At 60.5% G+C, this 57148-nt stretch carries 54 protein-coding genes, 2 pseudogenes and 1 riboswitch (2 of these 57 only partly in view); of the genes and pseudogenes, 25 read left to right on the top strand and 31 right to left on the bottom strand.

The genetic code is table 11. The features are described 5' to 3' along the window. The 9 genes from patD to GRH90_RS13765 all read right to left on the bottom strand — a co-directional run. Positions 1 to 1125: the 5' portion of an aminobutyraldehyde dehydrogenase gene (gene patD, locus GRH90_RS13805; protein ID WP_162366534.1), read on the bottom strand. Its footprint begins 300 nt before the window's first position; only the first 1125 of its 1425 coding nucleotides appear in the window; its start codon is at positions 1123 to 1125; the stop codon falls past the left edge of the window. Positions 1126 to 1139: 14 nt separating this feature from the next. Then, the gene (locus tag GRH90_RS13800; protein ID WP_162366533.1) at positions 1140 to 1946 is read right to left on the bottom strand and encodes an ABC transporter permease; all 807 of its coding nucleotides are present in this window, start codon (positions 1944 to 1946) and stop codon (positions 1140 to 1142) included. Beyond that, on the bottom strand, positions 1936 to 2883 hold the full coding sequence (locus tag GRH90_RS13795) for an ABC transporter permease (protein ID WP_162366532.1): 948 nt from the start codon (positions 2881 to 2883) through the stop codon (positions 1936 to 1938). The genes GRH90_RS13800 and GRH90_RS13795 overlap by 11 nt, the downstream gene beginning before the upstream one ends. A 5-nt stretch (positions 2884 to 2888) precedes the next feature. Beyond that, entirely contained in the window at positions 2889 to 3914 is a 1026-nt protein-coding gene (locus tag GRH90_RS13790; protein WP_162366531.1) for an ABC transporter ATP-binding protein, read from the bottom strand. A gap of 156 nt (positions 3915 to 4070) precedes the next feature. Continuing rightward, positions 4071 to 5234, bottom strand: coding sequence for a putative ABC transporter substrate-binding protein YdcS (gene ydcS, locus GRH90_RS13785; protein ID WP_162366530.1), 1164 nt, complete (start codon positions 5232 to 5234; stop codon positions 4071 to 4073). Between the two features lie 39 nt (positions 5235 to 5273). Further along, positions 5274 to 6764: a gamma-aminobutyraldehyde dehydrogenase gene (locus GRH90_RS13780; protein ID WP_162366529.1), complete on the bottom strand. Its 1491-nt coding sequence runs from the start codon at positions 6762 to 6764 to the stop codon at positions 5274 to 5276. Between the two features lie 118 nt (positions 6765 to 6882). Next, entirely contained in the window at positions 6883 to 7794 is a 912-nt protein-coding gene (locus GRH90_RS13775; protein ID WP_162366528.1) for a LysR substrate-binding domain-containing protein, read from the bottom strand. Between the two features lie 291 nt (positions 7795 to 8085). Next, positions 8086 to 9711, bottom strand: coding sequence for a glycoside hydrolase family 13 protein (locus GRH90_RS13770; protein WP_162366527.1), 1626 nt, complete (start codon positions 9709 to 9711; stop codon positions 8086 to 8088). A gap of 188 nt (positions 9712 to 9899) precedes the next feature. Next, positions 9900 to 11126: a serine hydrolase domain-containing protein gene (locus tag GRH90_RS13765; RefSeq protein ID WP_246236041.1), complete on the bottom strand. Its 1227-nt coding sequence runs from the start codon at positions 11124 to 11126 to the stop codon at positions 9900 to 9902. Positions 11127 to 11747: 621 nt separating this feature from the next. Here GRH90_RS13765 and GRH90_RS13760 point away from each other — a divergent pair. Continuing rightward, on the top strand, positions 11748 to 12560 hold the full coding sequence (locus GRH90_RS13760) for a TraB/GumN family protein (protein ID WP_162366526.1): 813 nt from the start codon (positions 11748 to 11750) through the stop codon (positions 12558 to 12560). A gap of 632 nt (positions 12561 to 13192) precedes the next feature. After that, the gene (locus GRH90_RS13755) at positions 13193 to 14644 is read left to right on the top strand and encodes a metal-dependent hydrolase family protein (protein ID WP_162366525.1); all 1452 of its coding nucleotides are present in this window, start codon (positions 13193 to 13195) and stop codon (positions 14642 to 14644) included. A 64-nt stretch (positions 14645 to 14708) separates the two neighbouring features. Here the strand turns inward: GRH90_RS13755 and GRH90_RS13750 are convergent, their stop codons facing one another. The 4 genes from GRH90_RS13750 to GRH90_RS13735 form a co-directional block, all read right to left on the bottom strand. Next, complete coding sequence (locus GRH90_RS13750; protein WP_162366524.1) at positions 14709 to 15386, bottom strand: dihydrofolate reductase family protein; 678 nt, start codon at positions 15384 to 15386, stop codon at positions 14709 to 14711. An 876-nt stretch (positions 15387 to 16262) separates the two neighbouring features. Then, on the bottom strand, positions 16263 to 17129 hold the full coding sequence (locus GRH90_RS13745) for an aldo/keto reductase (protein WP_162366523.1): 867 nt from the start codon (positions 17127 to 17129) through the stop codon (positions 16263 to 16265). 255 nt (positions 17130 to 17384) lie between these two features. Then, positions 17385 to 17720, bottom strand: coding sequence for a FlxA-like family protein (locus tag GRH90_RS13740; RefSeq protein WP_162366522.1), 336 nt, complete (start codon positions 17718 to 17720; stop codon positions 17385 to 17387). A 209-nt stretch (positions 17721 to 17929) separates the two neighbouring features. Further along, positions 17930 to 18415 carry an Hsp20 family protein gene (locus GRH90_RS13735; RefSeq protein ID WP_162366521.1) on the bottom strand — a complete coding sequence of 162 codons (486 nt, stop codon included), beginning with the start codon at positions 18413 to 18415 and terminating at the stop codon, positions 17930 to 17932. A gap of 406 nt (positions 18416 to 18821) precedes the next feature. After that, positions 18822 to 18939: riboswitch (guanidine-I (ykkC/yxkD leader) on the top strand. Between the two features lie 69 nt (positions 18940 to 19008). Between GRH90_RS13735 and GRH90_RS13730 the strand changes: the two genes are divergently transcribed. The 7 genes from GRH90_RS13730 to atzF all read left to right on the top strand — a co-directional run bounded on the left by GRH90_RS13730 (position 19009) and on the right by atzF (position 28800). Continuing rightward, the gene (locus GRH90_RS13730) at positions 19009 to 20076 is read left to right on the top strand and encodes a putative urea ABC transporter substrate-binding protein (protein WP_178113152.1); all 1068 of its coding nucleotides are present in this window, start codon (positions 19009 to 19011) and stop codon (positions 20074 to 20076) included. A gap of 15 nt (positions 20077 to 20091) precedes the next feature. After that, positions 20092 to 20904: an ABC transporter permease gene (locus GRH90_RS13725; protein ID WP_162366520.1), complete on the top strand. Its 813-nt coding sequence runs from the start codon at positions 20092 to 20094 to the stop codon at positions 20902 to 20904. A gap of 10 nt (positions 20905 to 20914) precedes the next feature. Beyond that, positions 20915 to 21694 carry an ABC transporter ATP-binding protein gene (locus GRH90_RS13720; RefSeq protein ID WP_162366519.1) on the top strand — a complete coding sequence of 260 codons (780 nt, stop codon included), beginning with the start codon at positions 20915 to 20917 and terminating at the stop codon, positions 21692 to 21694. Positions 21695 to 21727: 33 nt separating this feature from the next. Then, the gene (locus tag GRH90_RS13715; RefSeq protein WP_162366646.1) at positions 21728 to 22474 is read left to right on the top strand and encodes an urea amidolyase associated protein UAAP1; all 747 of its coding nucleotides are present in this window, start codon (positions 21728 to 21730) and stop codon (positions 22472 to 22474) included. Then, positions 22471 to 23106 carry an urea amidolyase associated protein UAAP2 gene (locus GRH90_RS13710; RefSeq protein ID WP_162366518.1) on the top strand — a complete coding sequence of 212 codons (636 nt, stop codon included), beginning with the start codon at positions 22471 to 22473 and terminating at the stop codon, positions 23104 to 23106. Before GRH90_RS13715 ends, GRH90_RS13710 begins: the two co-directional genes overlap by 4 nt. 121 nt (positions 23107 to 23227) lie before the next feature. Beyond that, positions 23228 to 26833, top strand: coding sequence for an urea carboxylase (uca, locus tag GRH90_RS13705; protein WP_162366517.1), 3606 nt, complete (start codon positions 23228 to 23230; stop codon positions 26831 to 26833). A 137-nt stretch (positions 26834 to 26970) separates the two neighbouring features. Then, on the top strand, positions 26971 to 28800 hold the full coding sequence (gene atzF, locus GRH90_RS13700) for an allophanate hydrolase (protein WP_162366516.1): 1830 nt from the start codon (positions 26971 to 26973) through the stop codon (positions 28798 to 28800). 82 nt (positions 28801 to 28882) lie between these two features. Here atzF and phnE (GRH90_RS13695) read toward each other — a convergent pair whose 3' ends face one another. From phnE (GRH90_RS13695) to phnC, 4 genes are all read right to left on the bottom strand, one after another. Next, complete coding sequence (phnE, locus tag GRH90_RS13695; protein ID WP_162366515.1) at positions 28883 to 29794, bottom strand: phosphonate ABC transporter, permease protein PhnE; 912 nt, start codon at positions 29792 to 29794, stop codon at positions 28883 to 28885. Beyond that, a complete protein-coding gene (phnE, locus tag GRH90_RS13690; RefSeq protein ID WP_162366514.1) occupies positions 29794 to 30657 on the bottom strand; it encodes a phosphonate ABC transporter, permease protein PhnE in 864 nt (287 codons plus the stop codon). Before phnE (GRH90_RS13690) ends, phnE (GRH90_RS13695) begins: the two co-directional genes overlap by 1 nt. Before the next feature lie 68 nt (positions 30658 to 30725). Further along, positions 30726 to 31658, bottom strand: a complete 933-nt coding sequence (gene phnD / locus GRH90_RS13685) for a phosphonate ABC transporter substrate-binding protein (protein WP_162366513.1) — start codon at positions 31656 to 31658, stop codon at positions 30726 to 30728. Positions 31659 to 31751: 93 nt separating this feature from the next. After that, complete coding sequence (gene phnC / locus GRH90_RS13680) at positions 31752 to 32585, bottom strand: phosphonate ABC transporter ATP-binding protein (protein WP_162366512.1); 834 nt, start codon at positions 32583 to 32585, stop codon at positions 31752 to 31754. A 376-nt stretch (positions 32586 to 32961) separates the two neighbouring features. Between phnC and phnF the strand changes: the two genes are divergently transcribed. The 9 genes from phnF (at position 32962) to GRH90_RS13635 (ending at position 40090) form a co-directional block, all read left to right on the top strand. After that, the gene (gene phnF, locus GRH90_RS13675; protein WP_312857191.1) at positions 32962 to 33687 is read left to right on the top strand and encodes a phosphonate metabolism transcriptional regulator PhnF; all 726 of its coding nucleotides are present in this window, start codon (positions 32962 to 32964) and stop codon (positions 33685 to 33687) included. Next, on the top strand, positions 33688 to 34134 hold the full coding sequence (gene phnG / locus GRH90_RS13670) for a phosphonate C-P lyase system protein PhnG (protein ID WP_162366510.1): 447 nt from the start codon (positions 33688 to 33690) through the stop codon (positions 34132 to 34134). After that, entirely contained in the window at positions 34134 to 34715 is a 582-nt protein-coding gene (gene phnH, locus GRH90_RS13665) for a phosphonate C-P lyase system protein PhnH (RefSeq protein ID WP_162366509.1), read from the top strand. The genes phnG and phnH overlap by 1 nt, the downstream gene beginning before the upstream one ends. Next, entirely contained in the window at positions 34715 to 35815 is a 1101-nt protein-coding gene (locus tag GRH90_RS13660) for a carbon-phosphorus lyase complex subunit (protein WP_162366508.1), read from the top strand. Before phnH ends, GRH90_RS13660 begins: the two co-directional genes overlap by 1 nt. Beyond that, complete coding sequence (locus GRH90_RS13655) at positions 35808 to 36668, top strand: alpha-D-ribose 1-methylphosphonate 5-phosphate C-P-lyase PhnJ (protein WP_162366507.1); 861 nt, start codon at positions 35808 to 35810, stop codon at positions 36666 to 36668. The genes GRH90_RS13660 and GRH90_RS13655 overlap by 8 nt, the downstream gene beginning before the upstream one ends. Further along, positions 36665 to 37453 (top strand): phosphonate C-P lyase system protein PhnK, encoded by a 789-nt coding sequence (gene phnK, locus GRH90_RS13650; RefSeq protein WP_162366506.1) that lies wholly within the window; start codon positions 36665 to 36667, stop codon positions 37451 to 37453. Before GRH90_RS13655 ends, phnK begins: the two co-directional genes overlap by 4 nt. A 35-nt stretch (positions 37454 to 37488) precedes the next feature. Beyond that, positions 37489 to 38205, top strand: a complete 717-nt coding sequence (gene phnL, locus GRH90_RS13645; protein ID WP_162366505.1) for a phosphonate C-P lyase system protein PhnL — start codon at positions 37489 to 37491, stop codon at positions 38203 to 38205. Continuing rightward, positions 38192 to 39328 carry an alpha-D-ribose 1-methylphosphonate 5-triphosphate diphosphatase gene (gene phnM, locus GRH90_RS13640; RefSeq protein WP_162366504.1) on the top strand — a complete coding sequence of 379 codons (1137 nt, stop codon included), beginning with the start codon at positions 38192 to 38194 and terminating at the stop codon, positions 39326 to 39328. The genes phnL and phnM overlap by 14 nt, the downstream gene beginning before the upstream one ends. 159 nt (positions 39329 to 39487) lie before the next feature. Further along, positions 39488 to 40090, top strand: coding sequence for a DapH/DapD/GlmU-related protein (locus GRH90_RS13635; RefSeq protein WP_162366503.1), 603 nt, complete (start codon positions 39488 to 39490; stop codon positions 40088 to 40090). Here the strand turns inward: GRH90_RS13635 and GRH90_RS13630 are convergent. Next, positions 40071 to 41021, bottom strand: coding sequence for a LysR family transcriptional regulator (locus tag GRH90_RS13630; protein ID WP_162366502.1), 951 nt, complete (start codon positions 41019 to 41021; stop codon positions 40071 to 40073). The two genes, GRH90_RS13635 and GRH90_RS13630, sit on opposite strands and share 20 nt — an antisense overlap. 266 nt (positions 41022 to 41287) lie before the next feature. On the opposite strand from GRH90_RS13630, the gene GRH90_RS13625 reads away from it, so the two are divergent. Next, the gene (locus tag GRH90_RS13625) at positions 41288 to 42031 is read left to right on the top strand and encodes a sulfite exporter TauE/SafE family protein (protein WP_162366645.1); all 744 of its coding nucleotides are present in this window, start codon (positions 41288 to 41290) and stop codon (positions 42029 to 42031) included. 90 nt (positions 42032 to 42121) lie between these two features. On the opposite strand, the gene GRH90_RS13620 is transcribed toward GRH90_RS13625, so the two are convergent. After that, positions 42122 to 42514 (bottom strand): VOC family protein, encoded by a 393-nt coding sequence (locus GRH90_RS13620; RefSeq protein WP_162366501.1) that lies wholly within the window; start codon positions 42512 to 42514, stop codon positions 42122 to 42124. Positions 42515 to 42638: 124 nt separating this feature from the next. Further along, positions 42639 to 43046 (bottom strand): winged helix-turn-helix transcriptional regulator, encoded by a 408-nt coding sequence (locus tag GRH90_RS13615; protein ID WP_218586245.1) that lies wholly within the window; start codon positions 43044 to 43046, stop codon positions 42639 to 42641. A gap of 91 nt (positions 43047 to 43137) precedes the next feature. Here GRH90_RS13615 and GRH90_RS13610 point away from each other — a divergent pair, with 91 nt between their 5' ends. Continuing rightward, a complete protein-coding gene (locus GRH90_RS13610) occupies positions 43138 to 44073 on the top strand; it encodes an aromatic alcohol reductase (protein ID WP_162366499.1) in 936 nt (311 codons plus the stop codon). Positions 44074 to 44186: 113 nt separating this feature from the next. Here GRH90_RS13610 and GRH90_RS13605 read toward each other — a convergent pair whose 3' ends face one another. From GRH90_RS13605 to GRH90_RS13600, 3 genes and pseudogenes are all read right to left on the bottom strand, one after another. Next, a complete protein-coding gene (locus GRH90_RS13605; RefSeq protein WP_312857190.1) occupies positions 44187 to 44660 on the bottom strand; it encodes an alpha/beta fold hydrolase in 474 nt (157 codons plus the stop codon). 21 nt (positions 44661 to 44681) lie between these two features. Then, a pseudogene (locus tag GRH90_RS26255) lies at positions 44682 to 44934 on the bottom strand (epoxide hydrolase N-terminal domain-containing protein); the annotation flags it as partial. A gap of 153 nt (positions 44935 to 45087) precedes the next feature. Continuing rightward, positions 45088 to 46038 (bottom strand): AraC family transcriptional regulator, encoded by a 951-nt coding sequence (locus tag GRH90_RS13600; RefSeq protein ID WP_162366498.1) that lies wholly within the window; start codon positions 46036 to 46038, stop codon positions 45088 to 45090. Positions 46039 to 46120: 82 nt separating this feature from the next. Between GRH90_RS13600 and GRH90_RS13595 the strand changes: the two genes are divergently transcribed. Together GRH90_RS13595 and mntP are read left to right on the top strand one after the other, a co-directional pair. Next, entirely contained in the window at positions 46121 to 47359 is a 1239-nt protein-coding gene (locus GRH90_RS13595) for an MFS transporter (RefSeq protein WP_162366497.1), read from the top strand. Between the two features lie 420 nt (positions 47360 to 47779). After that, positions 47780 to 48352 (top strand): manganese efflux pump MntP, encoded by a 573-nt coding sequence (gene mntP / locus GRH90_RS13590; RefSeq protein WP_162366496.1) that lies wholly within the window; start codon positions 47780 to 47782, stop codon positions 48350 to 48352. 144 nt (positions 48353 to 48496) lie between these two features. On the opposite strand, the gene GRH90_RS13585 is transcribed toward mntP, so the two are convergent. The 4 genes from GRH90_RS13585 to GRH90_RS13570 form a co-directional block, all read right to left on the bottom strand. Further along, the gene (locus tag GRH90_RS13585; protein ID WP_162366495.1) at positions 48497 to 49396 is read right to left on the bottom strand and encodes a LysR family transcriptional regulator; all 900 of its coding nucleotides are present in this window, start codon (positions 49394 to 49396) and stop codon (positions 48497 to 48499) included. Between the two features lie 113 nt (positions 49397 to 49509). Next, positions 49510 to 50913 (bottom strand): heavy metal sensor histidine kinase, encoded by a 1404-nt coding sequence (locus GRH90_RS13580; protein ID WP_162366494.1) that lies wholly within the window; start codon positions 50911 to 50913, stop codon positions 49510 to 49512. Next, positions 50910 to 51584 (bottom strand): heavy metal response regulator transcription factor, encoded by a 675-nt coding sequence (locus GRH90_RS13575; RefSeq protein WP_162366493.1) that lies wholly within the window; start codon positions 51582 to 51584, stop codon positions 50910 to 50912. The genes GRH90_RS13580 and GRH90_RS13575 overlap by 4 nt, the downstream gene beginning before the upstream one ends. A 33-nt stretch (positions 51585 to 51617) precedes the next feature. Continuing rightward, a complete protein-coding gene (locus GRH90_RS13570; RefSeq protein ID WP_162366492.1) occupies positions 51618 to 52391 on the bottom strand; it encodes an alpha/beta fold hydrolase in 774 nt (257 codons plus the stop codon). Between the two features lie 503 nt (positions 52392 to 52894). Here GRH90_RS13570 and GRH90_RS13565 point away from each other — a divergent pair. Then, positions 52895 to 53200, top strand: a complete 306-nt coding sequence (locus GRH90_RS13565; RefSeq protein WP_162366491.1) for a transposase — start codon at positions 52895 to 52897, stop codon at positions 53198 to 53200. A 56-nt stretch (positions 53201 to 53256) separates the two neighbouring features. Here the strand turns inward: GRH90_RS13565 and GRH90_RS26525 are convergent, their stop codons facing one another. Both GRH90_RS26525 and GRH90_RS13560 read right to left on the bottom strand, forming a co-directional pair. After that, positions 53257 to 53385: a hypothetical protein gene (locus GRH90_RS26525; protein WP_281352759.1), complete on the bottom strand. Its 129-nt coding sequence runs from the start codon at positions 53383 to 53385 to the stop codon at positions 53257 to 53259. Positions 53386 to 53417: 32 nt separating this feature from the next. Beyond that, entirely contained in the window at positions 53418 to 54032 is a 615-nt protein-coding gene (locus GRH90_RS13560; RefSeq protein ID WP_162366490.1) for a TetR/AcrR family transcriptional regulator, read from the bottom strand. Positions 54033 to 54149: 117 nt separating this feature from the next. Between GRH90_RS13560 and GRH90_RS13555 the strand changes: the two genes are divergently transcribed. After that, entirely contained in the window at positions 54150 to 54890 is a 741-nt protein-coding gene (locus GRH90_RS13555; protein ID WP_162366489.1) for a 3-oxoacyl-ACP reductase family protein, read from the top strand. A 9-nt stretch (positions 54891 to 54899) separates the two neighbouring features. Next, positions 54900 to 55088 (top strand): annotated as a pseudogene (locus GRH90_RS13550) (hypothetical protein); the annotation flags it as partial. On the opposite strand, the gene GRH90_RS13545 reads toward GRH90_RS13550, so the two are convergent. Then, positions 55027 to 55941 (bottom strand): LysR family transcriptional regulator, encoded by a 915-nt coding sequence (locus GRH90_RS13545; protein ID WP_162366488.1) that lies wholly within the window; start codon positions 55939 to 55941, stop codon positions 55027 to 55029. The pseudogene GRH90_RS13550 and the gene GRH90_RS13545 overlap by 62 nt on opposite strands. Positions 55942 to 56172: 231 nt before the next feature. Next, on the bottom strand, positions 56173 to 57148 hold the 3' end of the coding sequence (locus GRH90_RS13540) for a hypothetical protein (RefSeq protein ID WP_162366487.1). The gene runs 3914 nt beyond the window's last position; the window shows 976 of its 4890 coding nt (coding positions 3915–4890); its start codon lies off the right edge, out of view; it ends in the stop codon at positions 56173 to 56175.

The following is a 57148-nucleotide window of genomic DNA, read 5'->3' as shown; positions in this document are numbered from 1 at the left end:
GACGATTTCATCCTCCTGGCGCGCGTCGGCCAGCACCGTGGGGGCAAAATAATAGCCCGGCCCGTCGATGGGGGCGCCGCCGGTGATCACCCGGATATGCGGCAGCGCCCTGGCGCGCTCGACAAAACCGCTGACCCGCCGCAGGTGCGCGGCGGTAATCAAGGGTCCCAGTTCGGTATCGGCATCGGCCGGATCGCCGGTTTTAAGCGAAGCGACGCTTTGGCCCAACGCCTCCACCAGCTTGTCGTAGACGCCGCGCTGCACATAGAGCCTGCAGGCGGCGGTGCAGTCCTGGCCGGCATTGTAAAAGCCGAAGGTCCTTACCCCGGCCACCACCTCATTGATATCGACATCGTCGAACACGATCACCGGCGCCTTGCCGCCCAGCTCCATATGGGTTTTTTTAACGCCGCCGGCGGTATGGGACAGGATATGCGCGCCGGTGGCAATCGAGCCGGTCAGCGACACCATGCGCACCCGCTCGTGGCCGGTCAGGGCGTCGCCCATTTCCGCGCCGGTGCCGAACAGCACGTTGACCACGCCGGCCGGCAGGATCACCGCCATCAGCCGCGCCAGGTAGAGCGCGGTCAGCGGCGTTTGCTCGGCGGGTTTAAACACCACGCAATTGCCGGCGGCCAGCGCCGGGGCCAGCTTCCAGGCCGCCATCATCAGCGGATAGTTCCACGGCGCGATGGAGGCGATCACCCCGATGGGGTCGCGACGAATCATGGAGGTGTGCCCTTCCAGGTATTCCCCGGCGGCGCTGCCGCCCAGGCAGCGGCTGGCGCCGGCGAAGAAACGGAACACATCCGCCACCGCCGGTATTTCATCGTTGATCACGCAGTGATAGGGCTTGCCGCAGTTCAGCGATTCCAGGCGCGCCAGCGCCTCGCCGTGCTGTTCGATGGCGGCGGCCAGTTGCAAGAGCATCGCCGCGCGGGTTTTCGGCGTGGTCTGGCCCCAGTGTTCAAACGCCGCGTCCGCCGCCATCACCGCCGCGTCCACCTGCTCCAGGCTGGCCTCGTTAATCGTCACGATAATGTCCCCGGTGGCCGGGTTTATCACCGGCGTCGGTTTGCCCGCGCCCGGCACGGAGCTGCCGTTGATCAGTAATGTGTCATGCATGGGAAAGTCCTTGGTTATTTGCCGCTGCCCGCCACGCCTTCGCCACCGCGCGTCAGGTAGTAGGCCCAGAGTATGGGTAACATGGTCACCAGGGTGACCAGCAGTGAAACGACGTTGGTAATAGGCACGTCGCGCGGACGGCCCAGTTGGTTCATCAGCCACAGCGGCAGCGTGCGTTCATGGCCGGCGGTAAAGGTGGTGACGATGATTTCGTCAAACGACAGCGCAAACGCCAGCATGCCGCCTGCCAGCAACGCCGAGGCCAGCCCCGGCATCACCACGTAACGGAAGGTCTGCCAGCCGTCGGCGCCCAGGTCCATCGAGGCCTCGATCAGGCTAAAGGAGGTGCGGCGCAGGCGGGCGATAACGTTGTTGAACACCATCACCACGCAGAAGGTGGCATGGCCGATAACGATGGTCATCAGGCCAGGGCTGACGTCCAGCGCCTTAAAGGCGGACAACAGGGCGATGCCGGTAATAATGCCCGGCAGGGCGATGGGCAGCACCATCATCATGGTTATGGCCTGCTTGCCCAGGAAATCCCGCCGGTACAGGGCCGCCGCCGCCAGCGTGCCCAGCACCAGGGCGATCAGGGTCGCCAGGCAGGCCACCTGCAGCGACAGCCACAGCGCGGACAAAATATCCGGCCGGCCGGCGGCCAGCTCGAACCAGTGCAAGGTAAACCCCTTGGGCGGAAAGCTAAACGCCGCGTCCTCGGTATTGAAGGCGTACAGGGCGATTATCCCCAGGGGGAAATGCAGGAACAGGATGCCGCCCCAGGCGGCCAGTTTCAGCGCCAGCGGCGCGCGATCAGAGCGCATCGAAGGCCCCCAGTCGTTTGGCGAGGGTGAGATACAGGGCAATCAACACCATCGGCACCAGCGTAAACGCCGCCGCCATCGGCATATTGCCTATGGCTCCCTGCTGGGCATACACCATGCTGCCGATAAAATAGCCCGGCGGCCCCACCAGCTGCGGCACGATAAAATCGCCCAGGGTGAGCGAAAAGGTAAAAATGGAGCCGGCGGCGATGCCCGGCACCGCCAGCGGTAGCACCACATGCCGGAACGTCTGGCCCGGGCGGGCGCCCAGATCGGCGGAAGCCATCATCAGCGACGGCGGCAGGCGCTCAAGCGACGCCTGGATCGGCAAAATCATAAACGGCAGCCAGATATACACGAACACCAGAAAGCGGCCCAGATGCGACGTGGACAAGGTGCTGCCGCCGATGCCCGGCACGGCGAGCACCGCCTGCAGCGCCGGCTGCAGGCCAAGGTGCTGTAAAAACCATTGCATCACGCCGTCATGGGCCAGCAGCAGCGTCCAGGCATAGGCCTTGACGATATAACTGGCCCACATCGGCATCATCACCGCGATATAAAAAAACGCTTTCCAGCGGCCGCTGGTATAACGCGCCATATACCAGGCGAGGGGAAACGCCAGCAGCGCGCTGGCAAGCGTCACCGCCACCGCCATCGCCAGGGTGCGCAGGATAATGTCGTAGTTGGCCGGGTTGAACAGCGCGACGAGGTTGGCGGTGGTCAGATCCGGCAGCACCGTCATGGTGAAATCGTCAAAAGTATAGGCGCCCTGCCACAGCAGGCTGAGCAAGGCGCCCACGTAGACAATGCCAAACCACAGCAGCGGCGGCAGCAGCAGCGATAACAGCAGCACGGTGGGCCGGCGGTAGAGGAAGGTCGAGATAACGCGCCCCGGCCGCACGGCGGCTTTCGGGTGGTCCGGCAGTCCCATATCCATTATCCTCATTCCTCAAGGGCGCTCATGGCCGTGCGCGGCCATGAGGCGGTCAGCCGCTGGCCCAGGGCAATCCCTTCCTGGATGGACGATCGAACGGGATGGGTCTCGCTGACGGAAAAACGCGTTCCCCCGGCCAGCACCAGCTCATAGCGGGTGATGGCGCCCTGGAACAGGATATTGCTCAGCTCGCCCGTGACCGACAGTTCATCGGACCGCGCCGGCCGGTCCGACACGCTGATACGGGCAAATTCCGGCCGCACGGCAAACACGCCGTTTTCGCCGGTCAGTTCCCGGGCCAGCTCGCCGCCGATAACGTTGGCGCTGCCGACGAAATTGGCCACGAAGCGGCTCCGGGGCTGGAAATACAGCCGGCGCGGCGTATCCACCTGTTCAATGCGCCCCTGGTCGAATACCGCCACCCGATCGGACATCGACAGCGCCTCGCCCTGATCGTGGGTGACAAAAATAAAGGTAATGCCCAACTCGCGCTGCAGGGTTTTCAGCTCGCCCTGCATTTGTTCGCGCAGCTTGAGATCCAGCGCCCCCAGCGGCTCGTCCAGCAGCAGGATGCGCGGCTCGTTGACCAGCGCGCGCGCCAGCGCCACCCGCTGGCGCTGGCCGCCGGACAGGTGGGCCGGCTTGCGGTTAAGCACGTCGCGCAGTTCCACCCGCGCCAGCGCGGCCCTGGCGCGGACCATACGCTCGGCGCGCCCCACCCCTTTGACCATCAGGCCGTAGGCCACGTTGTCGAGCAGCGACATATGGGGGAACAGGGCGTAGTCCTGGAATACGGTATTCACGTCGCGCTGGTAGGGCGGCAGGCTGGCGGTGTCTGTGCCGTGCAGCCGGATAACGCCGCTGTCCGGCTGCTCAAAACCGGCTATCAGGCGCAGGCAGGTGCTTTTCCCCGAGCCAGACGGCCCCAGGAGCGAAAAAAACTCGCCGTCGGGAATATCCAGCGTCAATCCGTCCACGGCGGGAACGCCGTTAAAACGGCGGGTTACGTTTTCCAGGCTTACCGCGCTGCTCATCAGTACTCCTCCTGCCGGCGCCCCGACGAAAGCGCCGCGCGTCAATAACCGGCCTGCGCGTCCCCGGGCAGCGGCGTTGCCCACCCTGCCCTGGCGCCAGGCCGTATACCGGATTTCCTTGCCGGCCTGTACGCCCGGCAAGGGCAAACCGGCGCGTTAACGGCCGCCCATCATGGCGATATAGTCCTGGGTCCAGCGGCTATAGGACACGCACTGGCCGCCGTTGCCGCTGTCGCACTTCGCCGTCGGCGTTTTCCAGAAGGCGATTTTGTCGAACTGGCTAAAGCCGTTGGTTTCACATCCCTTGTCCCCCAGCAGGGTGCTGGCCTTGCAGCCTTCAGGCACCGCCGGCACCGACCCGAACCAGGCGGCGACATCTCCCTGCACCTTCGGCTCCAGCGACCAGTTCATCCAGCGGTAGGCACAGTTGGGATGGGCGGCGCCGCTGTGCAGCATGGTGGTATCCGCCCAGCCGGTGACGCCCTCTTTCGGGATCACCGTGGCGACCGGCTGCCCCTCGCCTTCCAGTGCATTAGCCTGGTAGGGCCAGGCGCCGGACGCCACCACGCCTTCGTTTTTAAAATCGCTCATCTGTACCGAGGTGTCGTGCCAGTAGCGATGGATCAGGGGATGCTGCTGCTTGAGCAGCGCCAGCACCGCCTGGTACTGGGTTTCATTAAGCTGGTAGGGATCCTTGATGCCGAGCTGCGGCCGGGTGCTCTTCAGGTAAAGCGCCGCGTCGGCGATATAAATCGGGCCGTCATAGGCCTGTACCCGGCCTTTATTGCTTTTGCCGTCCGGCAGGTTTTGCTGCTCGAACACTACCGACCAGCTGTCCGGCGGGGTGGTAAATACCTTGGTGTTGTACATCAGCAGATTGGGACCCCACTGGTACGGCGTGCCGTAGGTCTTGCCGTCGACGTTGTACCAGACCCCGCCAACCAGGCGCGGATCGATCTTGCTCCAGTTGGGGATCAGGGCGGTATTGATCGGCTGGACCCGCTTGCCGAGGATCAGGCGCAGCGAGGCGTCGCCCGAGGCGGTCACCAGATCGTAGCCGCCCTTGGCCATCAGGCTCACCATTTCGTCGGAGGTGGCGGCGGTCTTGACGTTAACCTGGCAGCCGGTCTCCTTTTCAAACGCCGTGACCCAGTCATACTGCTTGTCGGTCTGGCCGCGCTCGATGTAACCGGGCCAGGCAATGATATCCACCTGCCCCTCGCCCTTGCCCAACAGAGTGGGGAGATCGGCGGCCCGCGCCAGGGCGCTGCCGCAAAAGACGCTGATACATAAGGCGCTTACCTGCGTAATATTATTCATTGCCTGTCTCCTGTCATTGGGTTGACCCGGGGCTGGGCGTCAGGCCGGGTCCGGGTAGGGGGGGCTGGGAAAACGGGTATCGAATTTGGCCATGATATGGCGCACCACGCTGTACTCCTGCAGCGCCTCGCCCGAGAGGTCCTTGCCGTAGCCCGAGCCTTTCAGCCCGCCGTGCGGCATTTCGCTGACCAGGGTGAAATGGGTATTGATCCAGGTACAGCCGTATTGCAGCGTCGACGCCAGGAAAAACGCCAAATCGACATCGCGGGTCCAGACCGACGACGCCAGACCGTACTCCGAGTCGTTGGCCCACGCCAGCACCTGCCCGACATCCTCGAACCGGGTGACGCTGACCACCGGGCCGAACACCTCTTTTTTGATGATTTCATCGTGCTGCAGGCACCCGGCCAGCAGCGTCGGCTGATAATAAAACCCAGGGCCGCCGTGGGCCTTGCCGCCGGTCACCAAAGAAATGTGCGGTTGTTCCAGCGCGCGTTCGATAAAACTGGCCACCCGGTCGCGCTGACGCGATGAAATCAGCGGGCCAAGCTCGTTGTCCGCATCCAGGGGGCGGGCATAGCGCAGTCCGGCCACCGCCTCACCCAACGCGTCCACCAGCCGGGGGTAAATACCGGCCTGGGCATATACCCGGCAGGCGGCGGTACAGTCCTGGCCGGCGTTGTAATAGCCGTAACGGCGGATGCCCGCCACCACCGCGTCCAAATCGGCGTCATCGCAGACGATCGCCGGCGCGTTGCCCCCCAGTTCCAGATGGGTGCGCTTGGTGCCGCCGACCGCCGCCTGGAGAATTTTTTGCCCGGTCACGGTATCGCCGGTCACCGAAATCATACGCACCAGCGGATGATTGATCAGCGCCGCGCCGGTGGTTTCCCCACGGCCGAATACCACGTTAACCACGCCCGGCGGCAGCAGGCCGTCCAGCCGCGACATTAGCGCCAGGATCGATAACGGCGTGTGTTCGGAAGGTTTGAATACCAGCGTATTGCCCGCCGCCAGCGCCGGGGCAAGCTTCCAGGCGGCCATCATCAGCGGATAATTCCAGGGCGCGATGGAGGCCACCACGCCCAGGGCGTCGCGGCGCAGCATCGAGGTGTGCCCGGGGATATACTCGCCGGCCAGTTGCCCCTGCCGGCAACGCACGGCGCCGGCAAAAAAGCGGAATACATCGGCGGCGGCGACAATATCGTCCTCCCGCGCCTGGTGCAGGGGCTTGCCGCAGTTCAGCGCTTCCAGCCCGGCCAACTGGGCGGCGTGGCGGTCGATGGTCGCCGCAATCTCCAGCAGGATGCCGGCGCGAAAGGCCGGGGTGGTGGCCGCCCACCGCGGGAAAGCGCGGTGGGCGGCGTTGACCGCGCCGATAACCTGTTCCTCGCCGGCTTCGCATAGCGCAAGGAGAATTCCGCCGGTGGCGGGATTGATGATCTGCTCCGCGCGCCCATCGCCGGCGAGGGTTTCGCCGTTGATATAGTTGAGCCAGCGGGTCTCGGTTAACAGGGACAGGTCGGTCACGGCGTCACCCTCGGGTATTGGCGCAGATGTTAACAACTTGCGTACAATTGCTTACACACCGAGACTATCCCCACAGGCCCGCCAGCGACTAATTCTAAATAACGAACGCCCCGTTCGGTTAAATCGAAACCTTGCGCGCCGGGGTCTTTTCCCGCGCCAGCGCCAGGAACGGCGTGACCAGTTCCGGGCGGCTGTTGCCCCGCCGCCAGGCCAGGCCGATATTAAGATGCTCGTTCAGATCCGACAGCTGACGCGCCTCGATCATGCTGCCTTCCAGCGACCAGGGACGGTAGGCCATGTCCGGCTGGATCGAGACCCCCAGCCCGGCGGCCACCATGCTGCGCACCGCCTCGGTGGACGCGGTGCGCATGGCGACGCAGGGATGCAGCCCGGCCCCGGCCCAGATTTGCCGGGCGTGCCGGTCCATCTCGTCGGCGTTGAGCTGCACCAGCGGATAAGGCGCGACGTCGCCCAGGGCGATGGCCTCCTGCTCCAGCAGCGGATGCAGCGGCGGCAGCCAGAGCCGGTAGGGCGAATGGACCAGCACTTCGGTCTGCAGGGCGTGGCGGTCTTCCAGGTTGCTTAAAATCAGCACGCCGATATCGATCTCGCCGTTGACCAGCAGATGCTCAATATAACGGCGTTCGTCTTCGATGATGCTGACGGTGACATCCGGATAACAGGCGCGAAAGCGGGTGAGCATATCCACTAGAAAATAGCCGGATACCAGGCTGGTCACCCCCAGCGTCAGGTTGCCGCTTAGGCGCGCCATGCCCTGCTTGACGCTGAATTTGGCATTATCAACCGTGGCCAGGATCAGGTTGGCCTGGCGCAGGAACTGATGGCCCTGGTGGGTCAGCGTCATGCCTTTGGCGTGCCGTTCGAACAGCGACGCCTCCAGCTCTTCCTCCAGTTGCTGCACCGCCAGCGTCAGCGAGGACTGGGCGACAAAGGTGGCCTGGGCGGCGCCGGAAATGGAGCCGGCCTCGGCCACCGCAATAAAATGACGTAATTGCCGCAGTGTTAACATCGACGCCCGCCCGTTATACGAATAATAAGCAACCTTATCTTTTTATTTATATAGAGCGGCGGCGGACAGATCCAGTAATTAGTACTCGGGCCATGCGGTTTCAGGAAAAACGATCGCCGGCGCCGTTGCCATAGTAAACAGGAAATGACCTTTTTTGATGCCACCCGCCCCGGCGGCGCCTGGATCGAGGCGAACACGCCTATCGACACCATCCCTGTCTTCATCAGGAACCAGGCGGCTATCGACCGAGGATTACCACGCCGAAGCCAGGCCGGGGATAAGGCTCCGGCGTTAGAGTTTAACGATCGCCGCCTCCCAGGGACGAATAGCGCCGTGTTCCAGCACGGTCGGGTCGGGATAGTTATTGAGCAGCACGTCCGCCCGCGGGGAAAGACGCAGCGCCGCCGGGTCGACGGTCAGCGTGCGATCGCTGAAATTACCAAACACCAGATACTCATCAAGTTCATATCGCCGGCAGTAGGCGAACAGTTGCCCATGCTCGGGCAACAGCAGCTGATAACTGCCGTAAACCAACCAGTCCGCCGTTTTGCGCAGCGCGACTAACCGCCGGTAATAGTGGAATACCGAGTCTTTATCCTCCACCGCCGACAGTACATTGATATCCCAGTAGTTGGGATTGACCTTTATCCAGGGTGTGCCGAGGCTGAAACCGGCGTGTTCACTGGTGTCCCACTGCATGGGCGTGCGGGCGTTATCGCGGCCTTTGGCATAAATCGCGGCCATCACGCCGTGGAGGCGGTATCCCGCCGCAAGACGCTCGCGATACATATTGCGGGTTTCAATATCGCGATAATCGTCGATATCGGCGAAACGTACATTGGTCATGCCGATCTCCTCGCCCTGGTAGATATAAGGCGTGCCGGACATGCCGTGTAATACCGTAGCCAGCATCTTGGCGCTCTCGACCCGGTATTCTCCCTCGTCGCCAAAGCGCGATACCACCCTGGGCAGGTCATGGTTGTTCCAGAACAGACTGTTCCATCCCCGGCCGTAAAGCTCGGTTTGCCAGCGGCTTAACACTGTTTTCAATTCGCGTAAATCATAGGGAATGATATCCCATTTCTCCCCTTCCGCCCGGGCCTGATCCAGCGTCAGGTGGCCGAATTGGAAGATCATGCTTAGCTGATGCCGGTCAGGATCGCTCCAGCGCACCCCGGTCTCGGGAGTAGCGCCCCAGGCTTCGCCCACGGTTAAGATGTCATCATATTGACCGAAGCCGTCCTCATTTAATTCCAGCACATAGTCATGCAGCCGGGGGCCGTTGGCGGTAATGCGCTGTTCAGGTATCTTGCCGATCAAATCAATCACATCAAACCGAAAGCCGCCTACGCCTTTTTCCAGCCAGTAGGCCAGCACATCCACAATTTCACGGCGCACCTGGGGATTGCTCCAGTTCAGGTCCGGCTGCTTGCGCGAGAACAGATGCAGGTAATATTCACCGAGATTTTCTTCATATTGCCAGGCGCTGCCGCCAAATACCGACATTAACCCGTTGGGCTGTTTTGTCCAGACATAATAATCATGAAAGGAATTATCCGGCGATTTACGCGCCTCGCAAAACCACCGGTGCTCGTCGCTGGTATGGTTAGCCACGATATCCATCATGATTTTCAAGCCGCGCCTGCCAGCTTCGGCTATCAGTTCATCCATGTCGTCCATGGTGCCGAACTCGTCCATGATGCGGTAATAATCGGCAATATCGTAACCGTTGTCATCGTTGGGCGAAGCGTATACCGGGCATAGCCACAGCACCTCCACGCCCAGCAGGGCCAGATAATCCAGCTTGTGGATAATGCCCCGCAGATCGCCGATGCCGTCGCCGTCGGCATCATAAAAACTGCGTGGATAGATTTGATAAACGACCGAACGGTGCCACCACTTTTGCTCATGAGTCATGAAAAATACCCTTATTATCCGCCGGGACGCTCCGCCGTCCCGACTGCGCCGAAGATAAGGCTGGTTAAACAATATACCGTTAGGTATATGCCAAGCCGGCGAAACCCGCCAGTGACGACACGCACGCCGATACGTGCCTGGTGATTAAAAAAGGGCAATAAGATATTGGCGTTCCGAATGGCAGCGGGTCAGGGGTGGACGCCGGCGCGGCCTTGCGCCGCCCGGGCTTTTTCGTCCTCCGCCTCGCCCATGCGCTGCAGTAGGCGATGGCCGATATTATTGGTCCAGTTAAAGCTGTTTTGCAGCACCACCACCGCGATTTTATGCCGGGTATCCAGCCCGATATAGCTGGAGTAACCGCCGATAAAACCGACCTGGTAGGTGATTTTCTGGCTGCCGATATCATCCACGATCCAGGCAAGCGCCGCGGCTTGACGGGTTCGGTCATAACGCACGGTCAGGGAGTCCCGCAGCGCCGAGTCAAGGGCGGGATTACCGGTGGGACGCATATGCGCCTGGGCATAGGTCAGGAGATCGTCGGCATTGGTATAAAGGCCGGCGGCGCCCACCATAAACGATGAAAAATGCCAGTCGGGCACCACCTGCCCGCGGCGGATAAACTTAGGCTGATCGCCCGCGTGGCCGATTGCCCGCCGCGGATAGCCCGGCAGCAACCGGGCATTGTAGCTGGTATGTTCCAGGCCCAGCGGCCCGGTAATATTTTCCGCCAGCAGCTGGTTGACCTGTTTCCCGGTGCGGTGCTGCAGAATATAATCCAGCAACGCATAACCCAGATTGGAATAACGCGGCTGCACGCTTGCGGGCCGTTGAAAATCGGCCAGGAAATCCATGACCTTCTCATTATCCAGCGACCGGTAAAAATTCTCGCCGGTAAATAAATAATGTATGAAAGAACTTAATATCTCGACGGAAAGCATTTGCCGGGGCAGGCCGGACGTGTGGGTGACTAATTGCAGCAGGGTGATTTTGCGCGCGTCGGCGCTCAGCGGTACGCTAGAGGGCAATAAGGTGTCCAGCGTTTCATCCCAGCGCAGCACCCCTTTATGGACCAGCACCACCGTCACCTCGGCAATAAAACCCTTGCTTACCGACCCGACGGCAAACAACGTATCGCCGCGGATGTCAACACCCTGCGGCTTATCGGTAACACCATAACCAAAGGTGAATTTTTCACCATCGGGCCGCAGCACGCCGACCACCAGGCCGGGCGTTTGACCGGCGGCAAGCAGGGGCAGCGCCAGATTGTCCACCTGGGTTTTTAAATCGCCATGGGCAGCCGACTCCCGGCCCGCCACTTTTACGTTGTCAATCGGCATGCTGGACAGGGTGGCGCAGGCGCACAGGATAAAGGCGCCAAACAGCATCAACAAAATTGTTATTATATTTTTTATCATTATTTAAAATAACCATTATGTTCAAAAACAGTGTTGCCAAAAAACAGTATTGCCGGAAATAAGCCACCTCCTGGTTTGCCCGCGGCGCCACCGCGCCCTGCCAGAGGGGCGCCGATTGTCCCATTCGCCTGTCTCGCTGGCAATAGCGGTCCGGTTATTATTCCGACGATTATTCCGCTATCAACACGCGCCAAGCCACGCTGCTCCCCCCGGTTACCGGCCTCAGGGGCGCGGAGACGACGTATTTGCCGGCGTCCCCGCCCAGGCCGGCTAAGGCTGGGGAAAGCCGCTGCCTCACTGAGGCTGTAGCGGCACATATCGTCATAACTTAAGATTAGGGCCGCCGTCGGTTTTCAGGGCGGGATCGCGGAATGTCATGATGATGAGGTATTTATTAAATATATTTCTTTAATGATATCCTTAATGATAATCTGCCATGCTCGGGGCTTCCGGATAAATGAGAGCGCTCTTTAGAATTCGCCGAAAAAGATAAACCGACTATTTACGACGGCAGTGGATTATTCTATTATCTGATTTAACCAAACAGGTACAGCTGCGCCATCACTCAGTCGGTTATAATAATAAGCTGACATTTACACTTTATTATTTGGAACTTGGGAAATGGAAAATAAAATCATCATGATTGGCGAATCAATTCACGGCGTTTCTGAATTCACCTCTTTCAAATGCCATTATATCAAGACCCTGTCAGCGCCCGGTTCTATCCTGATATTTGAAGCTGACAGCCTCGGTATGTATATCTCGTTTCTTTTGGGCGACACCCCGCGGCAACAGCTGGAAAATTTTCCTAAAGTCCATCAGACCCGGGAAATGCTTGGCCTGCTCTCCTGCGCCCGGGAGAAGAATATAATCTGCCTGGGGGCGGACGTCATTCCACGTCGCCATATCCTTACTTTCCCGCCGGGCGTTTGCTGGCGGTCGGAAAGACAGGCGCAGGCAGATGTCTACCATGCCATCAAGGCGCAGGCCGGATACTTCGCCCTGCGGGACAAATATATGGCGAAGGCCATCATGCTTATCCGGAAAAAACTGCCCGGACGCAATATCCTGGTCTTAATGCATAACCTGCATATCAAGAAAAACGGCAGCGCGGAATGCCCCTCCCTGCGGCTGAAATCTACCGCCGAAAACCTCCGGGAGCGCCGGTTGGACATTCACTCCATTGCCCTTATGGCATCTTCGGGAACGGCCTGCCATAACACCCTGGAGCGATTTTCCTTTGATATCCATGATGAAAATGCCATCGAGGACTATCACCACGACCGCGAGGCTTTTGCGCAGATAGCCTATAAAAACATCCCGGCCGGGCTGATTGCCTATCACCACGCATTCGAGGCGGAAACCATACCGTTACAGGAACAGTATGACGAATGCGTGGTGTTTTCCCATGTGCATCCGCCGGAGTTTATCTAGCCGGCAGGCGCCAGAATGGCTCTCTTATGCACGCCCGGCCAACGTCTATGATGGCCTGAGTCATGGCCAGGATATTAGCCCATGCAGAATGGTGCAGTGGTTAATAAAACTGTCTGATCCCGGCTGCCCGTGCAATAAGAGCAGGATTAATTGAGCAATATTTTTTATAAAATACCCCAGGGAATAATTATCAGAACCTCGGGATACCCGCGTTTATTGGTTAACCAAATAGCCCCTCATTTACGCCAGGCGATGCTCAGCAGCATCAACCGGTTGATTATGGAAATCCGGCCTGAGAGGGCCTTATTCCACCTTATTTGGTGAGATGAAAATTATTTATAATAAAAACTATTCGATTAAAATGTATAAACTATATCATGCATAATGACTAAAAAACTCCAGCATTACTCATATGGTGATTTATTATTTAACCTAACAGTTCAAGAATTTATTTTTCAACACCGGCGCCAGCTAAAAAAACACCCTTATTTATAATGCGCACCAGATCCCAAATACGGCATATGGCTAAAGCCGGAGATACGGCGACGTGACATAGTTACTTGAGTAACGGCATTTTTAATTCCCTCACCCGCCGAACGCCCCGATGAAAATATCCTTAAGGATCGATAACCATGAGCTTAACAATAAATAGGCAATTCCCCCGGCCCCATGCCGTTGCGGCGGTTGGCGGCAATTTAACTAAATACCCTTGGCTAATCCTGGCGGGCGTGCTCTGTTTTTTTTCCTATGCCGCCCTGGCGGATGAAGGCGATTTTGTCATACCCGGCGAGGCCGCGCCGCCGTCGGTCAATCACGAAGTCACCTTATTTCAGGATGTCCGTATCTTTGACGGTAAAAATACCGCCCTCTCGGGGCCGGCCAACGTATTGGTCAAGGACGGCGTCGTCTCGCGCATTTCGGCCGACCCCATCGCCGTGGATAATTCCGACCGTGCACAGGTCATCGCCGGCAACGGGCGGGTGCTGATGCCGGGTCTTATCGATGCGCACTGGCACGCGTTCATGGCGGCAACGCCGCAAATGTTACTGATGACCGCCAGCCCGGCCTACCTGCAGCTGCGGGCGGCGCATGAGGCCGGCGAGACGTTGATGCGCGGGTTTACCACCGTGCGCGATCTTGGCGGCCCCGTGTTCGGCCTGAAGCGCGCCATCGACGAAGGGGTGATTGAAGGCCCGCGCATTTACCCGTCCGGCGCGTTTATCTCGCAAACCTCGGGCCATGGCGACTTCAGGTTTATGTTTGAACTGCCCCGCCGGCCGGGGGGCCCATTGAGTCATTCTGAACAAGAGGGCATTGCCGCCATTGCCGACAGCCCCGACGAAGTTCGCCTCAGGGCCAGGGAGCAGTTACGCCAGGGCGCCAGCCAAATCAAGCTGATGGGCGGCGGCGGGGTGTCCTCGCAGTATAATCCCATTGAATCGGTACAATATACCGAACCGGAAATCCGTGCCGCGGTGGAAGCCGCCGCCAACTGGGGCACCTATGTTACCGTACACGCCTATACCCCGGCGGCAATCCGCCAGGCGGTGGACGCGGGAGTCAAATGCATCGAGCACGGCCAGTTAATGGATGAGCCTACCGCCAGATTACTGGCGGATAAGGGCATATGGCTAAGCACCCAGCCGCTGCTCGACGACGAGGACGCCTCGCCGATGCCGACGCCGCTATCCAGGCAAAAGGCCCTCGAAGTATTCGCCGGCACCGACAATGCCTATAAACTCGCCAGGAAATACCATATCAAGACCGCCTTTGGCACCGACGCGCTGTTCGACCCGCGGGTGGCCAGCCGCCAGGGCGCGCAGTTGGCTAAGCTGGTGCGTTGGTACACCCCGGCGGAAACGCTGAAGATGGCCACCGGCGACAACGGCGAACTGATGGCGCTGTCCGGGTTTATCAATCCCTATCCCGGCCGGCTGGGCACTGTGGAGGAAGGCTCGCTGGCGGACCTGCTGCTGGTGGACGGCGATCCGCTGGAAAATATCAAGCTTATCGAGGATCCGGCCAGGAACTTTGTGGTGATCATGAAGGCAGGCCATATCTATAAAGACATTTTGCCAAGATGAAGAAAGGCGCGTTAACCCGCGTCGCGGGTAAAACGTGCCGCTCCAGCCCGTTTTACCCACCGGGCTAGACTTTGGTATAACGCAGCCAAACCCCGTCGTGATCGGTTTTTTCCACCGACGCTAGCCTGAGGTAATTGGGCGTTTTCCACGCTTCCCTGGCTATCTCAAAAGAGGACGGATGGCCGGGACGGCCGTCCACCAGCGGCAGGATCAGCACGCTGACCTCATCCACCAGGCCCGCGTTGACAAATGCACCGCTGACGTGGGCGCCACCCTCGACAATCAACCGCTTGACGCCCAACTCGGCGGCCAGCAGTTCGACCACCGCCGCCAGATTGATTTCCGACTCGCCGCCGAACACATATGACACCTCGATGGATCGCAGGTACGCCAAAAAGTCATCGGAAACCTGTTTTGTCACCACTTCGATCACATGGGAATCGAGGGCGGTATTGCTTTTCCAGGCCACCAGCCCCCGGGGATCGATGGCTATGGCATACTGTCCGGCATCGCGCCTGGCGAAATAATGGGTGCGGGGCAACGGCGTACTTGCCAGGCCCCTGGGATAATCGGTACCGTGCGATACCTCCTGCATGGTCACGCGCCCGCAAATCCAGCCATCCGCCTTAAAAGTGGCCGCCGTGGTTTCATACAACTCCCCGGCATAGTCAAGGTTCCAGCCGTCCGTCAGGCTGCGCCCATCCACGGCGGACATCATGTGACAAACGATATAAGGCTTCATAGTTAACGTCTCCAAAAAGGTCATCGCCTTAATCATTGTAGAACATGCCGATAAAGTGCCCGACATTCAGCCCGGCTGATTTGCTTCTATATATAACCGCCACCCGTTGACCGGCGAAGCGGGTTCCCCATAATCCGCCTGATGAGCGATGCGGTTTCTAATGAAAAAGCCCTGACGGTGAGGTCAGGGCTTTTAGGGTGCTACGATTTTAGAATTTAACATTAATTACTTCAATTTTTTAACACTAACTTCACACGATGTACATTTTTACACGGGAGCAAAAAGTATTTATAACGAGCTGTCCTCCGATATATTACTAAATGAAAATTCCCGTCACTAATAGGGTTAATCAGCCGAAACGCCAACCGACTAACACAGCACATCACCCATCGCGATATATACTTTTGTTACAAGACCTTACTTTCTCCGTGATATTCTCAATTATTTGGCTACAAACCCACAATCACGAATATTCACTTCAACTACAAGACCTTACTGTATCGCGCTATCGTTTAAAACCCCCATTCTGCGATGGAAAGCTTTATTACGTGGCCTTACCGCTGTCGTGACGTCTGCCGTTTGGCAAACTCATTGGTTAAATCACGACTATTTTTACCACTACGCAGCCTTTATCGCATGAACTTCTGGAACACAGGCTAAATAAACTTTCCGAAACTGATTGCGCCTGCGTTAATAACCAATCTACCCTTTTTCATCGGCATGTCAACACTGTAATTACCAACATCGGCCATGTATCACATAAGGTCCGCTTATGGCTGCCCGACCGGCCCGCGAGCCCTAAAAACACCCGATAAAAACACCGGCCGGGATGGACGCGGATGGCCAGGCGGTTGGGCCGCCGCCTGGCATAGAAGCCTACTGCCGCTTGCGGCCCAGATCGTCCAGCAGGCGAAATTCTTCCTCGGTTAACTGCACCTGGGTTGCCTCCAGGTTTTCTTCCAGATGCTTAACCTTGCCGGTACCCGGGATCGGCAACATCACCGGGCTGCGCTTTAATATCCATGCCAAGGCAATCTGGCCCGGCGTAAAGCCCTTTTCCTTCGCCAGCGTATCGAGTATGGAACCCGGATTGGCCAATTCACCCGCGGCCAACGGGAACCAGGGGATAAAACCGATATTGTTTTCAGTACAATAGTCCAGTACGGCCTCGTGGCCGCGCGAAACCAGGTTAAACATATTCTGCACCGACACCACCGGGAAAAAGCGCTGGGCGTTCTTGATTTGCTGCACGTTGACTTCGCTTAACCCGACGTGGCGGATCAGCCCTTCTTTTTGCATCTGGGCGATGGCGTCAAACTGTTCATCTTCCGGAACCTTGGCATCCACCCGGTGTAATTGCCATAGCCCTATTTGTTCCACCTTGAGTTTACGCAGGCTCATCAAAACCGCCTGGCGTAGATACTCCGGCCTCCCGACCGGCTGCCAGATATTCGGGCCGTGCCGCGTCAATCCACCCTTGGTGGCGATAAGCAGCCCGTCATAGGGATAAAGCGCTTCGCGTATCAGGTTTTCACTGACGTCGGGGCCGTAGCTGTCGGCCGTATCGATGAAATTAATGCCCAGTTCCGGCAGACGCCGCAGGGTGTCCAGCGCGGATTGCCGGTCCTCCGGCTCGCCCCAGACTCCCTTGCCGGTAATGCGCATGGCGCCGAAACCCAACCGGTTGATAGTAATGTCGCCCAGCGTAAACTGCCCTGAGGCCGCTGCGTTGATCGTGCTCATAATAGCTCCTCTTCTTGATTTGGTGTCTGGAAAACCACGGCAAGCCATGCCGCCATTTTGAACCAATCAGTTCAATTTATCGGGGCTTAACATCGATGGCAAGATTTTTGAACCAATGGGTTTTTTATAGGCACAATATAAACATTTTCACATTGAAGGATAAGTATAGCGTACAGGCATGAGGGTTAACGAAGGGCGCGGGGAAAGCGGGCCGGCATGGTTAGCCGGCCTGCTGGGTGAGGTAACGCGCACCCATCAGATGTAGACATCAACCTGATTGGCATCGGTCGGGCGATTAACGCCATCGCCTTTAACCTCGGCGGTCACGGAAGTTTCCTGCGTAGCGGTCGCTTTCTCGGCCTGCTGTTGTTGCAGTTGGGCGATCTGCGATTCCAGCATTTTGATTTGCGCCTGTATCAGCTGCTCCTGCTCCTGCTTTTGCTCAGCGGTCAGGCCGCTGGATTCGGTTACCGTTTTCAATTGCTTCGTCAACTTGGTAATTTGTTGGGTAATGTTCTTGATTTGGGCGGCGACGTCATTCCCGCCTCCCGACGAAGCGGACGATATCGATGAAGTGATAGTATTAGACAATGTGGGCCTCCTTTTACAATGTGTGCTTAAGGTTATCGGCACATACTGCTCCCCCCTTCAGGGCGCAAAGTGCTAAGAAAGTGAAAGGAAATCGTAAAAAAGCGCAGGCCAATCCGTGGCTTTGCGCCGCGGGTCCTGGGGATAGGGCGACGCCGGGGATAAAAAAAACCCCGGTATGAACCGGGGTCCGGGGCTCGCGAGCGGCGCCGTCAGGCTAAATCATGTTCCAGTGCTTTTGGCGCATTGGCGTCGCGATATCGGATGGTTATTTTTTTCGGTTTTTCGGTTTCCGGGATGTCCTGCAGCAGGCTCACCGTTAAAAGACCCTTGTCAAGTTCGGCCCCCTCGACTTTCACATGTTCCGGCAGCCGGTAGCTGAGGGAGAAGTCCGTGCGGCTGATGCCGCGGTATAGCCAGCCTTCCTGCTCTTGGGCATTTTTTTCTTCATTACGTTTGCCGCTGATGATCAACTGGCCGCCCTGGGCGCTGATATCCAGTTCGTCCTGGCTCCAGCCGGGGACGCTGAGCGTTAAATCGTAACGGTTATCGCCATACCTGCGGATATCATAGGACGGCGTCGCCGAAAGCGGCATATCCCCGGTAAGCTGGCTGAACAGCCGGTCGATACGGTCGAACCGATCGCCGAAAAACGAATCGGTAAAGGATGGAATTACGGATAAGGTTTTTAGTGCCATGGTTAACCTCCTGAATATCGTCTAGCACATTCAAAAGCTCAAACCTGAAGGCGTCGGTGAATCTCGCCTTCGATAAATAAATATGGTCTCACGGCAGGTTTTCAAGAGGGAAATTTGTGATCTATATAGCAAATTATGCATATGACTTCCGCCGGCCGCTGCTCCATCGCCGTGCAACTCCCGCTTAATGATGCTCCACCATGCAGCGCCGCCGGAGCGGTTGCACACTGCTCGCCAATGAGACGCAGCTAACCATGGAATAGGTTTTAATCCTATCTGTTTGATAATAAATAGTTTTATGGTTGCGTTTTTGAGTTATTCGAACACGGGCTGAAAGCTGGCAGGTTTTTTGCTTTTTTAACCCTGCAGGAGCGATAGCCGGCAAGCCGGTATCGCCACACAATTTGCAACGGGTCACTAGGGTTCCGGTCTGCCACGGCAGACGACTGGTCCGAGAGCGACCGACCACCACTGACGGTTCACACCCTCTGGCGGTTACACGGCGGGATAAAAGCCCGGGAGGCCAAAGCGAGAACCTGTTCTTGCCGCTGACCTCCTGTATCCATTCGCCGTAGTTAACGTCAGGGGATCCTATGATATCTATTTTCAATCGACTGCTGCTGCTCGGGGCCTTATGCCTCGGAATGCTTTACGGCCCGGCCGCCCTGGCAGCCGACAAACCCGCCTTTAAAATCTGCTGGTCCATTTACGCCGGATGGATGCCCTGGGATTATGCCCAGCAAACCGGCATCGTAAAAAAATGGGCCGATAAATACGGTATCGATATCCAGTTCGTCCAGGTCAACGATTACATCGAATCGGTGAATCAGTACACCGCCGGCGGCTTTGCCGGCTGCACCATGACCAATATGGACGCATTGACCATCCCCGCCGCCGGCGGCGTCGACAGTACCGCGCTGATTGTCGGCGACTACTCCAACGGCAACGACGGCATCCTGCTTAAAGGCCGGGGCGATATCCGTTCCCTCAAGGGCCAGCCCGTCAACCTGGTGCAGCTCTCAGTGTCCCATTACCTGCTGGCGCGGGCGCTGGAGAAAAACGGCATGAGCGAAAAGGATGTGAAGGTGATTAATACCGCCGACGCCGATCTGGTGGCGGCCTTCGGCACCCCGGACGTCAAGGCTATCGTGACCTGGAATCCGCTGCTGGCGGCGGCCAAACAGCAGCCCGACAGTCATGAAATCTTCTCGTCTGCCCAAGTCCCGGGCGAAATCCTCGATCTGCTGGTGGTCAACACCACCACCCTGAAGGCGCACCCGGAGCTGGGCAAGGCGTTGACCGGCGCCTGGTATGAAACCCTGCGCACCATGAGCGGCGACGGCGATACCGCTAAAAAAGCCCGGGCCATGATGGGGCAAAGCTCGGGCACCGACCTGAAGGGATTTGACGAACAGCTGGCGGCCACCTTCCTGTTTACCGACCCGAAAAAGACGCTGGAGTTCGTCCAGGGCAAGCAACTGCTCACCACCATGCGCGGCGTGGCGGAGTTCTCCTTTAAGCACGGACTGCTGGGCGATGCCGCGCCCAGCGCCGATGTGGTGGGAATCAGCTCGCCGGCGGGCGTCTGGGGCGACAGCGCCAACGTCAAGCTGCGCTTTAGCGATGAGTTCGTCAAACTGGCCGCCGCCGGCCAGTTATAACCAGGGGCTTGTCCGATGCGCAAGATGATCAACTACCAGCCTCAGCGCCTGTCGCGCGGCCTGCTGGGCATGCTGCCGATGCTGCTACTGGTGCTGGTGTACCTGGTTGCCTCGGATGCCCGCCTGGCGGCGAACCCGCTCGATAAGCTGTTGCCGGGGTTCAACAGCATGGGCGACGCCATTTACCGGATGGCGTTGCAGCCCAACCCGCGCACCGGCCAATACCTGTTATGGAGCGATACCGCCGCCAGCCTGGCGCGGCTGCTCGCCGGCATTGGCATCAGCGCCCTGCTCGGCCTGCTGTTCGGCCTGTTTTGCGGCGCGCTGCCGGCGATCCGGGCGCTGTTTTCGCCGCTGGTGGTGCTGGGCGCCTTGATACCGCCGCTGGCAATTCTGCCCATCCTGTTTATCTGCTTCGGCCTGGGCGAACTGTCGAAGGTGGTGCTGATCGTCATCGGCGTTACGCCCTGCGTGGCGCGCGATCTGCAGCTGCGGGTGCAGGCCATTCCGCGGGAGCAGCTGATCAAGGCGCAGACGCTCAGCGGCAACAGCGCGCAGATCCTGTGGCGGGTGATCCTGCCGCAGCTGCTGCCGCGCCTGCTGGACGCGGTGCGCCTGGCGCTGGGGTCCGCCTGGCTATTCCTGATCGCCGCCGAAGCCATCGCGTCCACCGACGGGCTGGGCTACCGCATTTTCCTGATGCGCCGCTATCTGGCGATGGACGTCATCCTGCCTTACGTTGCCTGGATAACCTTGCTGGCCTTCGCCCTGGACGCGCTGCTGCGGCTGGCTAGCCGCCGCCTGTGGCCCTGGTATCACGTTAATTAAGGGTGCTCCGATGAGTTTACTGAGTATGCGCCAGCTGGAAAAACGCTACGGTCAACAGGTGGTGCTGGAGCGCATGAACGCCGAGGTGGCGGAAGGGGAATTTGTGTCCATCGTCGGCGCGTCCGGCTGCGGCAAGACCACCTTCCTCAACATGATGCTGGGCATCGAGCCGCCAAGCCGGGGCAAGCTGTTGCTGGACGGCAAGCCTATTCCCCAGGAGCCGGGGGAGGATCGCGGCGTGGTGTTCCAGCGCTATTCGGTGTTTCCGCACCTTACGGCGCTGGAGAACGTCATGCTGGGCGAGGAGTTTGTCCAGGCGCGCTGGCTGGGGCGCGTATGGGGACGCCGGCGGCGCGCTATAAATGACCGGGCGCGGGCCATGCTGGCGCAGGTGGGACTGGAGCACGCCGCCGCCAAGTATCCCCACCAGCTGTCCGGCGGCATGCAGCAACGGCTGGCGCTGGCGCAGTCGCTGATTAAAAAACCGCGCATCCTGCTGCTCGACGAGCCCTTCGGCGCGCTCGATCCCGGTATCCGGCGCGATATGCATCAGCTGCTGACCGATTTATGGCGCCGGCACCACCTGACCATTTTTATGATCACCCACGATTTAACAGAGGGTTTTTCGCTGGGATCCCGCCTGTGGGTATTCGACAAAATCCATCACGACGCGCAGGCCCCCGACGCCTGGGGCGCCAGCATCACCTACGACATTCAGCTGGACCGTCAACCGGCCGGCGTTGAGCAGCGGGTCAGCGAGATGATTTACCCGCCCGGGCGCGAGGCCTGACTTTTGTTACCTGGAGGAATGATGACTGAAACCATGCAAAGCCCATACAGCACGACGCTGCCGGCGGGCGCCCACTGGTCGCTGCGCGTGCGGCGCGGCGCTGCGCTGCGCCTGACCGATATCGACGGCGGCGCCAATGTCGGTATGCTGTTCTATAACCCGGAAAACCTGCTGGAGCGCTACAACGCCCCGGATACGCTCAAATGCCAGCATACCTTCCGCCTGACCGCCGGACACTGCCTGTACTCCGATATGGGCCGTATCTTCTGCGCTATCGAACAGGATGATGCCGGCTGGCATGACACGGTGTGCGGCGCCATGAACGCCGGGCTGACCGAACGACGGTTCGGCGCGTCCGGCTATCAGCAGGCCCGCAACGAACGGCATCAAAACGGCTATGACAGTTTCCTGGTGGAACTGGCGAAATACGGCCTGGGCAAACGGGACATGGCCGCCTGCCTGAACCTGTTTTCACAGGTGCGCGCCGACGACGAGGGCGAACTGCGCCTGGAACCGCAAACCCTGCCGGGCGCCGGCGTCACGCTGCGTTTCGCCATGGATACGCTGGTCTTGCTGCATACCTGCCCGCATCCGCTAAATCGCGCGGGCGCCTATCCGCGCGCGCCGGTGCAAATCACCCTGTCGCCGCAGGTGGCGCCACTGCCGGCGCATTGCCTGCGCCATGAGGAGAACCGCCGCGGCCTGGCCAATAACGATCTCTACTATGCCGGGCTACCCATGGCCGGGTTAGCCCTTCCCCGTTCAGGAGCGCCATCATGATCAAGACCAGCTCCCTGCGCCCGCAGGATGCGCTTTATCGCCAAATCATCAACGCCGGTGATTACTGGCTCCATCGCCTGGACCGCGGGCGCACGCTGCGCATTACCGATTGCGAAGGCAACCAGGCGGCGGATACGCTGTTTTTCAACGCCGACGATACCGCCGAGCGCTACAGCATGATGGATACGGTGCGCGGCCAGAACAATCTGTTCCTGTCCACCGGCAGCGTGCTGCGCTCCAACGACGATCGGCCGATGCTGGAGATCGTCGCCGATACCTGCGGCCGTCACGATACCCTGGGCGGCGCCTGCGCCGCCGAAAGCAATACGGTGCGCTACTCGCTGGAAAAACGCCATATGCACAACTGTCGCGACAGCTGGATGCTGGCGGTCGGCGAACATCCGGAATACGGCCTGACCAAACGCGACATTGCCCACAATATCAATTTTTTCATGAACGTGCCGGTCACCGCCGGCGGCGGTCTGACGTTCGAGGACGGCATCTCGGCGCCGGGCAAGTATGTTGAGCTGATAGCAAGAATGAACGTATTAGTATTGATTTCCAACTGCCCCCAGCTCAATAACCCATGCAACGGTTATAACCCGACCCCGATAGAGGTCAGTGTCTGGTAATGACGGTTACGCCGGCCGTATGGCAGCGGCCCGTCAATGCGCGCCACGGGACGTCCCGCTATTCACCGCGCTATGTATTTTCGCAGGACGACCTGCCGTTCAAACAGACAGAGGGTCAATCATGTTCAAATGCATCCTGGTTGCCAATCGCGGTGCCATCGCGGTGCGGATTATCCGCACGCTTAAAGCCATGGGCATCCGGTCGGTGGCGGTCTATGCCGAAGCGGATCGCCATTCGCTGCATGTACGCCTGGCGGACGAGGCCCATAGCCTTGGCGACGGCAACGTGCGCGACACCTATCTCGATCAGGATAAGTTAATGGCTATCGCCGTGAATTCCGGCGCCGGGGCGGTGCATCCCGGCTACGGGTTCCTCAGTGAAAACGCCGAATTTGTCGGCCGCTGCCAGCAAGAAAACCTGGTGTTCCTCGGCCCTACGCCTCGGCAAATGGCCACCTTCGGCCTGAAGCACCGCGCGCGGGCGCTGGCGCTGCAGGCGGGGGTGCCCCTGCTGCCGGGCAGCGGCTTGCTGCGCGATCTTGACCAGGCGCTGGCCGAGGCCGGGCGTATCGGTTATCCGGTAATGTTGAAAAGCACCGCCGGCGGCGGCGGCATCGGCATGCAGCGCTGCGAAAACGCCGGCGACCTGCGCGAGGCGTTTACCCGGGTGAAGCGGCTGGCCGGCAATAATTTTGCCGATGACGGCGTATTCCTGGAAAAATTTGTCGCGGCGGCGCGCCATCTTGAAGTGCAGATCTTCGGCGACGGCGCGGGCAAGGTCATCGCCCTGGGCGAGCGCGACTGCTCGGCCCAGCGCCGTAACCAAAAGGTACTGGAGGAGACGCCGGCGCCGCATCTGCCCGACCACGTGCGCCGGGCGCTGCGCGATACCGCGGTGCGCCTTGGCGAAGCGGCCTGCTACCGCAGCGCCGGCACGGTGGAATATGTCTATGACGTCGGCAGCGGCGAGTTCTATTTCCTTGAGGTGAATACCCGGCTGCAGGTGGAGCACGGCGTCACCGAAATGGTGTACGGCGTGGATATCGTGCGCTGGATGGTGGAGCTGGGCGCGCAAACCCTGCCGCCGCTCGACCGGCTGGCGGTAGGCGAACCGCGCGGCCACGCCGTCCAGGTACGCATTTATGCCGAGGATCCGGCCAAGGCGTTCCGCCCGTGCGCCGGGCTGCTTAGCCATGTGGAGTTTGCGCCGCGGGCGCCGGACGCTGAGCTGCGCATCGACAGCTGGATTGGCACCGGCTGCGAAATATCGCCCTGGTATGACCCGATGCTGGCCAAGGTGATTACCCATGGCCGCGATCGGCCGACCGCGCTGGCCGCGCTGGCCGACGCGCTGGATAACACCCAACTGTACGGCATCGAGACCAACCTGGAATACCTGCGCCAATTGCTCAGCCTGCCCCAGGTGCGCGACGGCCGGGTACTGACGTCCACCCTGGCGCGGATGTCATATCTGCCGCGCACGCTGGACGTGCTGTCTCCCGGCACCCTGACCAGCATCCAGGATTTCCCCGGCCGCGCCGGCTACTGGCATGTGGGCGTGCCGCCCTCAGGCCCGTTCGACAACCGCTCGTTCCGTCTCGGCAACCGCCTGCTGGGCAACGACGTCCGCGCCGCAGGACTGGAAATTACCCTGCGCGGGCCGGTGCTGCGCTTTAACCACGACTGCGCGCTGGCGATTACCGGCGCGCCGATTGACGCCACCCTGGACGGCGAACCGCTGCCGCTGTGGCAGGTGTGCCACGCCCGCTCCGGGCAAACGCTCTCGCTCGGCAACGTCGGCGAAACAGGCTGCCGCAGCTACCTGCTGCTGGCGGGGGGCCTATTGTGCCCCGACTACCTCGGCAGCCGCAGCACCTTTACCCTGGGCCGTTTCGGCGGCCACGCCGGACGGGCGTTGCGCAGCGGCGACGTATTGCATCTGGCCGCGCCGGGCAAGGCGCTGGCCAATACCCTGTCGCCCGCCCTCTCGCCCGTGCTGAGCGGCGTGCGCACCCTGCGGGTGATTTACGGCCCCCACGGCGCGCCGGAGTTTTTTACCCATGAGGATATCGAGCGCTTTTTTGCCGCCACCTGGCAGGTGCATTACAATTCCAGCCGCACCGGTATCCGCCTGATCGGCCCCAGACCCCGGTGGGCGCGCGGCGACGGCGGCGAGGCGGGCATGCACCCCTCCAATATCCACGATAACGCCTATGCGTTCGGCGCGGTGGATTTTACCGGCGACATGCCGGTGATACTCGGCCCCGACGGCCCGTCGCTGGGCGGTTTTGTCTGCCCGGCCACGGTGATCCACGCCGATTTATGGCAACTGGGGCAGCTCGCCGCCGGCGACCGGATCCGTTTTATGCCGGTATCCCTGGAGCAGGCCGACCGGCTGGCGCGTCAGGCGGAAACCAGCTTTGCCACGCTGACGGCGCCCCCGCCCGGCGACGCGGCCGCCCATCGGGAATCACCCATCCTCTGGCGCCAGCCGGCGCAGCCGGAGGTGCCGGAGGTCACCTACCGCGCCGCCGGCGATCGTTTTTTACTGGTGGAGTACGGCGAGCAGGTGCTGGATATCGCGCTGCGCTTTCGCGCCCATGCGCTGATGCAGTGGCTGGAACAGCACCCCCTGCCCGGGGTACAGGAGCTGACGCCGGGCATCCGCTCGCTGCAGGTGCATTTCGACAGCCTCGCCTGCCCGCGCGGCAAGCTGATCGCGCATTTGCAACTGGCCGAGCGGACGCTGGGCGATCTGCGCCAGGTCGAGGTGCCGTCGCGTACCGTCTGGCTGCCGCTCAGCTGGGACGACGACGCCTGCCGCCAGGCCATCGGGAAATATATGCAGTCGGTGCGCCCCGGCGCGCCCTGGTGCCCGGACAATATTGAATTTATTCGCCGCATTAACGGGCTGGAGTCGGTGGCGCAGGTGAAGGAAACGGTATTTAACGCCCGATATCTGGTGATGGGGCTGGGGGATGTGTACCTCGGCGCGCCGGTGGCCACGCCGCTGGACCCGCGACACCGGCTGGTCACCACCAAATACAACCCGGCCCGCACCTGGACGGCGGAAAATTCGGTGGGCATCGGCGGCGCCTATCTTTGTGTCTACGGCATGGAAGGACCCGGCGGTTATCAGTTTGTCGGCCGCACGCTGCAAATGTGGAACCGCGATCGCGCAACCGCCGATTTCACCCTGCCCTGGCTGCTGCGCTTTTTTGATCAAATCCGCTTTTATCCGGTCAGCCAGCGGGAACTGCTGGAAATCCGCGAACGCTTCCCCTATGGCCTTTACTCCCTGCGCACCGAGCCGGGCAGCTTCCGGCTGGCCGATTACCAGGCCATGCTGGCCGACCAGCAAGGGCAAATCGACCTGTTCCAGCAGCGGCGCCAGCGGGCGTTTGACGCGGAGCTGGCGCGCTGGCGCGCCGACGGCCAGTTCACCTATGACAGCGCGCTGCGGGACGAAGCGCCGCCGGATGTGGAAACCATACCTGACGGCTATTTCGGCGTGGACAGCCAGGTCGCCGGCAACGTATGGCAATGGCAGGTCTCGCCCGGCGATCGGGTTAGCACGGGGCAAACGCTGGGCATACTGGAATCGATGAAAATGGAAATTCCCATCCTGGCGCCCGTGGGCGGGCGGGTGCGGCGTATCGTGCGCGCCGCGGGGCACCAGGTGCAGGCGGGCCAGCTGCTGCTGTTGCTGGAAGAGGACCAGGACTGACACCGCCCGTTTGCCGGCAACGGCCGGCTGCGCGCCGGCGCGAGACCCGGCGCATTTGCCGATAACGGCCGGTTTCACGCCGGCGCATGTCGCCGGCGTGAAAATATTTATCACTCTTACCCGATAGGATCATAATTATGCAGCCAATCACCGCCGGCACCCTTGCAGAGTGGCAACAGTTCTATCAACGGCACCCCGACGGGGTAAAACCGGTCCTTGCCGCTCTGCTGGCCAGCTTAAGCATGGATGACGCCGCCTGGCTTTACCTGCCCGACGAGGCCCTGCTTGAGCTGCAGTTGGCGGAACTCGGCGAACGGGTGGCGGCGGCCGGCGGCGACCCGCGCGCCCTGCCCCTGTACGGCATTCCTTTTGCGGTCAAGGATAATATCGACGTGGGCGGCTGGCCCACCAGCGCCGCTTGCCCGGCATTTATCCGCCAGGCGGGAGAAGACGCGGAGGTGGTGGCCCGCCTGCGGGCGGCCGGCGCGGTGGTCATCGGCAAAACCAATCTGGACCAGTTCGCCACCGGCCTGGTGGGCACGCGTTCACCCTATGGCGCGGTGCCCAATACCTTTAATCCGGCCTATGTCAGCGGCGGCTCCAGCTCCGGGTCGGCGTCGGCGGTGGCGCGCGGCCTGGTGCCCTTTGCGCTGGGCACCGATACCGCCGGATCCGGCCGGGTGCCCGCGGGTTTTAACAATATTGTCGGCCTGAAACCCACCAAAGGCTGGCTGTCCGCCCGCGGCGTATTGCCCGCCTGCCGGCTCAACGACTGCGTATCGATTTTTGCCCTCACCGTCGGCGACACGCATCGCATCGCCGGGATCGCCGGCGGTTATGATGCCCGCGACGCGTATTCACGCCCGCATCCCGCCACCGCGCCGGCGGCGATGGGGGCCGCGCCCCGTTTTGCCGTGCCGGACCAGCTGGAGTTTTTTGGCGATAAGGACGCCGAACGGGCGTTTACCGCCGCGCTGCGCGGGCTGGAAGCGCAGGGCGTGGCGCTTGCGCCCATCGACTTTACCCCGTTCCGCCGCCTGGCCGAACAGCTGTATGCCGGCGCCTGGGTGGCGGAGCGCACCGTGGCGGTGGGCGATATTATGCGCGCGCACCCCGAAAGCATGGATCCGGTGGTGGCGGCCATTGTCGCCAACGGCGATAATTACAGCGCCTGCGACGCCTGGCGGGCGGAGTATCAACGCGCCGAACTGGCCCGTACCATCAACCAGGCGCTGGCGCCTTTTGACGCGTTGTTAGTACCCACTTCTCCCACCATCCGTACCCTGGAAGAGATGCGCCGGGAGCCGGTGCTGTACAACTCGCAGTTCGGCACCTATACCAACTTTACCAACCTGGCGGATTTATGCGCGCTGGCGCTGCCCGCTGGGCTGCGCGACGACGGGCTGCCGGCCGGGATTACCCTGATTGCGCCGGCATGGCATGACCGCGCGCTGGCAAGCTTTGGCCGGCGCTGGCAGCAGGGGCTGGACCTGCCGCTTGGAGCCACCGGACGCCGCCTGCCGCCCGCGGCCGCCGCGGCGGTTGAAGCACCGGCGGCCGATCAGGTGCGGCTGGCGGTAGTGGGCGCTCACCTCACCGGCATGCCGCTGAACGGGCAGCTCACCTCGCGCGGCGCGGTGTTGGTGGAAGCCAGCGAAACCGCCCCCTGCTACCGGCTGTACGCCCTGGCCGATACCCGCCCGCCCAAGCCCGGGCTGGTTAAAGCCGACACCGGGGCCGGCATTGTAGTGGAGCTGTGGGATATTCCGCTGGCGCGCTTCGGCGAGTTCGTGGCCGAGATCCCGGCGCCGCTGGGCATCGGTACCCTGACGCTTGCCGACGGCAGGTGCGTCAAGGGCTTTATCTGCGAACCGCTGGCGCTGGGCAGCGCGCTCGATATTACCGCCTACGGCGGCTGGAGAGCTTACCTCGCCGACCAGGCGCAGGCGGCGGGTCCGCTTGCCTGAGGGGCCGCCCGGGAGGCGTGGAGACCAACGGCGTAAGCCGCCTGGGCGCCTCCTCAGTGCGGGCCTGGCGCGGGACGGTTTACTATGGCTGGTCGGGGGTTAGCTGCGGCGGCGACGGCTGGAACAATGGGATCTCTTGGCCGGTGATATATTTTTTGCGCAGCATGGCCGAGATCTTATCCATTACCATCACGATCGCCACCAGCACCAGGGTGATAAACATCACCACATCCCAATTCCACAGGCGCATGTTTTCAGCGTACACCAGGCCTACCCCGCCCGCGCCGACAAAACCCAGCACCGCGGCTGAGCGGGTATTGGACTCGATCTGGTACAGGCTGAGCGCCAGGAAGGTGGGAAAAGATTGCGTATAGATGCCGAACCGCTGTTTCTGCACATAGTTGGCGCCCACCGCGCCCAGGCCGCGACCGGGTAATTTATCCACCGCCTCATGTCCCTCGGCATACAGTTTGCCGAGCAGGCCGACATCCTGCACGATAATCGCCATTACCCCGGCCAGCGGTCCCATGCCGACCGCGCGCACGAACACCATTCCCCAGATGGCCATGTCGATACCGCGAAAAATATCAAACGCGTGGCGGACCACCCGGGCTATCGGCCGCAGCGCCGGCGTGGACATCACATTGCGCGCCGCCAGGAAAGACAGGGGCAGGGCAATCAGGGTCGCGGTAAGGGTCCCTACCCAGACGATGGCGATGGTAAGGAATATCTGTCCGAGATAGTAGGAAAACGGCCAGTTGGCCACATTATGCCAGACCAGCATGCGCGCCAGGTAGTGGCCGATTTGCTGGCAGCCGAGCAAAAAACGCGGCCACGGCAGGCCGAACGCCGAAAAAAAATAGATATAATACAGCGCTACGGCGGCGGCGATCAGCCCCACCCGGCGCAGGTAGCGGTTTTGGCGGGCAAAGATCTCCCGGTGCTGGCGTTTGAATTGCGCCAGCGCCTGTGGCGGCAACGTATTGGTTAACATCAGTCCTTTCCCTCCACTACCCATTTGCGCAGCCTGGCGGAAATATAATCCAGCAATGCCACCACCAGGATAATCAACAGCAGCGTCATGCTGACCTGATCGTACTGATCGAGTTTAATATTGGTCATCAGTTCCTGGCCGATGCCCCCCGCCCCCACCAGCCCAAGGATGGTCGACAGGCGGAAATTGACTTCCAGGCGCATAAAGCTGTAGGACAAGAATATCGGTTTCACCTGCGGCCACAGGCCGAAGCGCATGCGCTGCAAAGTGCCCGCGCCGCAGGCGGCCAGTCCGCGCACGGGTTTATCCGAGGCGGACTCAATGGATTCATAAAACAGTTTGGTCAGGCTGCCGACGGTATGCACCGCCAGCGTCAGGAAACCGGGGAACGCGCCGATACCAAACGCCATCACAAACATCACCGCCCAGGCCAGCTCCGGCATGGTGCGCAGGAACGCCACCAGCGTGCGCAGGGCAATACGCACCGGCAGGGGACTATGGGTATTGTTGGCCGCCAGAAACGCCAGCGCGCTCGCCACCAGTACCGAAATCATCGTCGAGGCCAGCGCCAGCTGCACCGTATCCCAAATCAGCGGCAGCTGGACAGGCAGCCGGTAACCCCAGTAAGACAGCGATCCCAGGGTATGGCGGTCGGCCAACAATACCTGCCAGCGGAGGACGGGTATCGTTTGCGCTAGATAGTCAAAGAAATGAGGGATGGCAACCCATACGGCGTACAGATTGAATTCGGCGATATTGCCGGCGCCGAGATACAGCACCACCAACGCCCCGGACCATAACAGCGTGTCGCGCTTATGTTTGCGCCGCACCTGCTGGTAATAGTGATTGAAATCAGTATTCAAAATAGGCCATCGGTTAAATGCCGGCCGCCTGCAACAGACGGGCCGGCATGGGTTAACAACATCGCGCCTTAGCGATTGCCTTTAATCAAATCGCGTTTCAGGTCGATAATATCCTGGAATTCCTTCAGGGACGTGGGGGCGATATGCTGCTTGCCTCCCACCGCCTTGATAAAGCATTGGTGGTCTTGTTTATCCAACTGCTGGATGGCGTCGACCAGTTTGGCCTTAAAATCCGCCGGCAGGGAGTGGCGCACTAATATCGGACCGTTGGGGATCAGCGGCGATTGCCAGATAATGCGGATTTGTTTCATCAAATCGGGATGGTCCGCTTTGATCAGGCGGACAAAGGCGCCGGTGTTATAACCGGTATTGTAATCGCCCACCATCGATGCCCAGGTCACCGCACCCTCGAACTGACCGTTCAGCACGCCAAGAATGTCCTGCTCATGGCCGCCGGAAAAGGTAACGCTGGAGAAAAAGTTATTGTATTTATTATCGATATTGCCGCCAAATTGCTTTTTGAACACGTGATCCGGTATCAAATAGCCCGACGTTGAATCCTGATCGGCAAAACCAAAAGATTGACCTTTTAAATCTTCCAGTTTTTGGTATGGGCTGTCGGCTTTAACGACCACCACCGAATGGTAACCTCGTGATTGGTCGGAATCGTCCACCACAATGCCCGCCAGATCTACCGCGTTGGGATTAGCGATATACACCGAGGCAAAAGATGACGGCGACATGCTCAACACCATATCCACCTTTTCGCCTAATAAGCCCTGGATTACGCCGGAATAATCGGAGGAGTTGCGCAATTTGGTATCGACATTTAATTTTTTATCCAGGAAGTCTTTCACACACATATTGTCGCCAATTTGCTGTGTCGCATTCTGCCCGCCGAGGATACCCAGGTTAAGTTCTTTCGGGGCATCGGCCGCACCGGCATTAAAGGACATGATGGCGCCGGCCAGGATGTTTATCAGAAGATATGTTTTTTTCATTAAAATAGCCTTTGTGTGTCTATGGGGGAAATGAAAACAATCACTGGTTAATTAATGCCTGCGCTGATCCGTCAGCGGATGTTATTGTGAAACTTAATGAACCTGGGCGATTTCATCGCCATATAATATCTGCAAGACCTGCTCATCAAGCCCGTCGGGCTGGCCGTCATACACAATCCGTCCCTGTGCTATACCTATTACCCGCGTACAGTATTCTTTAACTAATTCGACGGAATGCAGATTTATCACCACGGAAATATTATTTTCAGCCACCTTTTGCAGCGCATCCATGATACGGCGGGTATTCTTGGGATCGAGGGAAGCCACCGGTTCATCCGCCAGCATTATTTTCGGGTTTTGCATCAAGGCGCGGCAAATGGCCACCCTTTGCATTTGCCCGCCCGAGAGATGCTCCGCCCGCTGCAGGGCATGGGGCAACATATTCAGCCACTGCAAAAGCTCAATCGCCCTGGCGCGGTCTTTATCGTCAAATATCTTAAACAGCGATTTTAACGTCGAGGTTTGGCTCAGCCGTCCCAACAGGACGTTGGTTAACACGTCAAGGCGCGGCACCAGGCAAAAATCCTGGTAGATCATGCCGCACTGCGCGCGCCACCGGCGCATCTGGCGTGGGGACAGCCGGGCGATATCCAGGATGGCGCCGTCCGGCGGGTAATGTAGAATTTCGCCGCCGGAGGCAGGCAGGGAGCCGTTGAGGATATGCAGCAGGGTGGATTTTCCCGCGCCGGAGCGGCCGATCACCGCGACAAATTCACCGGCGTACAGATCAAAGTTAATATCGTTCAGCACGTTATTCTGCGCCTGGAAATGCTTGTTGAGTCCCTTCACCGCCAATACCTTGGTTTGCGGTACCGACAGCTGTCCGGGTTGGCCGGGGTGCGCCAGTTTTAACATCGCCTGTGCCATATATTTACTCCCGAGCCAGACTACCAAACCGTTATGGATTGCTATTAACGGATTAATTTATGACAGCAGGATGATGTTATTATGATGCTCAGATTACGCTGCCAGGATTTAATGTCATTGCCAGCGACCGATCTCAATATGAATATATCATTACCCACGGCGCATCGTTACAAGATTGATTCCGGCATTTTTTATCCGCCGCGCCGGCGCGAATATTATTCATTCTCATGTCATCTTTTATTAACCGAACTGTCATCTTGTACCCGCATCATGTACCGCAATGCCATAGCGGATTAATTATCATGCGCCTCAACAACATCGCGTTATCCCATTATTTTTGCACCGGTGATCACCGCCCATGGAGATTTCCATTATGATACAGTTATCTAGACATCCGACCAGTTACCCCACGCTCTACCAACATATTGCGGCGCTGCTTGAGCAGGAGCTGCGCACGCAGTATCACTGCGGCGAATACCTGCCCTCGGAACAACGCCTGGCGGAACGCTATCAGGTTAACCGCCATACCCTGCGCCGCGCGGTGGATCAGCTGGTTGACCGGGGCTGGCTGCAGCGTCGGCACGGCATCGGCATCCTGGTGCTGATGCGTCCTTATGACTATCCGCTGCATGCCCGGGCGCATTTTAGCCAAAACCTGCTGGATCAGGGCAGCCATCCCACCAGCGAACTGCTGCTGGCGGTGCTGCGGCCGTGCAGCGTGCCGGTGGCGAGCGCGCTGTCATGCCAAACCGGCGAAAACGTTATTCACTTACGTACACTGCGCCGGGTGAACGGCGTGCCGCTCAGCGTGATCGATCATTACCTGCCGGATCTGGACTGGTGGCCCGCCCTGCAGCAGTTCGAGAGCGGTTCGCTGCATGAATTTATCAAGGCGCGCCTCGGCCAGAGCCTGGCGCGCAGGCAAACGCGCATCAGCGCCCGGCGCGCCCAGACCAAGGAAAGCCAACTGCTGGAGGTCGCCAATCAAGTCCCGCTGCTGTGCGTGCGCACGCTCAACACCTGCGGCGATGGCGACCGGCTGGCGGAATACTCCTTCACCCTGGCGCGCGCCGATATGATCGAACTAACGATGGAGCACTGAATGGTTACCCAACAGCAAAGACAGCGCTGGATGTCGGTACTGGCATCCAGCCCCGCGGGAGAATTACAGGCCGGGTGGCGGGCGCTGGATCTTAATATTCCTTTTCATATTATCCGCGCGCCGGAAACCGGCCTTACCCAGCTGATAGCGCGCATGGGCGCCACCGGCCGCCGTTTTGTCCTGGGCGATATGACGATAACCCGGGCGGTAGTGCGGCTGGACGACGGGACCTATGGCTACAGCTACGTGGCCGGACGCGACAAAACCCATGCCGAGCTGTGCGCCCTGGCCGACGCCCTGCTGCAACAGCCGCAATACCATGCACGCCTGCAGCAGCAGTTAGTCGAGCCGCTCGCCGCCCGGCAGCAGGAGCGACATCAATCACGGGCGCGGGAAATTGCCGCCAGCCGGGTGGATTTCTTTACCCTGGTGCGGGGGGATAACTGATGACGTTACTGCCGGGATTTACCGAGCCGGTTCACCAGTCCCAGCGTGCCTTCCGCCTAATCCTCAAGGCATTAAGCGAACCCGGCGCCGAGGTAACGCTGTCGGGCAACGACGCGTGGGACCAGCTCGGGCGGGCGGCGACCGCCGTGCTGCTGACGCTGGCCGATGGCGAAACCCCGCTCTATCTTTGCCAGGCGCTGGACGGCGACACCTTGTTGAACAGCCTGCGTTTCCATACCGGCGCGCCGCTGGCCGAACGCCCGCAGGCTGCCTGCCTTGCCCTGCTCGATAGCCGGCTTAGCGCCGCGCAGCTCCAGGCGTTGCCATATGGCAGCGAAATTTCGCCGGAGCTCGGCGCGACGGTATTGGTGCAAATCGATAGCCTGTCCGGAGGCGCGCCGCTGCGCCTGAGCGGCCCGGGCATCGAACATCAGCGCCGGGTCGCCCCGGTGTTGCCGGCGCCGTTGCTGGCTTATCTGCTCGATCGTCCGCAGCGTTTCCCGCTCGGCCTCGATTTCCTGCTGGCCTGCGACGACGGCCTGATGGCGATTCCCCGAACCACTCATGTAGAGGTGTGCTGATGTATGTTGCGGTGAAAGGCGGTGAAAAGGCGATTGATGCCGCCCATCAATTACAAGAACACCTGCGCCGTGGCGACGCCGCGATCCCGGCGATCGGCTGTGAGCAAATCGATCAACAGCTCGGCCTGGCGGTGGATCGGGTGATGACCGAGGGCGGCATCTACGACAGGCAGTTGGCGGCGCTTGCCATAAAACAGGCCGGCGGCGATCTGGTCGAGGCGATATTCCTGCTGCGCGCTTACCGCACTACCCTGCCGCGCCTGGCGGTAAGTGAACCTCTCGCCACGGAAAATATGCGCCTGGAGCGTCGCATTTCGGCGGTGTATAAAGATCTGCCCGGCGGCCAGGTGCTGGGCCCCACCTATGACTATACCCACCGGTTGCTGGACTTTGCCCTGCTGGCGGAGGGCATGCAGGCCCCGGTCGCGCCACGCGCCGACGACCCGTTGCCGGAGTCGTGCGGCCATGTGTTCGAACTGCTCGCCCAACAGCAGCTGGCGCCGGCGGAACGGGACGACGGCGCCATACCGGACGATATTACCCGCCGTCCGCCCACCTATCCCTGTTCGCGTTCCGCCCGTCTGCAGCAACTGGCGCGCGGCGACGAGGGGTTCCTGCTGGCGTTAAGTTACTCGGGCCAGCGCGGCTATGGCCGCACCCATCCTTTTGCCGGCGAGATCCGCAGCGGTTACGCGACCGTCGCCATAGTGCCGGAAGAGCTGGGTTTTGCCCTTGATATCGGCGAAATACTGCTGACCGAATGTGAAATGGTCAACGGTTTTGTCGATCCCGCGGACCGGCCGCCCCATTTTACCCGCGGCTACGGGCTGGTTTTCGGCCGCGCCGAACGCAAGGCGATGTCAATGTCGCTGGTCGATCGGGCGCTGCAATGCGGCGAACACGGCGAGAGCGTCGACAGCCCGGCCCAGGACGAGGAGTTCGTGCTGGCCCATGCCGATAACGTGGAGGCGGCGGGGTTTGTGTCCCATCTCAAGCTGCCGCACTACGTCGATTTCCAGGCCGAGCTCGAACTGCTGAAACGGCTGCGCCGGGAATTTGCCCAGGCCGCGGCCATCGGATCGGAGAACCATGATGAGTGAAACATTGGCCGGCTATAACCCGGGTTATCTCGACGAACAGACCAAGCGCATGATCCGTCGCGCCATCCTCAAGGCGGTGGCCATACCCGGCTACCAGGTGCCCTTCGGCGGGCGCGAAATGCCGATGCCCTATGGCTGGGGTACCGGCGGCGTACAGCTGACCGCCAGCATTATCGGCCGGACCGATGTGCTGAAGGTCATCGACCAGGGCGCGGACGACACCACCAACGCGGTATCGATCCGCCGGTTTTTCCAGCGGGTGGCGGGCGTGGCCACCACCGAGCGGACGACCCTGGCGACGCTAATCCAGACCCGGCACCGCATCCCGGAGACGCCTCTGGCGGCGGATCAGATCCTGATCTACCAGGTGCCGATCCCCGAGCCGCTGCGCTTTATCGAGCCACGCGAAACCGAGACCCGCAAGATGCACGCGCTGGAAGAATATGGCGTAATGCAGGTAAAGCTATATGAGGATATCGCCCGTTACGGCCATATCGCCACCACCTACGCCTACCCGGTGAAAGTCAACGATCGTTATGTAATGGATCCGTCGCCGATCCCCAAGTTCGATAATCCCAAAATGCATATGATGCCGGCGTTGCAGCTGTTTGGCGCCGGACGTGAAAAACGTATTTACGCCCTGCCGCCCTTTACCAAGGTGCGGAGCCTGGATTTCGACGATCATCCCTTCAGCGTGCAGCGCTGGGAGCAGCCCTGCGCGCTGTGCGGATCGCGCGCCAGCTACCTGGACGAGGTGGTGCTCGACGATGTGGGCAATCGCATGTTTATCTGCTCCGATACCGATTTTTGCCAGCAACAGCTGGCGCAACAGCACCCGGGGAAACCGCTATGAACTCCGCACTGCTTTCCCCGGCGCCACTGCTGTCGGTTGAAAACCTCACGCACCTTTACGCTCCGGGTAAAGGATTCGGCGATGTCTCGTTTACGCTCTATCCCGGCGAGGTGGTCGGTATCGTCGGCGAATCCGGGTCGGGCAAGACCACATTGCTGAAAGCCATTTCCGCCCGGCTCACTCCCCAGCAGGGCAGGATAATCTATTGCCCGCCGGGGGCGCCGGGGCGCGATCTCTACGCCATGGCGGAAAGCGATCGGCGTCGCCTGCTGCGCACCGAATGGGGCGTGGTGCATCAGCATCCCCTTGACGGGCTGCGCCCGCGCGTCTCCGCCGGCGGCAATATCGGCGAACGCCTGATGGCTATCGGCCAGCGTCACTATGGCGAGATTCGGCAACAGGCGGGCCGCTGGCTGGAGGATGTCGAAATCCCGGCATCGCGCATTGATGATTTCCCCACCACCTTTTCCGGCGGCATGCAGCAACGGCTGCAAATCGCCCGTAACCTGGTCACCCATCCCCGGCTGGTATTCATGGATGAACCGACCGGCGGGCTGGATGTGTCGGTGCAGGCGCGGCTGCTCGACCTGCTGCGCAACCTGGTGGTGGAGATGCAGTTGGCGGCGGTGATCGTGACGCACGACCTCGGCGTGGCCAGGCTGCTGGCCCATCGCCTGCTGGTGATGAAAGAAGGACGGGTGGTGGAGAGCGGACTGACCGATCGGGTGCTGGACGATCCCCATCATCCCTATACCCAGCTACTGGTCTCTTCGGTCTTGTCCTGAGACGGAGGCAAAACTATTCCATGTGGAACAATCAGATGAATACGCAATTGCGGGTCGAGCATCTCAGTAAAACCTTTGTGCTGCATCAGCAAAACGGCGTGCGCCTGCCGGTATTGCGCGACGCCAACCTGACGGTCAGGGGCGGGGAATGCGTGGTGCTGCACGGCCATTCCGGCAGCGGCAAGTCCACGCTGTTGCGCTCGCTGTACGCCAATTACCTGCCCGACCAGGGCCATATCTGGATACAGCATCAAGGGGGATGGCTGGATATGGTCCAGGCCGAGGCGCGCCAGATCCTGACGGTACGCCGCCACACCGTCGGGTGGGTCAGCCAGTTTTTGCGGGTGATCCCCCGCATCAGCGCCCTGGACCTGGTAATGCAGCCGTTGCTGGAGCTGGGCGTCGAGCGCAGGCAGTGTCTGGCCCGCGCCGAGGAAATGCTCGACCGGCTGAACGTGCCCCGGCGGTTATGGCACCTGGCGCCCTCCACCTTTTCCGGCGGCGAGCAGCAGCGGGTCAATATTGCGCGCGGTTTTATCAATGATTACCCGGTGCTGCTGCTTGATGAACCCACCGCGTCGCTCGACGGCCGCAACGGTTCGGCGGTGGTCGCCCTGATCGAGCAGGCCAAGCAGCGCGGCGCCGCCATTGTCGGCATTTTCCATGATGACGCCATCCGCCAGCGGGTGGCAGACAGGCTTTACGATATGCAACCGCCCAACGAGGTCAAGACCCCCGATGATCATCAATAACGTTAAGCTGATTTTGCAAGATGAAATCATAAACGGCTCGCTTGAGGCGCGGGACGGCGTGATTTACCGTTATGGCGAAGGCGCCAGCCGGCTGCCCCAGGCGCTGGACGGCGACGGGGGCTGGCTGCTGCCCGGATTAATCGAACTGCATACCGATAACATGGATAAATTTTTTACCCCGCGCCCGAACGTGGACTGGCCGGCCCATTCCGCCATGAGCAGCCATGACGCGCTGATGGTCGCCAACGGCATCACCACCGTGCTGGACGCGGTGGCCATCGGCGATGTGCGCGACGGCGGCCACCGGGCCGGCACGCTGCAAAAGATGATCGACGCCATCATCGACAGCCATGCCACCGGCGCCACCCGGGCCGAGCACCGGCTGCACCTGCGCTGTGAGCTGCCCCATAGCAGCACCCTCGGGCTATTTGAGCAATTTATGGACCAGCCGGCGGTGTCGCTGGTGTCATTAATGGATCATTCGCCGGGCCAGCGCCAGTTTGTCTCGCCGGTTAAATACCGCGAATATACCCAGGGCAAATACCATCTCAGCGATCGGCAAATGGATGCGTTTGAACGGGAGCAAACCGCCCTGGCCCGCCAATGGTCGGCACCCAACCGCGCGGCGATTGCCGCCCATTGCCGCCGGCGCAATATCACCCTCGCCAGCCACGACGACGCCACCGTGGAGCATGTGGAGGAATCGCGCGCGCTGGGCAGCGCCATTGCCGAATTCCCCACCACCGAAGCGGCGGCCCGCGCCTCGCACCATCTGGGCTTGCAGGTGCTGATGGGCGCGCCGAATATCGTGCGCGGCGCATCGCACTCCGGCAACGTGGCGGCTCATCACCTGGCATCGATCGGGGTACTGGATATTCTCTCCTCCGACTACTATCCGGCCAGCCTGCTGGATGCCGCGTTTCGCGTCGCGGCCGATGAGACCAACGGGTTTACCCTGCCGCAGGCGGTGAGGCTGATGACCGACAATCCGGCCCGCGCGCTGGGGCTTGGCGATCGCGGCCTGATCGCCGAAGGCCGGCGCGCGGATCTGGTGCTGGCCCACCGGCACAGCGGACATGTGTATGTGAAAAATGTCTGGCGGCAGGGGCGGCAAATATTTTGACGGCGGACGTTACCCCGCCATTGGCCGCCGGCGCCGCTGCCGGCCGAAACGGTGGCGGGAAACAGACAGCCGGCGGTCCCATCCGGCGACCTTGCCCTGATGCAGCCAGACGGCGGCCCGTCCGGCCAAGGTGTTATTCTCCACACAGGAACAGCGATCATGACCTCGCAGGCGCAACCAAGAATCGGCAGTAACGTGATATTAAACAGTACCCGGCTCGGCAATTATGTTCATCTGGCCGATGACACCACCCTGGATGAGGTGGATATGGGCGATTACTCCTATACCGACGGCCATAACAAAATTTGTTACGCCACCATCGGCAAGTTTGTCTCCATCGCCTCTTATGTGCGCATCAACCCGGGCAATCATCCCACCTATCAACGCATCGCCCAGCATCATTTTACCTATCGCAGCTCGGCCTACGGGCTGGGCGACGACGACGAGGCGTTTTTCGACTGGCGGCGCGAAAGGCATGTCACCATCGGCCACGATGTCTGGATCGGCCATAACGCCACCATCATGCCCGGGGTGACTATCGGCAACGGCGCGGTGATCGGCACCGCGTCGGTGGTCACCAAGGATGTCGCCCCTTACGCAATTGTCGCCGGCGTGCCGGCAAAACCGATCGGCAGCCGGTTTCCCGACGCGCTGATTGAGCGTATAGAGCGCAGCGGGTGGTGGCACTGGGATCATGACACGCTGCAACGGCGTCTGGCGGATTTTCGCGATCTGGACAGCTTTATCGAACATTATCTGTAGGGTTTTGCCGGCGATATTTCCCTGCGGCCAGGGCAACCGCCTGCGGGCGCGTGGCAGTGAGAAAATCCACCAGCCGTTTTGCCGCCGGGGGAAGATCGCCACGCGAACGTACCACCATCATCAGTTGACGCCGGGTCCAGGTTTCATCAAGCGGGATAAAAGCCACCCCGCTGTTATCCGGCCCGGTTACCGACATAACGATGGGCAATACGGCAACTCCAGCGCCGCCGGCCACCATCCGGTGAATATTGTCCAGGCCACGGACCCTGGCCCGTATACGCATGGTTTTGCCGGTCCGGCTCGCCTGCCCGGCAATATAGCGCGCCAGGGCGCTGTCCTCCGGCAGGCCGATAAACTCATGGTCCAGCGCCTCGCTGAAGCTCACCTGCCTGCGCTGTCCCAGCACATGCTCCCGCGGCGTCGCCAGCACTAAACGATCGGCCCTGAACGGCAGGACCTCCAGCCCGCGGAAGTCCGCATGGTCCGCCGCGATGCCGATATCCGCCGCGCCCTGCGCCACCGCGCGGGTGATATCCAGACTGGGCATTTCATCCAGGTCGATATCGACGCCGGGATGCAGACGCAAAAAATCACACAGCGGCCCGGGCAAAAATTGCCCCAGCGCCACGGTATTTGCCAGTAGCCGGACATGGCCTTTTATACCCTGGGTAAATTCGCTTAGCTCACCCGACAGATGCGCGGTCTGCCGCAGGATAATTTTGGCGTGATCGTACATAACCCGTCCCGCCGGCGTGACGGTGACGCCCCGGTGGCGCCGGTCCAGCAGGCCGACGCCCGCTTCCTGCTCCAGCCCGGCGATGCGGGCGCTGGCGGAAGACAGGGACAGGCAGGCTTTCTCCGCGCCGGCGGTAATGCTGCCGGTGTCAACCACCCATACCAGCAGCCGTAAATCAGTCAGGTCAAAGTGCATGGCATTGCCCGCCTCATATCATGCGGCTTTAACGTATAAAATTGCCGCCTCGTGGCACGCCAATTAAACCTGGGAAATCGCCGCCTTGCATCACGCGAATCAAACGCATGAAGTTGCCGCCCCGCATCATGCGGCTTAAACGATTTGTGCTACGCGCCGCGTACCCTTCGGCAATAACGAAGGCCGGGTTAAAAACATACGCATTGTGGCGCATTCATCGCGCGGCAAAAATAGGGTCACCCACACTTTCAGAAAATAGTCACATGATGGCATTGACGCTGTATACCTTGTTAATCGGGGCCACATTTTTGACCGCCGGCACGGTAAAGGGCGCGATCGGCCTCGGCCTGCCCACCGTGGCAATGGGCATGCTGGGCGTGGTCATGCCGCCCGCGCAGGCGGCCGCGCTGCTGATTATCCCTTCGCTGGTGACGAATATATGGCAACTGTTCAGCGGTCCGCATTGGGCAAGGCTATGCCGACGGTTGTGGCCGATGCTGCTGGCCGTATGCCTCGGCACCTGGTACGGCACCGGCGTGATGGCGGGGCCTATGGCCGGGTGGACCTCGCTGATGCTGGGAATTTTGCTGATGGTTTACGCGCTGGTGAGCCTGGTTAACCGGCAGGCGCGGGTATCGGCCGCCGCGGAAAAATGGCTTGGGCCATTGGCGGGGCTGGTGACCGGGCTGATGACCGGGGCCACCGGCGTGTTTGTCATCCCCGCCGTGCCCTGGCTCAACGCCCTGGCCCTGGAGCGGGATGATTTAATCCAGGCGCTGGGATTGTCGTTTACCGTCTCTACCCTGGCCCTGGCGGCAAGCCTGGCCTGGCATGATTTACTGACGTTCAGCGCGTTGGGCCTGTCGCTGCTGGCGGTGATCCCGGCCCTGGCGGGCATGTTTTTCGGCGGTTATCTGCGTGCCAGGTTAAGCCACCGGGTATTTCGCCGCTGTTTTTTCCTCGGCCTGCTCGGCCTGGGCATGGAAATTACCTGGCAACATCTTGCCTAGCCCCCGCCCGGTGCAACAGCGCTCGCGCCGGCTTCGCAGAAATCGGATGCCAGCGCCGTCACCTGCCCGCACACGCCAGGGCGGCCCATATTAATCGCCCCAGGCGCGGTTTTGCAGCACCAGCCGGTAGCCGTCATGATCCTGAAAGGTCCTGCCCGCCGCGTCCCAATAGGGATTAAACGAAACCACCCGATCAAAACCCGCGTCCACCAGGCGCTGGCACGACCGCAGCCATAACGGCTCATCGGGCAGGTACAGCACCAGCAGATCTTCCGGCGTCGGCGTCGGTATCACCGGATGCTGTTCGCAAAGGGTGAACTCAAAATGCCAGGGCAAATTTGCCGCGCCGAGCATTACGCCGTTAAAGCCGTTGTGACCGGTGAAACTGCCCAATACCCGCATGCCCAGGCCGGAGCAGTACAGTTCCCGGCTGCGGTCAAGATCGGTGACCGGACGGGCGATGCGCATATGCGATGTCAGCATGGTGAGATCTCCTGGTTATGCCGGGGCGCCGCCACTGGCAAGAGGCGGCCTGAATCCACTCTAATACAAACCGGCGCAGGCGCATAATATCAGCGGGCGGACCGGCGAGCGGCAGGCGGGCTGCTTATGGCCGGGCGTTATCCTGCGCATTATCGAAAGCCATCCGCGCCTGACGGAATTGATCGGCATTGTCCACCACCCACAGCCACAGCGGTATCATCTGCGCCAACAGCCGTTTGCCAAGGTCCGAAAGTTCATATTCCACCCGCGGGGATTTCTCAACATAGTCATGACGCAGCACCAGCCCGTCACGCTCCAGCTGGCGCAGCGATCGGGTGAGCATGCGCTGTGTGACGCCCTCCATTCGCCTGGCAATTGCCGCATGGCGCAGTCTTCCCCCTACGCCCAGGGTATGCACGATGCCGAGCGACCAGCGGTTGCCGGCATGTGTCAGCACCTCGCGCTTTAGCCCGTCATCGTCGTCGCTTAACGCGTCGCACACGGCCTGCGACCGTTCAATCATCTCATCCATATCCAATTTTCCACCCCTGTATCACCGGTGTGCCTTCTTGTTCTCAATCGTGAGAGATGCAAACCTAAACGCAACTACATAGGAGAAACGCATGAACGTCAACACTGAAAACACCCCAAACGCCATCCTGGTGATTGGCGCCGGCGAGCTCGGCATGGCGGTGATCCGCGGCCTGGCGCGGCACGCCGCTTTATCCGCCGACACCCCGGTGACCGTACTGCTGCGCCCGTCATCCATCACCAGCCGGCAACCCGGCAAACAACGCGACATTGCGGAATTGCGTACGCTTGGCGTGCGGCTGCTGGCGGGCGATCTGCTGGTTGATTCCATTGCCGATCTTGCCGACCGGTTCAGGGCCTTCGATACGGTGGTGTGCTGCACCGGGTTCGCGGCCGGCGGCGGTACACAGCTTAAACTTGCCCATGCCGTGCTGGAGGCAGGGGTAAGGCGTTATTTCCCCTGGCAGTTCGGCGTCGATTACGACCTGATCGGCAAAGGCAGCGGCCAGGATCTGTTTGACGAGCAGCTGGACGTGCGTCACCTCCTGCGGGCGCAGACGCGCACCGAATGGGTCATCGTCTCCACCGGTATCTTTACCAGTTACCTGTTCGAGCCATCGTTCGGCATCGTCGATGGGGCAAACCATACCGTGCACGCCCTGGGAAGCTGGGATAACGCCGTCACCGTTACCACGCCTGAGGACATCGGCGTCCTGACCGCGGCGGTCCTGTTCGCCGCACCGCGCATCGTTAACCAGGTGGTGTATACCGCCGGCGATACCGTCACCTATGCGCAGTTGGCAGATATCGTTGATAGCGTGCTGGGTGGCAAAGTTCACCGCGTAGCGTGGGACCTCGCGCATCTCGCCGCCGAGCTGGCCCGGGCGCCTGACGATGGGGTGCGCAAATATCGGTTGGCGTTCGCCAAAGGGATCGGGGTGGCATGGGATGTTAACCAAACCTTCAATGCCCGGCACCATATACGCGTGACCGGGGTAGAACAGTGGGCGCGTGAACATCTGGTCTGAGGATGCCCGCTGCGCGGATGACGCCGGCCTGAATAATCAACGCCGGTTGCCGGGAAATCTTCCCCGACGCCGCCCTGTTCGCCGGCGTATGCGCTGCGGCGCCTGGCTAGTGGTCAGCCCGCTGGATACCGCGCCCCATCCACGCCAGGGTGCTTAGCCCTTATCTCGCAGCGGCTTGAAAAACGCCCGTATCTCCCGCGCCAGCGCCTCCGGGCGCTCCATGGCGGCAAAATGGCCGCCGCGGGAGACGGCCGGTACGATCCCGGGATAAAATTGAGATGCAGTCCGGCAATCCTGTCGGGATAACGACAGGCCAGCCAGCTGGATACTCCGGCGCCGATATCGCCGCCCTGGGCGCCGAACCGTTGATAGCCCAGGCCCGTCATCAGTTCGGCCCATAGCCCGGCGACCTCATAGGATCCGGTGCCCTTGGCCGCCGGCGCGGCGGAAAATCCATAGCCGGGCAGCGAGGGCACCACCACGTGGAACGCATCGCGCGCATCGCCGCCAAAACGCGCCGGGTCGGTAAGCATAGGGATGATAGCCTGCATTTCGAGAAAGGATCCCGGCCAGCCATGCGTCAGCACCAACGGCAGCGGCGCGGGCCCGTTTCCGCGCTGGTGCACAAAATGAATCTCCTGTCCCGCCACCTGTGCCTTGAACTGCGGCAAGGTATTCAGCCGGGCTTCCTGCGCCCGCCAGTCAAAGGTATGCCACCAGCCGGCGCAGGAAACCGATGTCGGTTCCCTCGCTCCAGCCGGCGTCCGCGATGGGAGAAAGCCAACGGGTGCGTGACAGCCGATCGCTTAAATCATCCAGCGCCGATTGGCTGACATTGACGGTAAAAGGCTGAATATCCATAGGCGGGGTTGCTCCAGGCAATAGCATCGGGATCGGTGGCGATCCCGCGGTCCACGCCTATATTGTCGCTTGCCCTTAGCTTAACCGCTACCCCGGACCAGGTCAATTTGGCCTGCCCGCTTCCGCCACGTGGTGAACCCATGGCGGCTGATGTCAGGCCTCCTGTTTCGCCCCGGTGCGGAAATGGCTCGGCGCCGTGCCGATAATGCGCTTAAACGCGCGGCTAAACGACGCCTCCGAGTCGTAGCCCAGTCGTTGCGCCACCTCTGAAATGCGCGCGGAGTCGCGCATAATCCACTGCCGCGCCTGATGCATGCGCACCTGCGCAACATAACGGGCGGGGGTTTCACCCACGATGGCGGCGAACTTGCTGGCGAAGCCGGAGCGCGACGCGCCCATGACCTTGGCCAGTTCGGACAATGACCAGTCACGCTGGGGAGCCGCATGGATGGCGGCCAGCACGCGGCCGATTTCCGGGTTGCGCACGGCGGCAATCCATCCGGCCGCGCTTCCGCAGCCGTGCTCTACCCAGGCGCGGATAATCTGGGCGGCCAGGACATCGGCCAGTCGCGTTACCATGCCGCAGGCGCCCACCCGGTTCATCGCCACCTCGCAGCCCATGGCCTCAAGCAGATGCGCGATCATCGGCTCGTTCCGCATCAGTTCGTTGGCGCGCATCATATCCGGCATCATGCGCAGCAGCGGATGCAGGCTATCAAGGTTAAAGCGCATGGAGCCATAAAACAGCATGCAGCTCTCCCCCTCTTCACCCGCGTTTAAATCGAAAAAATTGCCGGTGATGGACTGGCACTGCCAGCGGGGAAAGGGTTGGGGCGTTACGCCCGGCTCGCTTGCCAGCGCGTGCGCGCTGCCGCGCGGCAATAGCACCGCGTCGCCCGCATTCAGCTGCAGCCATTCGCCGGCCGGGGTATGCAGCCAGCAGCCGCGCTCCGCCACGAACAGAAAGCAGGCGTCCTGACGGGCCGGAAACACGAAAGCCCAGGGCGCGGCGAGCTTGCAGCGGCCATATTCAACCCCGTCCAGCCGCAGGCCCTGCAGCATATCGGTAAGGGGATCGCCAGATTTGGACGAATTGTCAAGCATTGTGGGTTTCCTAGCATGGAAGTTCCAATCCGTCGACTGTACCATCCGGATCCACCCTTGAAAAGAATCTCGTGGAGAATCCATGTCAGAAAAGTCCTGTACCGGCGATGAAATCTTTGCCTGCACTACTGCCCGCGCTACGCCCCGCGCCGATAACGGACGAACCGTGGCCGCCTGGAGCGCGGTGCTGTCGCTGTCGCTCGGCGTCTTTGCCCTGGTCACGGCGGAATTTTTGCCCGCCAGCCTGCTGACCCCCGTTGCCGCCGATCTGGGCATCTCGGACGGCACTGCCGGGCAGGCGGTAACGGCGACGGCGCTGGTGGCCGCGCTCGCGGGACCGCTGGTGGTGATCGGCACGGGTAAAGTTGACCGCCGCCTGGTCGTCTGGGGTTTGTCGCTGCTGCTGGTGCTGTCGAACCTGCTGGCCGCCGTCGCGGCCACTATTTGGGTGCTGATCGCGGCCCGGGTATTGCTCGGCATCGCCCTGGGCGGCGTCTGGTCGCTGGCGGCCGCCCTCGCCCTGCGCCTGGTGCCGGCCCGGCTACTGCCGCGCGCCATGATGATTATCTTTACCGGGGTCTCGGCGGCCACGGTTTGCGCCCCGGCGCTGGGCGCCTATCTGGGCGATATCATGGGTTGGCGCGCCACGTTCCTGGCGGCCGCCGCCATCGGCATCGCCGCATTGCTCGCGCAGCTGGCTACCCTGCCCCGGTTGCCGCCGGGGGACGTGCCGAGCCTCGCCACTTTCGGCCTGCTGCTGCGTCGGCCGGGCATCCGCATCGGCCTGCTTACCGTCATGTTCGTGATCTCAGGGCACTTTGCCGGGTTTACCTATGTACGCCCTTTCCTTGAGCAGGTACCGCGGTTTGATGTGCGCATGATTTCAATGGTGCTGCTGGCCTTCGGCATCGGCGGTTTTTTCGGCAATCTCGCCGGCGGTTTTATCGCCGAACGCAGCGCCAGTATAGCCGTTGCGCTGGCGGCGATCCTGCTGTCAATCATGGCGTTTTTACTCCTGTTCTTTGGTTCGGCGGCGAGCCTGGCGTTCGCCGCCACCGCGACCTGGGGTTTTGCCTTCGGCGCGCTGCCGGTCAGCTTCCAGACCTGGAATACGCAAGCGGCGCCCGATCATGCGGAAACCGCCGGCGCCCTGCTGGTGACGACATTCCAGATTGCCATCTCCCTGGGCGCGGTGGCGGGCGGCCTGCTGGTGGACGGCCTCGGCGCGCCGGGCGCCATCGCCTACAGCGCCCTGGCGGTGCTGGCCGGCGGGGTGATTATGCTGGCGATCGGACGACGCAGCGAACGGCGGCCAGGTTAAAAAATGTCGCTTTGAATGCATAGATGCCCGGCGGAAAGGAAAAATCTTCCCGCTTCAGCGATTACCGGGGGAAGGGGCCGTTCCCGTTGGCTCAATATTTACCGAGGCTAATGGCATGGCCCTGTTATTTCTAAGGTAATAGAGTTAAAGGGAAGTCCCTTTCCGTTCAGCGCTTTATCGGCGGCGGGCCTCAACCCTCAGGTTATTGCCTGTGCGCCGGGCGTATTAATTTTAGGCCGCTAAACAGCCCTGGCTATGAAATATAGCCAGGGCTATACTTAATCCCATGTTTTTATTGTCTTTTTTTTCTCTTTATAACGCTGTATTATTCCCTCTTTCCCTGAGTAACCGGTATACGCCCGCCGCGCGGGATGAACAGCGGCAGGATCGATACCTGGCAACACCCGGTAATAAATAATAATGAATATGTACGCCACGATGATCCTTGCTTTCGCCATGTCGATGGACGCTTTTGCCGCGTCTATTGGTAAAGGGGCGACGCTCGAACGCCCGGGGCTGAAAGAAGCGTTGAGAACCGGCGCGATATTCGGCGCGGTGGAAGCCATCACGCCGGTCATTGGCTGGATGATGGGCATCACCGCCAGCAAATACATCGTGGCCTGGGACCACTGGCTTGCCTTTACCCTGCTCGCCATCCTGGGCGGCAGGATGGTAATTCACGGGTTCTGCAAAAAAACGCTGGAAAACGATCGGTCCAGGAGAAAGCATGGCTTCTGGCTTCTGGTCACCACCGCCATCGCCACCAGCCTGGATGCCATGGCGGTAGGGGTTGGCCTGGCCTTCCTGCAGGTCAATATCCTGACCACGGCGTTGGCCATCGGCACGGCGACGCTGGTAATGGCTTCATCCGGGGTGCTGCTCGGCCGCTTCCTGGGCCCGGTAATGGGCAAATGGGCCGAAATCCTGGGCGGCGTGGTGCTGATCGGCATCGGCTGCAATATCCTGATCGAACATCTCGGCCTGTTCAGCTAATCCTATAGCTGGTTAATGCCGGTATTGCCGTCCCCGATTCGCTCGTTCCCGGCAGTTGAACGCTGCATAATCCGGTCCCGCGCAGAATAGCATTCCTCCCTGTCAATGGCCGGATGGCGGGCGCGAAAAATCGCCGCTCCCCGGTCAATCAAATCCCCGGGCGCCAATGGCTTCAACCAGGTAATCAATAAAGGATTGGATGCGCGAAGACAGCGCCGTATTGCGGTAGTAAACCGCATTAATCGGCTGGCGGACATCCTGCGTATGCCGCTGCAGCAACTCACACAATCGCCCATCCCGGCGATCCGCGCGCGTCATAAAATCCGACAGGCAGGTTATACCGGCGCCATTCAGCGCCAGCTGCCGCAACGTTTCGCCGCTGGACGAGCGGATGGCCGGCTGGATATGCAGCGGCAGTCCGTTCTCATCCAGCAGCGGCCATTCGTTAAGCGCTTCGGGCTGGTTAAAACCCAGCAGCGCATGGCGGGATAAGTCCGCCACATTTTCCGGCGTGCCGCGCGCGGCCAGGTAAGCGGGGCCGGCAAGTACGCGGATGCGGCTATTGCCGATAAGCCTGGCATGCAACGTAGAATCTTTCAGGTGCCCGATGCGTATTGCCAGATCGGTGCGTTTTTCCAGCAGGTCGATGATGCCTTCGTTGCTGTTCAGCTCAAGCTCCACCTGCGGGAATCGCTCCCTAAAGCCCGCGATCAGGGGCACGATCGCATGCAGCATAAACGGCGATGCGGCATCCACCCGCAACAAGCCGGACGGCTGGTTGCGCCGCCTGGACATAAGTTCCTCGGTCTCCTCGACCGCGGCCAGAATAGGCCGGGCGCGTTCCAGGAAGGCCTTGCCCTCCTCGGTCAGCTCCAATCGGCGCGTGGTGCGCCTGAGCAGCGTGGTTTGCAGTTTCTCCTCCAGCCGGCCGAGGGTGCGGCTGGTGGCCGAGATGGTCTGGTCCAGCCGCACGGCGGCGGCGGTGATGGAACCGCAGTCCACTACCGCGATAAACGCCTGCATTTCATCAAGAGTCGTTTTCATATTTGACTAATTATCAAATATCCTTTTTGGATACGCCACTTTTTCTGAAAATATACCCTGACCACACCAACCGTTAAAATTATGCCGTTTTTTGACAACGGGAATGGCCATTATCATGGTCCACCGGGTCTTTTCGCCGGGAAAAACAGGCTGAAGCGGGTACGGTGATTACCGCTCGTTGCATCCCATCGTCCCTGGTGCAGCACCATGATGCTGCGGACAATGGACAATCCCAGGCCGGTGGCGTTCGAGGCGCCGATGCGCGACGCATCGGCGCGGTAGAAACGGTCAAATACGCGCTCAAGCTGTTCAGGCGCGATAGTGGGGCCGGAATTTTCCACACCGATCAGCGTCCCTTCCGGCTGCTGTTCGGCCTGTAATACGATGGTGGTGCCGGGGTCGGCATAACGTACCGCGTTGGCCAGTAAATTGGCCAGGGCGCGGCGCAGCAGTTCGGCATCGGCCCAAACGCCGCCGTCATGGTCGCATACCAAAGTCAGGCCGCGTTCTTCGGCCGGTCCTTCAAAATAGTCCGCCAGCCGCTGAAATTCGACCGCCACCGATAACTGCGCGCGCTGGATCGCATGCCCCGCATCTTCGGCGCGGGCCAGGAACAGCATGTTGTCGATCATTTTTGACAGACGCAACAACTCCTCGAAGTTTGAGCCCAATAGGTTTTCATAATAATCATTGCCGCGCTTATGCCGCATCGCGACTTCCGTTTGCCCGAGCAGGATACCGATGGGTGTCCTTAAATCATGGGCCATATCGGCTGATACCTGGCTAAGCTGGCGAAAGCTGGTTTCCAGCCGGTCCAGCATGGTATTAAACGCATCGATAAGTTGCCGCAGCTCGGGCGGCGCGCGTTTAAGGCCGATGCGCCGGGACAGCAAGCGAATATCTATAGACGCCGTCTCATCGGCCAGGCGGCGCAACGGCTTTAGCCCCCGGCGGGTGAAAAACCAGGCCAGGAGCGCGGTAAGCACCGTCGCCCCCGACGCCACCAGGATAATCTGGTGGCGATACATGGCCAGGGTACGGGTGCGTTCGGTCATCAGGCGGCCGGTGGTAATGGTAACCTCATAAGGCGCAACGGAAATTGTTGCCAGGGCGGACGCCGAGATAAAAGGAATGCCGCCGGCGGTTATGGCGTGGTGCACCGAGGCCAGGCTCAGGGGCGCGTCGGCCGCCACGGCGTTAATCTGCGGGATCGGCGAATGGCCGGGATTCACTTCGATCAGGGGCGCCCGGCCGGGGATTCGCAACACCAACAAAGACTCCGTATTACCAAGCATATTGGCAAACAGGCCCGGCTTCTCACGGATAAGCGTCATGACGTCTTCATTGAGCAACAAGGTGCGGATCTGCTCGACGCGGGTAATCAACGCCCCATCGTCACGGATAATCAGCTGTTCCTCGAGGGTACGGTACAGCGCGTAACCGACCGTCGCCATCACCAGCATGACCAACGCGGCCAGGATCAACGACAGGCGGGACGTGAGCGAGAGGCTTTTCATGCTTCGTCTTCACAGCGGTAACCTACCCCATGCACGGTATGGATCAACGGTTTGCCGAACGGCTCGTCTATCTTTTGCCGCAGACGACGCACCGCGACATCCACCACGTTGGTATCGCTGTCAAAGTTCATATCCCATACCCTGGATGCAATCAGCGAACGGGTCAGCACCTGCCCCGGACTCAGCATAAACAGATGCAGCAGATTAAATTCCTTGTTGGTCAGGTCAACGCGGGTACCGTTGCGCACCACGCGGCGTTTGGCCACATCCATTTGCAAATCCCCCACGGCTAGCACCTCATCCTGCTTTACCTGCCCCCCGCGCCGTAAGGCGATGCGAATACGCGCCAGCAGTTCGGCAAAGGAGAAGGGCTTCACCAGGTAGTCGTCCGCCCCCAGCTCCAGCCCTTTGAGTTTGTCTTCCAGGGTGCCTTTGGCGGTCAGGAAGATTACCGGGGTATCAATCCGCCTGTCCATCATCTCCATGACCGACCAGCCGTCCATTCCCGGCATCATCACATCCAGCAGGATCAGGTCATAATGGCTTTCCAGTGCCATATGCAGGCCATCCACGCCGCCCGACGCCACGTCCACCACATAACCGGATTCGGTCAGGCCGGTGCGCATATATTCACGCGCCTTGGGTTCATCTTCGATGACGAGAATATTCATATGGTCTCCGGCGCGGCCTGTCGCGGCCGCTTCCTAGTCTAGCGCATGCCGCGCCGCCTGTTCTATCAGCGCCGCCACCTGTTTGGGATGCGACTCGTATACCGAGTGGCTCGCCCCTTCGATTTCCACGGTATGGCTATGCGCCCGCGCCGCGTACATCCGCTCCAGATCGGGGCTGATGATTTTGTCGGCTTTCGCCACCATGTACCAGCTTGGCTTGGTTTTCCAGGCCGGATCCGCAATATTGGCGGTAAAGACGCTTGCCGAGGTCAACATCTGCGCCCGCGCCTCGAACCCGGCCTGCCTACGAGGCAGATCGGCGGCAAAATCCGCCGGATAATTGGCCGGATTGATGTACAGGAAGCCGTCGGGCGTCCTGGCAAAAGGGTGGGCGGTGTTCGGCAGTTTTTTGCCGTTGCCGGCCTCGGTCTCGCCGTTGTCCAGGGCATGGGCCGCGATATACACCAGCCCGGCGACATGCGGATCGTTACCCGCCTCGGTAATAATGGCGCCGCCATAGCTATGGCCCACCAGCACCGTCGGGCCATCCTGTAACGCCAGGATGCGTTTGGCGGCGGCCACATCCTCGGGGAACGAGGTCAGCGGCTCCTGCACCAGGGTCACGTGATAGCCGTCCTTGGTTAAAATATCATATACCGGCCGCCAGCCCGCGCCACCGACAAACGCGCCGTGGACCAGGACGATGTTCCTGACCGGGGCGGCCTGGGCTGAGACCGTGGCCGCCGTAAGCAATAGGGCGGAGGCGACGACGGATGACAAAACGGTGCGGTTTAATATATTACGCATGATCATAAACTCCTTGCTGGATGGGGATGGGGTAACTACCCCGGTTTCAATGAAGGAGTTTAAGGATCCTGCTCTGACGCCAGCCTGACGCAATCATTACAAAGTTATGACGATAACATGCCCGCGCGGCCCCAGATGACACGACCCCGGGTCTGTTTTGATCTGCGCGTTAAAGCCGGTTCGCCCGCCGGTCTGCAAATATGCGCTGGGACAGGCGTCTCGCGAAATAGCATTTCCCGCCTTGTGATGTAGGAGATAAGTGATTTGTTTAGCCAGCCCCTCCGGTTTTGTCCCTGCGAAGATCTGAAAAAAATGATTAAACGAACCCTACACAGACCCATAGGAAGGTTGATTTTTCTTCGGCCGGGCGGGTATAACCTCACTGCCGGGACCCGCTGGGTATGGAGGTCAACATGGTACCCCGCGCCACGCCCGTACGGCGTATCTCTAATGCCGGTCACCCGCTTAGGCGATATAATCACCGTACTAAAAAGGATGTCCTGATGACCAAAAAAAATAAATTTACCGCAGAGTTCAGGCGGGAGGCCGCGAGCCTGGTACTCGATAACAGCCATACTTATCGGGAAGCCTGCGATGCCACCGGGGTGGATGAAAACATACTATACCGCTGGGTCGCCCAGCTGCGCGCGGAGCGCAGCGGCATCATGCCGCCGGGCATGGCGGTAACGCCCGACCAGCAGCGTATTTTGGAACTCGAGGAACGCATAAGGTGTCTTGAAATGGAAAGGGATATCTTGAAAAAAGCCGCCGCGCTCCTGATAACGGACGAGTTTAAAAGCCTGCCCTGATAACAGCAATGGCCTCACGCCTGCCGCCCCTGCCAAAACGACACAAACAGTCCCGGCTACGCCTGCACGCCCGGTTTGCCATAGGGATGTTTTTCATGAACGCGTTCGGTCAGCATTCCGGCGCCCGGCAATCCGGTCGGGATAAGAACGCTGAAAGCGTTAAGCGCACGGCGTAATTTGGCCATCGCCATTGGCCTGCCGTTCGCGGGCATGCGCCTCATTCGGCCCGTGCATTGATTAATGCCGCCGGCCACAGCGCCAGCGCCATGTCCGCCACGGCGTCAAGCATGGCATAGCTGGCACCGTCGCGGGCCTGGATCGACATGCCCTGCTGGATGCCGACATACGTCCGCGCCAGCGCCACAGTATCGGTACCGGGCGCCAGCTCCTGCTCAGCCACCGCCTGCTCCAGCCGCGCGGTCAGCTTGTCGATGCCCTTCTGGCGCGAACGCGCCACCCTTTCTCCCAGCCGATCGTGGCCTTCGCCGGCCACGTTTGACAGCGTCACCATGCAGCCGCGCGGGAAGTCATCCCGGGTAAGGATCTCCGCCGAGCTTTTCAGCCACTCCCGCACACCTTCCCGCGCGCTGGCGGCGTAGTCCAGCGGCGACCATATCTGCGGCGCGATACAGGTTTCGTAATAGCCGATGGCGTCCAGGAACAGATCCTCTTTACTGCCGAACGCGGCATATAAACTAGGCGAATTGATGCCCATCGCCTGATAAAGATCCGCCATCGACGTCGCGGTATATCCTTTCTGCCAGAACAGCTTCATCGCTGCGGCCAACGCTGCCTGGCGATCAAAGCCTCTGGGACGTCCTCGTGCCGCCATAACCCGAGCCTGCTCTCATTAATTTTATGCCGATCGATATAATAATACTCTTGACCACTGGAGGCAATTCCGTTTACCCTATTTTTGTATCGATCAACACACAAATGGGGAATGATCATGAATTCACTTGAAGACAAACGCGCGCTGGTCACCGGCGCCAGCCGCGGACTGGGCAAGGCCATGGCGCTGTCACTGGCCCGGGCCGGCGCCGATGTGGCGATAACCTACGAAAAATCCGCCGACAAGGCGCTTGAGGTAGTGAAGGAAATTGAAGCCCTGGGCCGCAAGGCGCTGGCCATCCAGGCCGACAGCGCCTCAGCCGCCGCGGTACGTGACGCCGTCAGCCAAACCGTGGCCGGTCTGGGCGGCCTCGATATCCTGGTGAATAACGCGGGCATCGCGCGCGGCGGCATGCTGGAAGAAATGGCGCTGGAGGATATCGACGCGATGATTAACGTTAATATCCGCGGCCTGGTAGTGGCTACCCAGGCGGCGCTGCCCCACCTGGGGCAAGGCGGGCGCATCATCAACATCGGCAGTTGCCTGGCCGATCGCGTGCCCATGCCGGGCATTGCCGTCTATGCGATGACCAAATCGGCGCTGCTGGCGCTGACCCGCGGCCTGGCCCGCGATCTGGGCCCGCGCGGCATCACCGTTAACCTGGTCCACCCCGGGCCCACCGACAGCGATATGAACCCGGCCGACGGCGAAGGCGCCGAAACGCAGCGCCAGTTTATTGCGCTCGGCCATTACGGCAAGGCCGGGGATGTCGCGGCCGCGGTCACCTTCCTGGCCGGCCCCGAGGCGGCGCATATTACCGGCACAGGCATCAATGTGGACGGCGGTATCAACGCCTGAGGACCAGACGCCATCGCGCCCGGCCACCCTATCGGCGCCAGCGACGCGCGCATCCTGGCGACGCTTGTCCACGCGCTGCGAAACCGGAATAAAACCACCGGCCCGGCGACGTTACCGATCGGCGGCGGCCAGGGCATCACTGCTTTGCCTCGCGCCAGGGCGGGATCGGCGCAAACCGTTCCCGCAGGAAACGCATAAACTGGCGCGTACGCAGCGGCAGTCCCTCGCGCTGATGGGTCAACGCAATCACATCGGCGTCGAGGGTTTTCCACCCCGGCAGCAGGCGTACCAGTTCCCCTTCCCGCAAGGCCTGCGCCACATCCCATTCAGACCGCATAATAATGCCCAGCCCCCGCGTCGCCCATAAACGGATAATATCGCCGTCATTGCTGGCAAGCGTAGATCGCACGCGCACGCTGCTGCTGGTGCGGCCGCGGGTAAAATGCCACAGCAATACGTCTTCATTGTTTTCGCACAGGGCAATACAGGGCAGACGGGCTAATTCTTCCGGAGAGGACGGCTGCCCATGGCGGGCAATAAAATCGGGCGACGCGCAGACAAAACGACTGTTGGCGGCGATGGCATGGCCGATTAAATTGGATGAGCGTAATTCGCCAATATGGATCACGATATCAAAACGTTCCGCGGCTTCCACCATCGGCCGGTCCGACAGGGTAAGCAAAATTTCCACATCAGGGTAGCGTTGCTGGAAATCCGCGGCGGCGGCGGCCAGGTAACGCCGGCCGAAGCCAAACGGCGCGTTGATTTTCAAGGTGCCGGCAAAACTGCTGCGACGCTTGTCCAGCTCATGCATTAACGCGTCATACTGCTCCACCAACAGTTTACCGCGTTGGCATAACAGCTCCCCTTCGCCGGTAAAACACAGACGCCGGGCGGAACGGTCGATCAACCGCAAATTTAGCCGCTTTTCCATATTCTGCAAGCGCTGGGTCACCGCCGATGGCGTCAGGCCCAACTGATGGGCGGCGGCCACCAGGGTGTCATTATCGCGAATCGCCAACAGCAATTTCAGATCCCGCATATCGTGCATGGTGCATTCCTGAATCTGGAATCTAATTTCGGTAAATTATCATAATCACGCCCTGTTGCCCTACTACCGTGACTAATGTAACAAACGAGACAGATGCCATGGGATTCATTTAGCATTGCTGAATGATTTATACAGACAGATTAAATTTATCGCGCCGCCGCGCGGTTCGGCGGCTTTTTGGCCGATATCCAGCCACCGGTATTCTGGCCCCCGTCAACGGTGGTAAGCGAATCAGGCTAAATCCGCCAGGTAAATTTCCTCGACGGCATAGGTGCCGTTTCCCTTCGCATCCGAGTGAAAATCGCCGATGTCATGGAAAACCGCTAACCGGTCGAAGGCATTACTGAATTTCATTACCATCTGCTTGGGTTTAGGGTATTGGAAATCCGGCAGTACGTAATTTCCCAGTGGCAAACAGAGATAACCAAGGGAGGCGACGGCGCCGCTGTTTTCCTCGTCATGGATTCGGTATATCTCTATATAACCATCGGAAAAGCCCACCGCCACCAGCGCGTTAAGAGCGGAAAACGCCACGCTTACCAGCGTGCCCATGCCGAAGCTTTCCACCGTGACGGGCCGGCTGCGTTGCAATAACATCGGCGTACCGCCGGCGGTGTCGACCAGCATAATCTCATGGACCTGCGTATTAGCGTTGCGCCGGACAAACCCAAGGAAGCGTTGATCAACCGACACAAAATCCGGCCGGTAGCCGGCAGGCGCTGCCCAACGGCTGGTCAACCCGGCCAACAAAGACCACTGGTTCTCCCTGGGCACGAACAGGTCGCCCATGTCCGTGACCCACCATGCCCGGCCAGGGACGGAAGATCCCTCCAGCATAGTGTCTTTATAAGGCGCTATCTCGCTCCGCACCGCCCGGGTTCCCATCGACGGCAGATGATAAAACGCCACCCGCTCCTCCTGCAAGGTATGGGCATACACCAGCACCAGGGTACCGCCGTCGGGTGAAACAACAATATCGGCCACCGCCTGCCGGCTGTTATTGCGATACAGCCGGGTTTTAACGCCATCCGGCGTCTGCGCCCACACCTGGCCCGGTTCATCAATCCAGAATAGGGGTTGCGGCGTCTCCGATAAGCAAAATTTGGTTACCACCGTCCGCTGGTTATTATCGCTAAAGCCCGGCAGCCAGCGGCGAAAACCGCCTTCACCGGTCAGCCGCAGGGCGTCGAGCCGATCGGGAAGCAGC

Source organism: Acerihabitans arboris (assembly GCF_010131535.1).
Taxonomy (GTDB): Bacteria; Pseudomonadota; Gammaproteobacteria; order Enterobacterales; family Enterobacteriaceae; genus Acerihabitans; species Acerihabitans arboris.
This window is presented reverse-complemented; position numbering and strand designations above follow the sequence as displayed.

Coding starts and splice junctions, on each gene's coding strand:
- ydcS (WP_162366530.1), bottom strand. CDS start 5,234: ATGAATAATATTACGCAGGTAAGCGCCTTATGTATCAGCGTCTTTTGC.
- phnG (WP_162366510.1), top strand. CDS start 33,688: ATGGTTACCCAACAGCAAAGACAGCGCTGGATGTCGGTACTGGCATCC.
- phnD (WP_162366513.1), bottom strand. CDS start 31,658: ATGAAAAAAACATATCTTCTGATAAACATCCTGGCCGGCGCCATCATG.
- GRH90_RS13615 (WP_218586245.1), bottom strand. CDS start 43,046: ATGGATGAGATGATTGAACGGTCGCAGGCCGTGTGCGACGCGTTAAGC.
- atzF (WP_162366516.1), top strand. CDS start 26,971: ATGCAGCCAATCACCGCCGGCACCCTTGCAGAGTGGCAACAGTTCTAT.
- GRH90_RS13745 (WP_162366523.1), bottom strand. CDS start 17,129: ATGAGCACGATCAACGCAGCGGCCTCAGGGCAGTTTACGCTGGGCGAC.
- phnK (WP_162366506.1), top strand. CDS start 36,665: ATGAACTCCGCACTGCTTTCCCCGGCGCCACTGCTGTCGGTTGAAAAC.
- phnM (WP_162366504.1), top strand. CDS start 38,192: ATGATCATCAATAACGTTAAGCTGATTTTGCAAGATGAAATCATAAAC.
- GRH90_RS13765 (WP_246236041.1), bottom strand. CDS start 11,126: ATGATAAAAAATATAATAACAATTTTGTTGATGCTGTTTGGCGCCTTT.
- GRH90_RS13575 (WP_162366493.1), bottom strand. CDS start 51,584: ATGAATATTCTCGTCATCGAAGATGAACCCAAGGCGCGTGAATATATG.
- GRH90_RS13630 (WP_162366502.1), bottom strand. CDS start 41,021: ATGCACTTTGACCTGACTGATTTACGGCTGCTGGTATGGGTGGTTGAC.
- GRH90_RS13730 (WP_178113152.1), top strand. CDS start 19,009: ATGATATCTATTTTCAATCGACTGCTGCTGCTCGGGGCCTTATGCCTC.
- GRH90_RS13755 (WP_162366525.1), top strand. CDS start 13,193: ATGAGCTTAACAATAAATAGGCAATTCCCCCGGCCCCATGCCGTTGCG.
- GRH90_RS13570 (WP_162366492.1), bottom strand. CDS start 52,391: ATGCGTAATATATTAAACCGCACCGTTTTGTCATCCGTCGTCGCCTCC.
- GRH90_RS13770 (WP_162366527.1), bottom strand. CDS start 9,711: ATGACTCATGAGCAAAAGTGGTGGCACCGTTCGGTCGTTTATCAAATC.
- GRH90_RS13625 (WP_162366645.1), top strand. CDS start 41,288: ATGGCATTGACGCTGTATACCTTGTTAATCGGGGCCACATTTTTGACC.
- GRH90_RS13580 (WP_162366494.1), bottom strand. CDS start 50,913: ATGAAAAGCCTCTCGCTCACGTCCCGCCTGTCGTTGATCCTGGCCGCG.
- GRH90_RS13560 (WP_162366490.1), bottom strand. CDS start 54,032: ATGGCGGCACGAGGACGTCCCAGAGGCTTTGATCGCCAGGCAGCGTTG.
- uca (WP_162366517.1), top strand. CDS start 23,228: ATGTTCAAATGCATCCTGGTTGCCAATCGCGGTGCCATCGCGGTGCGG.
- mntP (WP_162366496.1), top strand. CDS start 47,780: ATGAATATGTACGCCACGATGATCCTTGCTTTCGCCATGTCGATGGAC.
- GRH90_RS13735 (WP_162366521.1), bottom strand. CDS start 18,415: ATGGCACTAAAAACCTTATCCGTAATTCCATCCTTTACCGATTCGTTT.
- GRH90_RS13595 (WP_162366497.1), top strand. CDS start 46,121: ATGTCAGAAAAGTCCTGTACCGGCGATGAAATCTTTGCCTGCACTACT.
- phnL (WP_162366505.1), top strand. CDS start 37,489: ATGAATACGCAATTGCGGGTCGAGCATCTCAGTAAAACCTTTGTGCTG.
- GRH90_RS13725 (WP_162366520.1), top strand. CDS start 20,092: ATGCGCAAGATGATCAACTACCAGCCTCAGCGCCTGTCGCGCGGCCTG.
- GRH90_RS13750 (WP_162366524.1), bottom strand. CDS start 15,386: ATGAAGCCTTATATCGTTTGTCACATGATGTCCGCCGTGGATGGGCGC.
- GRH90_RS13760 (WP_162366526.1), top strand. CDS start 11,748: ATGGAAAATAAAATCATCATGATTGGCGAATCAATTCACGGCGTTTCT.
- GRH90_RS13660 (WP_162366508.1), top strand. CDS start 34,715: ATGTATGTTGCGGTGAAAGGCGGTGAAAAGGCGATTGATGCCGCCCAT.
- GRH90_RS13795 (WP_162366532.1), bottom strand. CDS start 2,883: ATGGATATGGGACTGCCGGACCACCCGAAAGCCGCCGTGCGGCCGGGG.
- phnE (WP_162366515.1), bottom strand. CDS start 29,794: ATGTTAACCAATACGTTGCCGCCACAGGCGCTGGCGCAATTCAAACGC.
- GRH90_RS13610 (WP_162366499.1), top strand. CDS start 43,138: ATGAACGTCAACACTGAAAACACCCCAAACGCCATCCTGGTGATTGGC.
- GRH90_RS13800 (WP_162366533.1), bottom strand. CDS start 1,946: ATGCGCTCTGATCGCGCGCCGCTGGCGCTGAAACTGGCCGCCTGGGGC.
- GRH90_RS13620 (WP_162366501.1), bottom strand. CDS start 42,514: ATGCTGACATCGCATATGCGCATCGCCCGTCCGGTCACCGATCTTGAC.
- GRH90_RS13775 (WP_162366528.1), bottom strand. CDS start 7,794: ATGTTAACACTGCGGCAATTACGTCATTTTATTGCGGTGGCCGAGGCC.
- phnH (WP_162366509.1), top strand. CDS start 34,134: ATGACGTTACTGCCGGGATTTACCGAGCCGGTTCACCAGTCCCAGCGT.
- GRH90_RS13720 (WP_162366519.1), top strand. CDS start 20,915: ATGAGTTTACTGAGTATGCGCCAGCTGGAAAAACGCTACGGTCAACAG.
- GRH90_RS13710 (WP_162366518.1), top strand. CDS start 22,471: ATGATCAAGACCAGCTCCCTGCGCCCGCAGGATGCGCTTTATCGCCAA.
- phnC (WP_162366512.1), bottom strand. CDS start 32,585: ATGGCACAGGCGATGTTAAAACTGGCGCACCCCGGCCAACCCGGACAG.
- GRH90_RS26525 (WP_281352759.1), bottom strand. CDS start 53,385: ATGGCCAAATTACGCCGTGCGCTTAACGCTTTCAGCGTTCTTATCCCG.
- GRH90_RS13600 (WP_162366498.1), bottom strand. CDS start 46,038: ATGCTTGACAATTCGTCCAAATCTGGCGATCCCCTTACCGATATGCTG.
- GRH90_RS13565 (WP_162366491.1), top strand. CDS start 52,895: ATGACCAAAAAAAATAAATTTACCGCAGAGTTCAGGCGGGAGGCCGCG.
- GRH90_RS13635 (WP_162366503.1), top strand. CDS start 39,488: ATGACCTCGCAGGCGCAACCAAGAATCGGCAGTAACGTGATATTAAAC.
- GRH90_RS13545 (WP_162366488.1), bottom strand. CDS start 55,941: ATGCACGATATGCGGGATCTGAAATTGCTGTTGGCGATTCGCGATAAT.
- GRH90_RS13555 (WP_162366489.1), top strand. CDS start 54,150: ATGAATTCACTTGAAGACAAACGCGCGCTGGTCACCGGCGCCAGCCGC.
- GRH90_RS13655 (WP_162366507.1), top strand. CDS start 35,808: ATGAGTGAAACATTGGCCGGCTATAACCCGGGTTATCTCGACGAACAG.
- GRH90_RS13585 (WP_162366495.1), bottom strand. CDS start 49,396: ATGAAAACGACTCTTGATGAAATGCAGGCGTTTATCGCGGTAGTGGAC.
- GRH90_RS13715 (WP_162366646.1), top strand. CDS start 21,728: ATGCAAAGCCCATACAGCACGACGCTGCCGGCGGGCGCCCACTGGTCG.
- GRH90_RS13790 (WP_162366531.1), bottom strand. CDS start 3,914: ATGAGCAGCGCGGTAAGCCTGGAAAACGTAACCCGCCGTTTTAACGGC.